The 57671-nt window shown below is 60.9% G+C and carries 45 protein-coding genes and 3 pseudogenes (1 of these 48 cut by a window edge); 26 read left to right on the plus strand and 22 right to left on the minus strand.

Going from position 1 to position 57671, the window contains the following annotated elements; all coding sequences use genetic code 11:
- Positions 1-205: 205 nt before the first annotated feature.
- A complete protein-coding gene (locus tag QRN34_RS12620) occupies positions 206-1090 on the minus strand; it encodes a LysR family transcriptional regulator (protein ID WP_285404897.1) in 885 nt (294 codons plus the stop codon).
- On the opposite strand from QRN34_RS12620, the gene QRN34_RS12625 reads away from it, so the two are divergent.
- On the plus strand, positions 1089-2357 hold the full coding sequence (locus tag QRN34_RS12625; protein ID WP_285404898.1) for an MFS transporter: 1269 nt from the start codon (positions 1089-1091) through the stop codon (positions 2355-2357). The two genes, QRN34_RS12620 and QRN34_RS12625, sit on opposite strands and share 2 nt — an antisense overlap.
- Before the next feature lie 22 nt (positions 2358-2379).
- Positions 2380-3099: an SDR family oxidoreductase gene (locus QRN34_RS12630; RefSeq protein WP_285404899.1), complete on the plus strand. Its 720-nt coding sequence runs from the start codon at positions 2380-2382 to the stop codon at positions 3097-3099.
- Between the two features lie 124 nt (positions 3100-3223).
- Here QRN34_RS12630 and QRN34_RS12635 read toward each other — a convergent pair whose 3' ends face one another.
- On the minus strand, positions 3224-5926 hold the full coding sequence (locus QRN34_RS12635; protein WP_285404900.1) for a glycoside hydrolase family 3 C-terminal domain-containing protein: 2703 nt from the start codon (positions 5924-5926) through the stop codon (positions 3224-3226).
- Positions 5927-6258: 332 nt separating this feature from the next.
- Between QRN34_RS12635 and QRN34_RS12640 the strand changes: the two genes are divergently transcribed.
- The 4 genes from QRN34_RS12640 (at position 6259) to QRN34_RS12655 (ending at position 10073) form a co-directional block, all read left to right on the plus strand.
- Positions 6259-7134 (plus strand): fumarylacetoacetate hydrolase family protein, encoded by an 876-nt coding sequence (locus tag QRN34_RS12640; protein ID WP_285404901.1) that lies wholly within the window; start codon positions 6259-6261, stop codon positions 7132-7134.
- Positions 7131-7910 carry an alpha/beta hydrolase gene (locus QRN34_RS12645; RefSeq protein ID WP_285404903.1) on the plus strand — a complete coding sequence of 260 codons (780 nt, stop codon included), beginning with the start codon at positions 7131-7133 and terminating at the stop codon, positions 7908-7910. The genes QRN34_RS12640 and QRN34_RS12645 overlap by 4 nt, the downstream gene beginning before the upstream one ends.
- Before the next feature lie 18 nt (positions 7911-7928).
- Positions 7929-9290 carry an amidohydrolase family protein gene (locus QRN34_RS12650; RefSeq protein ID WP_285404905.1) on the plus strand — a complete coding sequence of 454 codons (1362 nt, stop codon included), beginning with the start codon at positions 7929-7931 and terminating at the stop codon, positions 9288-9290.
- 84 nt (positions 9291-9374) lie between these two features.
- Entirely contained in the window at positions 9375-10073 is a 699-nt protein-coding gene (locus QRN34_RS12655; protein WP_285404907.1) for a GntR family transcriptional regulator, read from the plus strand.
- On the opposite strand, the gene QRN34_RS12660 is transcribed toward QRN34_RS12655, so the two are convergent.
- Entirely contained in the window at positions 10063-10809 is a 747-nt protein-coding gene (locus QRN34_RS12660) for a siderophore-interacting protein (RefSeq protein ID WP_285404909.1), read from the minus strand. The two genes, QRN34_RS12655 and QRN34_RS12660, sit on opposite strands and share 11 nt — an antisense overlap.
- Positions 10810-10893: 84 nt before the next feature.
- On the opposite strand from QRN34_RS12660, the gene QRN34_RS12665 reads away from it, so the two are divergent.
- Positions 10894-11508 (plus strand): hypothetical protein, encoded by a 615-nt coding sequence (locus QRN34_RS12665; protein WP_285404910.1) that lies wholly within the window; start codon positions 10894-10896, stop codon positions 11506-11508.
- A 17-nt stretch (positions 11509-11525) separates the two neighbouring features.
- On the opposite strand, the gene QRN34_RS12670 is transcribed toward QRN34_RS12665, so the two are convergent.
- From QRN34_RS12670 to QRN34_RS12680, 3 genes are read right to left on the minus strand one after another with little or no spacing between them, the layout of a single operon-like run.
- Positions 11526-11939, minus strand: a complete 414-nt coding sequence (locus tag QRN34_RS12670; RefSeq protein WP_285404912.1) for a heme-binding protein — start codon at positions 11937-11939, stop codon at positions 11526-11528.
- 11 nt (positions 11940-11950) lie between these two features.
- The gene (locus QRN34_RS12675) at positions 11951-12682 is read right to left on the minus strand and encodes an SDR family NAD(P)-dependent oxidoreductase (protein ID WP_285404914.1); all 732 of its coding nucleotides are present in this window, start codon (positions 12680-12682) and stop codon (positions 11951-11953) included.
- A gap of 10 nt (positions 12683-12692) precedes the next feature.
- Positions 12693-12998, minus strand: a complete 306-nt coding sequence (locus tag QRN34_RS12680; protein ID WP_285404916.1) for a putative quinol monooxygenase — start codon at positions 12996-12998, stop codon at positions 12693-12695.
- A gap of 30 nt (positions 12999-13028) precedes the next feature.
- On the opposite strand from QRN34_RS12680, the gene QRN34_RS12685 reads away from it, so the two are divergent.
- From QRN34_RS12685 to QRN34_RS12700, 4 genes and pseudogenes are all read left to right on the plus strand, one after another.
- Positions 13029-13892: an aldo/keto reductase gene (locus QRN34_RS12685; RefSeq protein ID WP_285404918.1), complete on the plus strand. Its 864-nt coding sequence runs from the start codon at positions 13029-13031 to the stop codon at positions 13890-13892.
- 43 nt (positions 13893-13935) lie between these two features.
- A complete protein-coding gene (locus QRN34_RS12690; protein ID WP_285404920.1) occupies positions 13936-14550 on the plus strand; it encodes a TetR/AcrR family transcriptional regulator in 615 nt (204 codons plus the stop codon).
- Between the two features lie 37 nt (positions 14551-14587).
- Positions 14588-15093, plus strand: a pseudogene (locus QRN34_RS12695) (demethoxyubiquinone hydroxylase family protein).
- 796 nt (positions 15094-15889) lie between these two features.
- Entirely contained in the window at positions 15890-16918 is a 1029-nt protein-coding gene (locus QRN34_RS12700) for an aldo/keto reductase (RefSeq protein WP_285404922.1), read from the plus strand.
- 49 nt (positions 16919-16967) lie between these two features.
- Here the strand turns inward: QRN34_RS12700 and QRN34_RS12705 are convergent, their stop codons facing one another.
- On the minus strand, positions 16968-17753 hold the full coding sequence (locus QRN34_RS12705) for a hypothetical protein (RefSeq protein ID WP_285404924.1): 786 nt from the start codon (positions 17751-17753) through the stop codon (positions 16968-16970).
- A gap of 229 nt (positions 17754-17982) precedes the next feature.
- Here QRN34_RS12705 and QRN34_RS12710 point away from each other — a divergent pair, with 229 nt between their 5' ends.
- The 4 genes and pseudogenes from QRN34_RS12710 to QRN34_RS12725 form a co-directional block, all read left to right on the plus strand.
- Positions 17983-18702: an FCD domain-containing protein gene (locus QRN34_RS12710; RefSeq protein ID WP_285404926.1), complete on the plus strand. Its 720-nt coding sequence runs from the start codon at positions 17983-17985 to the stop codon at positions 18700-18702.
- Positions 18703-20069: 1367 nt separating this feature from the next.
- Entirely contained in the window at positions 20070-20840 is a 771-nt protein-coding gene (locus QRN34_RS12715) for a hypothetical protein (RefSeq protein ID WP_285404928.1), read from the plus strand.
- 13 nt (positions 20841-20853) lie between these two features.
- Complete coding sequence (locus QRN34_RS12720; protein ID WP_285404929.1) at positions 20854-21933, plus strand: hypothetical protein; 1080 nt, start codon at positions 20854-20856, stop codon at positions 21931-21933.
- Between the two features lie 233 nt (positions 21934-22166).
- Positions 22167-22501, plus strand: a pseudogene (locus tag QRN34_RS12725) (IS3 family transposase); the annotation flags it as partial.
- Here QRN34_RS12725 and QRN34_RS12730 read toward each other — a convergent pair.
- Positions 22496-22654, minus strand: a pseudogene (locus QRN34_RS12730) (transposase); the annotation flags it as partial. The pseudogenes QRN34_RS12725 and QRN34_RS12730 sit on opposite strands and share 6 nt — an antisense overlap.
- Positions 22655-22686: 32 nt before the next feature.
- On the opposite strand from QRN34_RS12730, the gene QRN34_RS12735 reads away from it, so the two are divergent.
- Together QRN34_RS12735 and QRN34_RS12740 are read left to right on the plus strand one after the other, a co-directional pair.
- Positions 22687-22992 (plus strand): transposase, encoded by a 306-nt coding sequence (locus QRN34_RS12735; protein WP_285404931.1) that lies wholly within the window; start codon positions 22687-22689, stop codon positions 22990-22992.
- A gap of 121 nt (positions 22993-23113) precedes the next feature.
- On the plus strand, positions 23114-23671 hold the full coding sequence (locus QRN34_RS12740; RefSeq protein ID WP_285404933.1) for an IS3 family transposase: 558 nt from the start codon (positions 23114-23116) through the stop codon (positions 23669-23671).
- A gap of 1039 nt (positions 23672-24710) precedes the next feature.
- Here the strand turns inward: QRN34_RS12740 and QRN34_RS12745 are convergent.
- A complete protein-coding gene (locus QRN34_RS12745) occupies positions 24711-26405 on the minus strand; it encodes a hypothetical protein (protein ID WP_285404939.1) in 1695 nt (564 codons plus the stop codon).
- A gap of 742 nt (positions 26406-27147) precedes the next feature.
- Between QRN34_RS12745 and QRN34_RS12750 the strand changes: the two genes are divergently transcribed.
- Positions 27148-27513, plus strand: a complete 366-nt coding sequence (locus QRN34_RS12750; protein WP_285404940.1) for a hypothetical protein — start codon at positions 27148-27150, stop codon at positions 27511-27513.
- A gap of 379 nt (positions 27514-27892) precedes the next feature.
- On the opposite strand, the gene QRN34_RS12755 is transcribed toward QRN34_RS12750, so the two are convergent.
- The 9 genes from QRN34_RS12755 to QRN34_RS12795 all read right to left on the minus strand — a co-directional run bounded on the left by QRN34_RS12755 (position 27893) and on the right by QRN34_RS12795 (position 38650).
- The gene (locus QRN34_RS12755) at positions 27893-28237 is read right to left on the minus strand and encodes a ribonuclease E inhibitor RraB (protein WP_285404941.1); all 345 of its coding nucleotides are present in this window, start codon (positions 28235-28237) and stop codon (positions 27893-27895) included.
- A gap of 28 nt (positions 28238-28265) precedes the next feature.
- Complete coding sequence (locus QRN34_RS12760) at positions 28266-28736, minus strand: Imm26 family immunity protein (RefSeq protein WP_285404943.1); 471 nt, start codon at positions 28734-28736, stop codon at positions 28266-28268.
- On the minus strand, positions 28733-29794 hold the full coding sequence (locus QRN34_RS12765; protein WP_285404945.1) for an RHS repeat-associated core domain-containing protein: 1062 nt from the start codon (positions 29792-29794) through the stop codon (positions 28733-28735). Before QRN34_RS12765 ends, QRN34_RS12760 begins: the two co-directional genes overlap by 4 nt.
- Positions 29794-33084 (minus strand): hypothetical protein, encoded by a 3291-nt coding sequence (locus QRN34_RS12770; RefSeq protein ID WP_285404947.1) that lies wholly within the window; start codon positions 33082-33084, stop codon positions 29794-29796. Before QRN34_RS12770 ends, QRN34_RS12765 begins: the two co-directional genes overlap by 1 nt.
- A complete protein-coding gene (locus QRN34_RS12775) occupies positions 33081-33377 on the minus strand; it encodes a hypothetical protein (RefSeq protein WP_285404949.1) in 297 nt (98 codons plus the stop codon). The genes QRN34_RS12770 and QRN34_RS12775 overlap by 4 nt, the downstream gene beginning before the upstream one ends.
- Positions 33378-33570: 193 nt before the next feature.
- On the minus strand, positions 33571-34419 hold the full coding sequence (locus QRN34_RS12780) for an alpha/beta hydrolase (RefSeq protein WP_285404951.1): 849 nt from the start codon (positions 34417-34419) through the stop codon (positions 33571-33573).
- A 543-nt stretch (positions 34420-34962) separates the two neighbouring features.
- Positions 34963-36888, minus strand: coding sequence for a recombinase family protein (locus QRN34_RS12785; protein ID WP_285404953.1), 1926 nt, complete (start codon positions 36886-36888; stop codon positions 34963-34965).
- 571 nt (positions 36889-37459) lie between these two features.
- Positions 37460-37930, minus strand: coding sequence for a potassium channel family protein (locus QRN34_RS12790; RefSeq protein ID WP_285404955.1), 471 nt, complete (start codon positions 37928-37930; stop codon positions 37460-37462).
- Between the two features lie 375 nt (positions 37931-38305).
- Entirely contained in the window at positions 38306-38650 is a 345-nt protein-coding gene (locus tag QRN34_RS12795; RefSeq protein ID WP_285404957.1) for a hypothetical protein, read from the minus strand.
- 124 nt (positions 38651-38774) lie between these two features.
- Between QRN34_RS12795 and QRN34_RS12800 the strand changes: the two genes are divergently transcribed.
- Both QRN34_RS12800 and QRN34_RS19180 read left to right on the plus strand, forming a co-directional pair.
- Entirely contained in the window at positions 38775-39092 is a 318-nt protein-coding gene (locus QRN34_RS12800; protein WP_285404958.1) for a helix-turn-helix transcriptional regulator, read from the plus strand.
- Between the two features lie 32 nt (positions 39093-39124).
- A complete protein-coding gene (locus QRN34_RS19180; RefSeq protein WP_345782900.1) occupies positions 39125-39874 on the plus strand; it encodes an enhanced serine sensitivity protein SseB C-terminal domain-containing protein in 750 nt (249 codons plus the stop codon).
- A gap of 1504 nt (positions 39875-41378) precedes the next feature.
- Here QRN34_RS19180 and QRN34_RS12810 read toward each other — a convergent pair.
- The 4 genes from QRN34_RS12810 to QRN34_RS12825 all read right to left on the minus strand — a co-directional run bounded on the left by QRN34_RS12810 (position 41379) and on the right by QRN34_RS12825 (position 47085).
- Positions 41379-42404 carry an ATP-binding protein gene (locus QRN34_RS12810; protein WP_285404961.1) on the minus strand — a complete coding sequence of 342 codons (1026 nt, stop codon included), beginning with the start codon at positions 42402-42404 and terminating at the stop codon, positions 41379-41381.
- Between the two features lie 10 nt (positions 42405-42414).
- The gene (locus tag QRN34_RS12815; RefSeq protein WP_285404963.1) at positions 42415-44343 is read right to left on the minus strand and encodes a hypothetical protein; all 1929 of its coding nucleotides are present in this window, start codon (positions 44341-44343) and stop codon (positions 42415-42417) included.
- 80 nt (positions 44344-44423) lie between these two features.
- Positions 44424-45119, minus strand: a complete 696-nt coding sequence (locus tag QRN34_RS12820) for a hypothetical protein (RefSeq protein ID WP_285404965.1) — start codon at positions 45117-45119, stop codon at positions 44424-44426.
- A gap of 898 nt (positions 45120-46017) precedes the next feature.
- Positions 46018-47085, minus strand: coding sequence for an aldo/keto reductase (locus QRN34_RS12825; RefSeq protein WP_285404967.1), 1068 nt, complete (start codon positions 47083-47085; stop codon positions 46018-46020).
- Positions 47086-47177: 92 nt separating this feature from the next.
- Here QRN34_RS12825 and QRN34_RS12830 point away from each other — a divergent pair, with 92 nt between their 5' ends.
- The 6 genes from QRN34_RS12830 to QRN34_RS12855 all read left to right on the plus strand — a co-directional run.
- Positions 47178-48107: an AraC family transcriptional regulator gene (locus QRN34_RS12830; RefSeq protein WP_285404969.1), complete on the plus strand. Its 930-nt coding sequence runs from the start codon at positions 47178-47180 to the stop codon at positions 48105-48107.
- Positions 48108-48399: 292 nt separating this feature from the next.
- Positions 48400-48720: a hypothetical protein gene (locus tag QRN34_RS12835; protein WP_285404971.1), complete on the plus strand. Its 321-nt coding sequence runs from the start codon at positions 48400-48402 to the stop codon at positions 48718-48720.
- A gap of 1613 nt (positions 48721-50333) precedes the next feature.
- On the plus strand, positions 50334-52022 hold the full coding sequence (locus QRN34_RS12840; RefSeq protein WP_285404972.1) for a carbamoyltransferase N-terminal domain-containing protein: 1689 nt from the start codon (positions 50334-50336) through the stop codon (positions 52020-52022).
- Between the two features lie 57 nt (positions 52023-52079).
- On the plus strand, positions 52080-52274 hold the full coding sequence (locus tag QRN34_RS12845) for an MbtH family NRPS accessory protein (protein WP_285404974.1): 195 nt from the start codon (positions 52080-52082) through the stop codon (positions 52272-52274).
- A gap of 99 nt (positions 52275-52373) precedes the next feature.
- A complete protein-coding gene (gene glyA, locus QRN34_RS12850) occupies positions 52374-53723 on the plus strand; it encodes a serine hydroxymethyltransferase (RefSeq protein WP_285404975.1) in 1350 nt (449 codons plus the stop codon).
- A 422-nt stretch (positions 53724-54145) separates the two neighbouring features.
- On the plus strand, positions 54146-57671 hold the start of the coding sequence (locus QRN34_RS12855; protein WP_285404976.1) for a non-ribosomal peptide synthetase. 5120 nt of this gene lie beyond the right edge of the window; only the first 3526 of its 8646 coding nucleotides appear in the window; it begins with the start codon at positions 54146-54148; the stop codon falls past the right edge of the window.

Genomic DNA, 57671 nt, shown 5'->3' on the forward strand with positions numbered 1-57671 from the left:
AAGCACCGAGCGGTGTCGCATCCGCGGCATCACAAATAACGCAGGACCTTCAGCAACAGGATGTGGTCGCGCCGCCTGGCTGCGTGGCCGTTCCGCGTCGGCTGCGCCCATCGTGAGGACGCGTAGTCGCCGACGATCGCCTTCTAGGTGTCGCTGACGGCGGCCCACGCATCGCGGATTGCGATGCGCACATTGCGCTTGCCCGTCAGAGCGACAGCTCGGCGTGCAGAAAGTCGACCAACTGACGGACGCGACCGGGGGTATAGCTGGCAGGGGGAAGCACGGCAAAGAACTCGAAGACACCGGCGCTCTGCCAGCCATCGAAGAGCCGCACAAGCGTCCCCTGGGCCAAGTCTTCCTTACCGTAATAGCTGGGTACCTGCGCGATCCCGAGACCGGCTCGCGTAGCGGCCAGCATCGTCAGACCGCTGTCGCCGCGCACGCGGCCTGCTGGCGCAAAGGCCACCCGCGTGCCACCGCGCATGAACACCCACTCGCGGTGTCCCAAGACCAGACATTGGGACGGATCGAGTTCCTGAGGATGCGCAGGCGTGCCATGGGATGCCAGATAGGCGGGGGCCGCGAGCGTGTGCCCCTGGAAGACGGCAATCTTGCTCGCGCGCATCCGAGAGTCAGCAAGCGGACCTGCTCGGATGACGAGGTCGTACCCCTCGGCCACCAGATCCACATTGCGCGTCACCACCCCGATATCGAGTTCGATCGCGGGATGAGCAGCCGCAAACCGGGTGAGCAACGGCAATATCTGCCGTTCGGCGAAATAGCCACCGATGCTGATCCGGATCAAGCCGCTAGCGGTCGCCCCGCCGGAACGCACAGCGTCGCGCGCTTCCTCCAGACCCGCGAGCAATACCTTTCCTTGCGCATGGAACGAGCGTCCCGCGTCCGTCGGAACGCAGCCCCGAGGCGTGCGTAAAAGCAACTGCTGGCCCAAGTCTCGCTCCAGGGCCGACACCTTGCGACTGACGTGGGCGACGGAGACCCCCAGCGACTCAGCGGCTGCAGAAAGGCTTTCGGCATCGACCGCTGCGACGAATTCCAGCATGCCCTCGAACGGGGGGAGCTTTGCCATGGTGAAAAGCCGCCTTGCTGTTTTGACCATAGTAGCAACCAAGGGGCGTCCCTACGATGAAAGCTCTGCCCTTGAGGCTTTCAAAAGCGAACACGCCGTGCCTTTTGTCATCTATGCCTTTGCGCTTTCGACCTTCGCATTGGGCCTGAGCGAATTCATCGTCATCGGTCTTGCGCCGTCGATGGCTGCGTCGTTCCGCGTGACGATCCCTGAGGTGGGCACCACCGTGACGGCCTATGCGCTCGGCGTTTGCGTGGGCGGCGCACTCTTGACCGGCTGGCTCTCATCCTGGACCCGCCGACGCCGGCTCCTGGCGAGCCTTGCTCTGTTCACCATGGCCCACCTTGCCATGGCGGTCTCGCCAACGCTTTGGCTGGTGGTGCTGACCCGATTCGCCAGCGGCCTGGCGCACGGCCTCTTCCTCGCCGTCGCGTCCAGTGCTGCAGCCACGGCCGCCGGGCCTGCAAAAGGCGGCCGAGCGGTTGCACTGGTCTTCAGCGGACTGACCGTGGCGCTTGTTCTCGGCGTGCCTCTTGGCACGTTCTTGGGACGGCTGACGGGTTGGCGCCCCCTCTTGCTGGCCATCGCCGTGTTGGCTGGCGCCGGATGGGTCGCACTTCGGTCCCAGCTCGCGCACGAAAACGCGCCTGCGCATTCGGGGCCAGCCTTCGTGCCGCTGAGGCGAGCGCTCGTATCTTCCCCTATCGTGCTGACCGCAGCCGTTACCGCCGCGACCTATGCTGCCTTGTTCACGGTCTATACGTACATCGCGAGCCTGCTGAAGGCTACGGTCGACATGTCCGGCGACGAGATCAGCGCGGCACTTCTGGCATTCGGGGGCGCGGCTGTCATTGGCAATGGTACAGGCGGCGTTCTCCGCGACCGACTGGGTGCCTACCGCGCCTCCTTGGTGGTGCTCGCCATCCTCATCCTCGCGCTGCTCGGCACGGCAGCATGGACCGGTCATTCCTGGTTTGCCTATGCGGTCGTTGCCACGCTTGGGTTTGCGGCGTTCGCTGCCGTTTCCGTGTTCCAGTCGCGAATCATCGATGTGGCCGGTCGCGTCGCGGCCGACCTGGCCGAAGTGGCTTCGGGGCTCAATATTGCCGCGTTCAATCTCGGCATCGTGCTGGGCTCGTTCACTGGCGGGTCGGTCATTGCGCACGCGGGAATCGCGTGGCTGGCGCCGCTCGCCGGAGCGTGGGCCGTTCTCGCTTTAATACCCCTCATTCTGAGCAAGCGCAAGATACGCATGTTGATTCCATGATGTTCACAGCAGGAGTAGACGCATGAACGCATTATCGAAGAAGAAGGTCGTCGTGATCGGTGGTGGATCCGGCATGGGTCTCGAAGTGGCACATCAGGCCGCTTCCGCGGGGTCCGAGGTCGTGCTGTTTGGACGCAGCGAAACAAAACTGAAGCAAGCCGCGGAGACCATCCCGGGGCAAGCCTCATGGAAGTCGGTGGACATCGGCGACGAGGACTCGGTCCGGCGTGCGTTCAGCACCCTCGATGGAGTCGATCATGTGGTCAGCACCGCGGCCAGCCTGACCTTCGCGCCCATCGACAAGGTGAGCACGGCGCAAATCGAGGACATGCTTGCCTCCAAGTTCTGGGGCCCGCTGTTCGCCGCGAAACACGCCGCACCGTTGCTGCGCGCCGGGGGCAGCATCACGTTCCTTTCCGGCCTGGCCGCCTATCGCCCGGGGCCGGGCGCCACCATCGTGGCTGCGCTCAACGCGGCGTTGGAAGGCATGGCGATGGGCCTGGCACTCGAGCTGAAACCGGTGCGCGTGAACGTGGTGTCCCCCGGCGTCATCGACACGCCGACGTGGGACTTTCTGTCTGCCGGAGACCGGCAGGCGATGTTCGATTCGATTGCGAGCCAGCTTCCCGTAGGCCGAGTAGGCCAGGCCAATGACATTGCTGAAGCCGTGTTGTCCGTGATGACCAACGGGTTCATCAATGCGACGGTGATTCACGTCGACGGAGGCGGACGCGTCGCATAAAGGCGCCATCCACAGCCATGGCCCAGGTCGCCGTCGAGCGACCTGGGCCATTGTTTGGCACGGGATTTCCATTCCACGAAAACGGGAGAGCCACGACTTCCGTCGGGCTCCCCCGAAGTCGGGATTACCGCCGCGCCCAGTCCGGCATCACGATCGGCAGGCTGTCGTGCACCGACAGGGTTTGGCCCCTCGGCAGGAACACCTGATCGGCACCCTTGATGTCATCGGATGCCGCTCCGACGGAAACCGTGTAGGCGCCGCGGTCGACACGCCAGGCGGTAGCCGAGGTATTGAACCAGGCAAATGCACGACCGTTCAGCGGAACGGCCACCTCGCGACTCTCACCCGGCTTCAGGTCGACCTTGACGAAGCCTTTCAGTTCTTTCTTCGGCCGCGTCACCGAGGGCGAATTCTCGCCCACATAGACCTGCGCGACCTCCGCACCTTCACGCTTGCTGGTATTGGTGATCCGAAAACGAACGGTGCCTACGATATTGCGGTCGTCAAGGAAGGGGATGTTCCCCATCGTGACGCGCACGTTGCTGTAGTTGAAGGTCGAATATGACAGGCCGTGGCCGAATGCGAACTCCGGAACGATGCCCTTGGCTTCGAACCCGCGATACCCGGTGAGCAGGCCTTCGCTATAGTCGATATCGGTGCTTTGCAGGCTGTTCTGCGGCAACGGATAGTTGGCGAACGTCGGGTCATCCGACTCGTATTTCTCGATCGTGATCGGCAATTTTCCCGACGGGTTGACTGCGCCGAACAGGATGTTGCCAAGCGCCTTGCCACCCATTTCCCCCGGATACCACGCATAGAGCACCGAGGCCACTTTATCGACCCACGGCCGCATGCTGACGCCGCCGCCGGCGTGCATCACCACCGTCGTATGGGGATTGGCCGCTGCGACATTCGCAATGAGTTCGTCTTGTGCTTCGGGCAGCTTGAAGGGGCGGTCGAAGCCCTCCCCCTCGTATTCGGAGCCCAGGCCACCGACCACAACCACTGCGTCATAGCTTGCCAAGTCGGGCGTGGGAACAAGCTGGGCCCAGCTGAATTGCACGCCCTGGAAGCCACCGAGGGTGCTGAAGTAGTCGGGCTTGCGTTCGTACTGGATGCTGACGTCGTAGACCTGTCCCGCCTTGAGCGAGATGGTGCCGCTCACGGGCAGCGTCGGCGGAATCGTCGGGGTGATGACCGTCCCAGCTCCGTTGTTGATGATTTCCTTTCCATTGATCTGCACACGGACGGCACCGTCCGCGCGAATCTTGAACACATGGTCGCCGCTGACCGTCGGCCGAATCTGCCCGGACCATACGGCAGCGTCCGGGAAGTTGCCTCCAAACGGTGAAGCGCCCTGATTCCAGTTGAGGTTGATGAGGCTGTCGTCGCGGGTGACCGTGTTGCCCGCATACGAATACGCGCCCGTGAACCCCGAAACGCTTGGCGTCAAGCCCGGATCGAGCGACATGCGGTCGATGTAGGTGATCGTCGACCCGGAAGGCGCGGCCGCCCGGATGCCGTCGATGTCGTTGACGTATTCATACGGATCGATGTTAGCGCTGCCGAACCCTGCAGGCGGCGCACTCACCGAACGCTGCCCGATGACGCCGATGCGCAGCGGTCGGTTCGACAACGGCAGGTTACTTTCGGCGTTCTTGAGGAGCACGATACCCTCCTCTGCCACCTTCTGAGCGACCCCCTCGCTGCGCAGTCGCTCGTCTGCGGTCTGCGTGTTGTCCGTCGACGTCTTGCCTTCGGTGAACCCGAACAGCAGGAGCTGTTTGACGATGCGGTGGACCTTATCGTCGATGACGGCCTGTGGGATCGTCCCGTTCTCGACCAATGGGCGGAGGTTCGCTTCGTTCATCCCGATGCCCTGGGGCATGTCGATGTCCGTGCCTGCCAATGCCGCCTTCTTACCGTCGATGATCGCGTTGTAGTCGGACTCGATGAAGCCGCTGTAACCCCATTGCTTCTTCACGATGTCGCTCTCGACGTGGGCGCTTTCGCAGGCCTGGTCGCCATTGATGTGGTTGAACGAGCACATGATATTCGCCGGCTTGGCGATCTTGACCGCCGACTCGAACGGCACGAGGTACAGTTCCCGCAGCGTCCGTTCGTCGACCTTGACGTTGATCTTCAGGCGATTTTCTTCCTCGTCGTTGGCAACCAGATGCTTGAGCGTTGCCCAAACGCCTTGCTGCTGGATGCCGTCGATGATGTCGGGCGCGAGCGCGGCGCCAAGATACGGGTCCTCCCCGGACATATACTCAAACGCACGCCCCGCATACGGCGTCCGATACATATTGAACCCAGGCCCGAGGACATTCTGGAAGCCGAGTTCGCGGGTATCGCGGCCGAGTGACGCACCAAAGTCTCTCGCAAGCGCAGTGTTCCACGTCGAAGCCAGGGCCTGACCTGCGGGATAGCTCACGCCAGCGGGACTGGAAAGACGTACGCCGAGGGAGGCATCCGTGGCATAGATCTGCGGCAGGTTGAACCGGTCCAGGGGCTTGATGTCCCATGCTCCCATTCCGCCAATGTAGTTCAGTTTTTCCGAAAGCGTCATGCGCCGAACGATTTGGTCGGCTGCGTTGTCCGCAATCCACTCCCGAAGAAAATCAGGCGCATGCCCGCGCACTGCGTTTTGGCCACGGAGTGTGCGAAAGGCTGCGCCACCCCTGCCCGCCATCACACCGCCCCTGACCGCGCCCCCGACACCAGCGGCGTTGTTGGCCGCTGCAGCGGCCTGCGCATGGGTCGGCTCAGCGATGCTGCACGTAAGCGCTGCGGCAATCGCCGCAGCCATCAAATAACGATTCATGGATGATCTCCGCAACGTTTCGACGATGGGCGACTCCTGTCACCCAAATTGGTAGGATGATCCCATAAAAGGTCCTGGGGAAGGCGTCGTGGCCTTGGCCCATCTACGGGATGCGCGAATTGAGATGCCGATCCCCGTTTAAGGAGCCGAGGACTTTGGCGAGATCAACGATGTCGATCTCCGAATGCACCGACAAAAGACCCGCTATTGAACCAATCATGTTCCGCCACACGTCGACTGTAGCGATTTTTGTGCATCGCAAGGTGACATTGGCCCACCCCGGTCTATATTGGTTCATATTAACTCGCAATTGGATTACAAATGGAGCACTTATGAAACTGGCGACTTTCATTCACAACCATGAGCAACGCGTCGGGGCACTGAGCGCGGACGGCGCCTCCCTGGCCCCGCTGACGCAGGCCGGAACTCCCGTTACCGATGTGCTTGCACTGATTCGTTCAGGTGCGGCTATCGCGAACCTAGACCTGGGTGAACCGGTGGCTCTCACGGACGTGCGCCTGCTCGCGCCGATCCCCCGCCCGTCAAGAAACATCTTTTGCGTTGGAAAGAACTACATCAACCACGCACAGGAATTCACTAAGAGCGGGTTCGATGCGGGGCATGCCAACCCCGCCGACGCGATTCCTGAATCACCCATCGTGTTCACGAAGTCTCCTGAGACGGTGATTGCCACCGGCGAGCCGGTATGGGCGGCGCAGGGCGTGACGGAGGCCTTGGACTACGAGGCCGAACTGGCGGTGGTCATCGGCAAGGGGGGGCGTGGGATCTCGAAGGCGGACGCGCTCAACCACGTCTTCGGCTACACCATCCTCAACGACGTTACGGCGAGAGACTGGCAAAAGCGCCACAAGCAGTGGTTCCTCGGCAAGTCATTCGACACGTTTGCGCCCATGGGTCCGGTGCTCGTCACGGCAGACGACGTCGATGCGGCAAACCTCGATCTGCATTGCTGGATCAACGGCGAGCTCCGCCAGGAAGCCAATACCCGCGATCTCATTTTTGACATTCCCACGCTGATCGAAACGATTTCAGCGGGCATCACCTTGCATCCGGGCGACATCATTGCGACCGGCACGCCCGAGGGCGTGGGCATCGGATTCAATCCGCCACGCTTCCTGAAGGTCGGCGACCGCATGCGCATCGAGATCTCCGGGATTGGCGTGCTGGAAAACGAGGTGGCTGCATGAGCACGCAAGTGATCGACGGACTCGTGGTCGAACTCAACGGCGAAGGCGACGAAACGATTCTGTGCATCCATGGCTTGGGCGGAAGCTCGAATGTGTGGACCCCTATTCTCTCGGCGTTCGATGGCAAGCGAATCGTACGCATCGACCTGCCAGGCAGTGCACGGTCTGATCTGCTGTCGTCACCGCTGTCGATCGAGGGGTTCGTCGCGTCGGTCGTTTCCGTCCTAGATGCGCTTCATCTCCCGTCGGTGCACGTGGCCGCCCATTCCATGGGGACCATCGTGGCCCAGCACCTTGCGGTGGCTCATCCTGATCGTGTGCTGAGCCTTGCGTTGTTCGGCGCACTGGCAGCTCAGCCGGATGCGGCGAAGGTGGCGACCCGGGCACGCGCCGAGGCCGCACGTCAGGGAATCGCGGCGATGCAGGACATCGCGGACGCCATCACGAAGGCCGCTACAAGCGCTGCGACCAAGTCGCAATCACCCACGGTGATTGCTGCCATCCGCGAGATGGTGATGCGCCAGCCCCCGGAAGGCTACGCGCAAAGTTGCGAGGCCCTGGCCGAAGCCACTCCCGCCGCCATCGAGAACGTCGACGCGCCGGTGCTGTTGGTTACCGGTTCGGAAGACGGCGTCGGATCACCCGACGGCAACAAGGCCTTGGCCGCACGCTTCAGCCGTGCCCAGCTGGTCATCGTGAACGATTGCGGCCACTGGACGCCGCTTGAAAAGCCCTTTGAATGCATCGACGCGCTGCGGGGCTTCTACGCGCACTGATGCCCCGGTGGAGGTCATATGAGTAAGTTGGTTATTTCGAATGTTGTGATTTTCGATGGATCCGGTGCCGACCCTTACCCGGGGGAGGTCCTGGTCGAGGCGAACCGCATCGTGTCGGTGGCCCGTGACGGAGCGCAGGTAAACGGCGACGGCGCGCAACACATCGACGGAAATGGAGCGTTCCTCATGCCGGGCATGACGGAGGCACACACCCATTTCTCGTGGAACGACCAGCCGAGCCTGGCCGCCATTCAGTTCATGCCGCCCGAAGAGCACATCCTGTGGTGCGTGCGCGTGGCCAAGCGGTATCTGGAAATGGGGTGGACCTCAGCGCTCGGCGCCGCAGCGGCCAAGGCGCGGTTGGACGTGGTCTTGCGCAATGTCATCAACGCCGGCGCTTTTCCGGGCCCCCGCTACCTCGCCGGGAGTCAGGAGATCACCACGGCCGGCGGTCTGGGCGACAACACCCTGCCGCACCTGCCCTACCCCGAACTCAACTTCGGCCACGTGGTGTCCGGCCCGGAGGAAGTGCGCAAGGCGGCACGCATGTTCATCAAGTACGGCGTGGACCACCTGAAGATCAACCTGTCTGGCGAGTACATCGCCGGCATGGACGCGGAACTGACGCCCTTCTCCGAGGAAGAGGTGGCGATGCTCGCAGCGGAAGCGAAGCGCTTCGGTAAGCGCGTAGCGGCCCACGCCCGGTCCAGCGAATCCGTGAAGCAGTGCGTTCGACACGGTTTGGAGCTGGTGTTCCACGCCAGCTTCGCGGACTCCGAAGCGCTCGACATGCTCGAGGCCGCCAAGGATAAGCACATCGTGGCGCCCGGTATCGGCTGGCTCGTCAACACCTGCTACAACGCCGAAGAATATGGCATCACCCGCGATGTCGCCGAGAGGATGGGGTATTTCCGCGAGTTGGAAGTCGCTTCCGAGACGCTTGGCAAGATGCACAAGCGCGGCATCCGCATTCTTCCCGGTGGCGATTACGGCTTCGCGTGGATGCCGCACGGCACCAACTCGCGCGACCTCGAGTACTTCGTCAAATACATCGGCATGACCCCGAAGGAAGCGCTCATATCCGCCACCCGCGGCGGAGCCGATATCATGATGATGGAAGGAAGGATCGGCGAGGTGCGCGAAGGATGCTTCGCCGATTTGGTGCTGGTCGAATCCAGTCCATTGGAGGATCTGTCGGTGCTTCAGGATCCCGAGAAAATCCTGCTGGTGATAAAGGACGGCGAAATCCACAAGAACACCCGCACGATCCTGCCGGAGCGCGGCATCATCCGCTCCGTCAATGGCGGCGACCCACTCGTTGACGCTGGGGTAAAACGGGTCAAGCCCAAGCCTGCGATGAACTCACGCACGGCGCGCTAAGCTCGAGGCAGTCGAACCACGCGGTGGTTCGAACAGAAACATCCCATGGTAGGATCTCGCGGCATACCTAGCCGAAATCCTGCCATGCCTGCCCCGATACGCCGTACGTCGCTCGTCGATAGTGTGCTGGAAGCGCTGCGTGAGGCGATTGTCGATGGCACCTGGGCGGTCGGCGAAAAAATCCCGACCGAGTCTGAGCTTTGCGCCATTTTTGGCACGGGCCGAAATACGCTCCGAGAGGCGATCAAGGTGCTGATCCATGCTGGGATGCTGGAGGTGCGGCAAGGCCACGGCACCATCGTCCGGAGCCGCGAAGATTCCTCGGCCGTGCTTCGCCGGATTGAAATGGCGGGGTGGAGCGATCACGTGGAGCTGCTCGCGCTGCTCGAGGCCGAAGTGGCGCGGTGCGCCGCCGAGCGACGCACGAATGCGGATCTGAAGCAGCTGGATGCTTCCCTTCGCAAGCGGAACGCGGCCGCTCCCGCCCCGGGCCACGCGAAATTCACTGCAGACGACCTTGCCTTCCACCTGGCTCTGGCGCGCGCGTCGCACAATGTCGCGCTGGAGGAGCTTTACGGTCTGTTCGCGCGATCGGTGCGCACCCAACTCGCCGAGCACGTTTCCGCGGTCGAGGCCCAGGCCCCGGCCGAAGCGCTGCACCGGGTCTTGGTCGATGCGGTCCGCGCGCAGGATGCGAAGGCTGCCGTCAAGGCAGCCAAGGCCATCACCACCATGATGCTGACCACCGCCTCTGGTGAGCCCGCGCGACGGATCAGCCGGTGACCAGCGTGTCATCCTTGTAGTCAGCCTGCCCCATCTTCCAGTAGCCCGCGGCTTGAATGGTGACGCCGGATGGGCCCCATCGGTCAACTGCCGCACGCTTCAAGCGCTTGACGACCGCGGCCTCGCCGGCGATCCAGACCCTTCCCCGGCCAGCCAGCGTCGGCAGTGAGTCCAGTGCCGTCTCCAGGTAGGACGGCTCATCGTTTGCGGCACGGCTCCGGAACAGGAACTGGATCAGCGGATTCTCGTCGTAGGCATCGTCTGGGAAGGGCACTTCCACCAATGCGATCGCGCGTCCTGGAAGGCCGGCCTCTACCATGCTGGCGATCGCCGGCAGTGCGGTTTCGTCGCCGAGGAGCAGGTGCCAGTCCGCCTGCGCCATGGGGGCCACGCCTCCCCGGGGCCCGGCGACGTGCAGATGGTCGCCGACTGCAAGGCGCTCATAAATCCAATTGGACAGGGCTCCTCCTTGACGGCGGCGCACCACATCGATTTCCAGCAGCTGGCGAGCCGGATCGAAGCGTCGCACGGTGTAGGCCCGCCCAACGTCGCCCGAAGGCCCGGGTAGAAACACCTTCACCCAGGCGGCAGGGAGCGGCACCGTGAGGTCGGCGAGGGCCTTGCCCCCCAGCACCACGCGAATCAAGCCTCGGTGCTTGCGAACTGAGACTGCTTCGAGGTCCCGATAGGCATAGGGCGGGAAGCGCGGCTCTCCGGGGGCATCGAACATGTGCATGGCGTCACCTGTGGTTATTGCGAATTGCTCGCATTCGCAAATACTAATAGGTAGGATGATAGGATGTAAACCGGAGGAGCTGCTGTGCAAAAATCACTCGCCAGTCAGGTGCGGATGAGTCGAGGGCGTGAACTATGGCTGCTGGATTCCGTCCTGGAATTTCGCCAAGGCCACCACTGGCTGGTGGTGCCGCATGGCTATGTGGCCTGGATTCCTCGTCCGCTCGCGGTAATAGCCATGCACCGCACACCGCGGGCAGTGCCCGCGCGGCTGTCGATCGAAGCCGCCCGTCGGCTGCCCCCCTTCGCTTGCACCTTTCGTCCCAACGACCTGCTGCGCGCATTGTTTCGCCGCCTGAGCCGCGGGGATATCCGGGGCGAACGGCTGGCCTTGCGCGAAGCCGTCGCGGTGGACGAGCTGCTGCAATGCGAGCCCGGCCCCGGCAGCATCCTGATGACCGGCGCCCTGGACCAACTCGCCGGCACGACACTCGGCACCCAAGCGCACCCCGAGGCCCTGCGCCCGGGCGCGGCGTCGCGCCGCGTCATGAAAGCGGCGGACCTGGCGCACGGCGCACTGGATCAGTCCGTGCAGGTTGGACTCGTAACGATTCTTCGCGCGCACCAATGGAGCGAGGACGCCATTGCGGGCGTCCTCGGGGCGGTTGATGATCCAGCGTGGGCATCCCACCCAGCATGAGTGGGATACTGGTAGGCCTAGGGGGAGCTAGCCGGCAGTGCGGCGGCACCCGCCTTGGCGCAGGCTTCATCCTGATCGGGCGTGCCCCCCGATACACCGACGGCGCCAACGCACTGGCCTTTCACCATCAATGGCACGGCGCCCTGGATGGAAAGCCGACCGTCGTTGAACGTCGCCAGCGTCGGGCGAGCCAGCGCTGCGTCCTCCAACGCCTTGCTCGGCGCACGCATCATCACTGAACCCAGCGCTTTTGCCGAGGCGACCTCGAATACTTGAAACGAGGCCTCGTCCAGCCGCGACGCGGCGACCAGATGGCCACCGCCATCGAGCACAACGACGCTGACCGGCACGCCCAACGTGTTGGCGTGCGCTACGGCCGCTTGAAGAATTGCCGTGGCCTCTGAGAAATCGACATGCCATTGCTGTCGCATATACGTACTCCTTATGACTGGTACCAGCCGCCATTGACGTTGATGGTCTGGCCGGTGAGAAAGCCGTTCGCGGCGAGCATGACGGCTACATCGCTCACCTCCCAGGGCTTGCCAAAGCGCTTGACCGGCAGCAGGTCGGCCCGGATGTTGGGGTTGCCTTTGATCATGTCGGTTTCGATCAAGGCTGGCGCAATGGCGTTGGCGGTGATGCCTTCGCTCGCTAGTTGGCTGGCATAGCTGTGCATCAGGCCCAGCATGCCGGCCTTGCTCGCCGAATAATGCGGGCCGATGACCCCGCCCAGCTGGGCGGCGACCGACGACATCATCACGATGCGGCCGAACTGCTTTGCGCGCATCCCCGGAAGGACGCGCTGTGTCACGAGAAACGCCGAGGTGAGGTTGGCGGCCAGGGTCTTTGCCCACAACTCGCTGGTCACCGCATCCAGGGATGCCGGCGGGTTGATGCCTGCATTGTTGACAAGAATATCGACCGATCCCAACTCCCGCTCGATGGTCGCCACCAGTCGCTCGACCTCATCGGCAAGCGACACGTCGGCGCCGACGACAATCGCGCGGGTGCCGAACTCATTCCGAATGGCTTCCGCCGCCTGCTCCGCCTCATCCTTGCTTCGAACGTAGTTGATGGCGACGGCACAGCCTGACCGGGCCAGGCCGCGTGCGATTTCAAGGCCGAGCCCTCGGGAACTGCCCGTCACCAGGGCAATGCGATCTTGGATAGACATCGGAAGCTCCTCAGCGGGATGCAAAATCAACGGGGATCCACGGCTCGTGCTCGAGGCGTGTGCCGCTCTGGGTCACAAACTCAAGGAACGCCTTGGTGTGCGGCGCGGCGACGTGGGCATCGAAAGCTGCCTGGTTCTCAAAGACCTCATAGACCGCAAAGCGCGATTGATCCGTCGTGTGCGTGTGCAATTGGAAGCCCAGGCAACCCTCCTCCTCGCGCGTGGCGGCGGTGAGGGTTTCGAACACATCGAGGAAGCGCTCGCGCCATTCGAGCGCAACGGTCGGGAACGCGAAGATGATCAGAGGATCGGCCATCGCTTGTGGACCTTTGGCATGGGGAGTAGGATGCCAACATCCTACATTGCACTCGTGTGTGCATTCAACACCGAATGCACCCGCGGCGCCCGACTTGAGGCGACGACCGTGTTTGAGATTGCTCTACCCGATCACGCTGGCCTTCCCGCCATAGGTCTTGGGACCTGGCAGCTCTCCGGAACCGCTTGCGTCCGCTCGGTCACCGAAGCGCTGGCGATCGGCTACCGTCATATCGATACCGCGCAGATATACGGCAACGAGCGCGAGGTCGGTTCTGCCGTGCGGGCAAGCGGCGTCCCTCGCGATGAGGTGTTCATCACGACGAAGGTCTGGCCTTCGAATTTCCGTCGGCGCGATCTGCGACCTTCCGTTGAAAAATCGCTGCGCGACCTGAAGACGCCCTACATCGACCTTTTGCTCTTGCATTGGCCGAATGCCTCCGTGGAATTGAAGGAAACCATAGAGGCGCTCGATGCGGTCAAAGAGGAGGGTCTGGCGCGGCACATCGGGGTGTCCAACTTCGGCTCCCAGCTGCTCTCGCAAGCGGCCTCCCTCACTACCCAAACGATAGCGAACAACCAGATCGAATACCACGTTGGCGCTTCTTTGCCCGATGTGATCACAACGGCATGCGGCCTGGGTTGCTCCATTACTGCCTATTCGCCGCTAGCCAAAGGCGCAGTGAACAACCAGTCCGCCGTAAAACGGATCGCAGCCAAGCATGGCGTCAGTGCAGCACAGATAGCGTCGCATTATCTGGTGGTGTGCCAGGGCGTCGCGGTCGTTCCCAAGGCATCCTCACCTGACCGCTTGCTGGCCAATTTTTCCATCTACGACATCTGCATGGATGATGAGGATCAACTCGCCCTGTCACAACTGAAGCTGCGGCAGTGAAGAAGGTGTGATGTAATGAGCCTCCCATCGCACCGTAGCTCTCATGCGTTCCGTCAAACCCGCGCAATCCAAGCGCCAAGCCATCATCGCCGCCGCAACCCAGGCCTTTCTTGCCGACGGCTACGAAGGGACGAAGCTGGAAACGATCGCCAGCAGTGCGGGGGCCGCGCGCCGCACGATCTACAACATTTTCGACAGCAAAGAGGCGCTATTCGAAGCCACGGTGGAAGCACTCTGGGAACGCATGGAAGTACCCGCGATCACCGGGCGGGAGGCCGCGGCGCGCGGGGCACGTGCTGGACTGATGGTGCTGGGTCAGGCCGTCGCCGATTTCTGGACGCCCGCGGAGACGGTGTCGCTCATGCGCATGGTCATCAGCGAAGGGCAGCGCTTTCCGGATCTGGCCAAGCGTTTCTTTGCAGCCGGCAAATCGCCCACCTTGCGGGCGGTTGCCGACTTCCTGAAGCAACTGGAAGGCAAGGGACTTCGGCACATCGACGATCGCAACCTGGCGACGCGCCAGTTTCTCGGCCTGATCAACGAGCCGCTCTTATGGGCTCGTGTGATCGGCGTGGAGAATGCACCCACCGTCCGGCAGCGCGATGCAGCGGTGACCGCGGCCGTCGACATGTTTATTGCGCAGTACGGCTCGGATTAACGCGAGGTGTCGCTGAGGCTCTGAGCGGAGACGCCTCATGAGCCGCATCGACCAGGCCATTCGTGTCAATCACGCCGGCGAGTATGGCGCCGTCCGCATTTATGAAGGGCAGCTTGCCGTGCTGGGACGAAGTCTCAGCACGGCAAGCTGCGCCGCATGCGTGCGCAGGAAGTCGAGCACCTGACTTACTTCACGCGCGCCTTGCAGGAGCGTGCCGTACGGCCCACCGTTCTGTTGCCCGTTTGGCACGTGGGTGCCTACGCGCTGGGCGTGCTGACCGCTCGGTGGAGCAACGCAGCGGCGATGGCATGCACCGAGGCGGTGGAGGATGTCGTCGAGCGCCGCTATGCGGGTCAGCTGGCATGGATTCCTTCGAGCGACGCATCGCTCAGGGCCGCCGTAACGACCGTTCCCAACGACGAACTGGAGCACCGCGACTGGGCGATATCGTCCGGCTCACGCGGCGCGTTGGGCTACACGGCGATCTACGGCGGGATCAGCCGCCTGTGCCGCGCGGCCATCTGGCTCAGTGAACGTCTCTAGCGCACCCTCGATCAGGTTGATCCGACATGACTGCCCCGCTTAGACAACCACCCCTTGATACACCCTGGGATGACCCCTTTGGGGTGTTTCCCTGGGACTTCGGCGCCTGGCTTCGGCGCGCCGTCGAGGTCACCCAAGCCCCGCCGCCGCGTGAAAAAGCGCATGTCGCGATGGTGTTCGTCGATGGAAGTGTGACCGGCTCGACAATCGCCATGCAGGTCGCAAGGCGCGCTCAAACTGTCGTGCTGATCCACCCCAAGGACATGGCGGCTGCTGCCCTCGTGGCGCTTCTTCGCACTGTGACACGCCACGTTGCAAGCTTTTCCTTCCGAGCCGGCGACGAGCGGTCCATTGATGATGTCTTCGAGCGCGCGGTGAATCGGGTGGGTCGTCCGACGATCGTCGTCCACGTGCGTGCTATGGACGAAATTCCTGTCTTGACTCATCGTTCGAGCGAACGCATTGCGCTGCTCACCCAGGCCTCAGCGATTGCGCACAATGCCGCGGCGTTGATGGCTCCGGAGACACCGGGGCGCACTATCCGCCTGTGCGCTCGAGGTGCGTGGCAGGTGGGCGTCGAACGAACCGCCCAGCACGCATTGAGCGAGCTGGCTGCCACCTACGTTCTCTGCCCACGAACGGACGGCACCATTCGGCAGTGCTCACCGCAACGTGGCCTTCCGAATCGGAAAACAGACCGCAAGCGCTGCGCGAGCGCAAAGCGGAGGTCATTGCGCAAGTCGTCAGTGCCGCCGTTGCCGATACTTCATCCTTTCCCAACTGTAGGAGATAACCCATGGACTTTCGCAGACTCGGTCATTCCGGTTTCACCGTGCCGGCGCTCAGTTTCGGCACCGCCACCTTTGGCGGAAAGGGGGAATTTTTCGGCGCGTGGGGCTCCACGGACGTCGACGGTGCCCGAAGGATGATCGACGTGTGCCTCGAGCACGGGGTGAACATGTTCGACAGCGCCGATGTCTACTCCTCCGGCGCCGCCGAGGAAATCTTGGGCGCCGCTCTAAAGGGCAGACCCCGAGATAGCCTGATCATTTCCACCAAGGCGACATTCCGCTTTTCTGATGCGCCAAATGCCGTGGGCTCCTCGCGGTATCACTTGGTCAATGCCGTGGACGCAGCGCTTCAGCGCCTCGGAACGGATTACATCGACCTGTTCCAGCTGCATGGGTTCGACGCACTGACTCCCGTGGAGGAGACCCTTTCAACGCTCGACACCCTGGTGCGCGTCGGAAAGATCCGATACATCGGTTGCTCGAACTTCTCCGGCTGGCACCTGATGAAGTCCCTGGCGGTCGCCGAACGGTATGGGTATGCGCGTTATGTCGCCCATCAAGCCTATTACTCGCTCGTCGGCCGCGACTACGAGAGCGAGCTGATGCCGTTGGGATTGGATCAAGGCGTGGGCGCGATCGTCTGGAGTCCGCTGGGCTGGGGACGGTTGACTGGCAAGATTCGTCGCGGCCAGCCGCTACCGGAAGGAAGTCGGCTGCACGCGACCGCTGACATGGGGCCGCAAGTCACTGAGGAATACCTGTATGACGTCGTCGACGCACTGATCGGTGTGGCAGCTGAGGTGGGCAAGTCGGTTCCCCAGGTGGCCCTCAATTGGCTGCTGCAGAGGCCGACGGTGGCGAGTGTGGTCATCGGTGCGCGCACCCAGAGCCAGCTTCTCGACAACCTCGGTGCGGTCGGCTGGAATCTCTCGCCCGAACAGGTGGCACGCTTGGACAAGGCGAGCAAGCGCCAGCCCGCCTACCCCTACTGGCACCAAGCCGGCTTCGCTGAGCGAAACCCCGGCCCGGTCTGATAAAGCGCCATCCAAGGCAGTGCGGGCTCTTCCCGCCCTGCCTTGGAAGTCAGGGGGTCAACTTCAGCATCAGGAATGGCGTGAAGCGATGGTATTCCCCGCCGCTCGCTACCGGATTGTGGTCGTAACGCGCGTACTCGAGGCGAAAACCCAGCTGAACTTCCGAATGATGCCCTGCTTCCCACAGCACATCCGCGCGCTCGAGCACCTCGGTGCCTTGGTGGTCACTGCCGTTGACGAGCGACAGGAGGTTGAAGTGAAACGCCTGGCCTCCGATGTCGATGGGCTTGGACAGGAGCACCGAGCGCCAAAGCCAGGTGCGGCGATCAAAGTTCGTGTGCCGATACAGCAACCCCGACTCGAACCATGCGAACCCGCCGACATCGAAGTTGGCCGATAGGCCGTAATTCTGTGAATGGAACCGGTCGTTCGACGGGTAACTTCCCGATTCCCAGCGGGCGATGACCGAAAGATCGCTCAACGGCCCCCAATGGATGGGGGTGTCGGCCAGCCTGCCGATGCTCAACCGCGGGTTGAGCACGAACAAGTTCTGCGTGTCGTTGCCCAGCTCGAACGGCGCTCCGACGTCGCGCCCGTGATACAGCTCTGCGTCGAAATACACATCACCCCAGTCATGGGTGCTGAAGTGCTCGAATTGGAACATCTGTAGATCGCGGTCCGGCGTGCCGTAGCCGAAGATTGGATCGGGCTTTGCCTCGTTGGTCACCATCAGGTTGAAATTATTCAACGCAAAATTTTGTGCCACGGCCGTCGATGCCCCCAGCCCGGCCAGAGCTGCTGTCGCTGCGAGCGTTGCCAAACGTCCCATGCGCATGTACCCACCCCGCGTGATAGGCGTCGCCGCCCGAAAAAGGTCAAGCCGATCCCGTGCCGCGCCCGTTTGGTCGCCGCCAATGGTGATCCACTTATGATCCAATAGCATCAATACGTGAACCAATATAGTGAATTCGCTAACGGTGTCATTCTGCGATGCACAAGCGCGCGGCCGCGCCGTTGTCAAACGACGCCTGAATGGATTAGAATTGGCTCACAAAGGAGGCGCAATGGGCGACGGGTTAAATCCAAACAGGCGTATTCGTGCCCAGCACGCGAGCGCAGCGCTGCTGCAGCACATCCGTAAGCGGATGGACGACGGCAGTTGGCCCGTGGGGCATCGGCTCCCGCCTGAGCGTGAGCTGGTAGGCATGTTTGGCATGGCCCGCAATACGCTCAGGAAAGCCCTGATCCAGTTGGAAGAAGATGGGGTCATCGTCAAGCACGTGGGACGCGGCACCTTCATCGCCCGGTTGCCCTCCCAGCCGGCCGACGAGTCCGCTGCGGAGAGCCTGCTGGCGCGAATCCATGGGGCAAGCCCAGCCGATGTGATGGAGTTGCGCCTCGTGCTCGAACCACCCTTCGTCGAGCGCGCGGCCACGCGAGCCACCGGCCGGGATCTACAGCAGATCGTGCATTGCCTTGAACAAAGCGAGCGCGCAAAAACTGTGCTCGACTTCGAGCATTGGGACGGGATGCTTCACCACGCCATCCTCGCGTCGTCGCACAATCACCTCTTGATCGATCTCTACGAGGCAATCAACGGGGTGCGCAAGCAGCCCGAATGGGAGGCCTTGAAGCAGCGCAGCCTCACTCCGGATCGCAAGGCGCGATACATGGCGCAGCATCGTGCGATCGTGAAAGCGCTCCTGGAACGCGATGCCCCTGCAGCCGGCCAGGCGGTGCGGGACCATCTGCTGGAAGTCAAAGCAGGCATGACTGGGCTCTAGGCGCTGATCGAGCAGCGGGATTTGCGCGTCCTGGCGGCTCAAACATCGACGGACCAATGCGCCGCAGATAACATCCGTGTCGTCCAGATGAAAGAAAAGTACGGGCGGCTACCTTCGTGTGCCCGCCGTAGGGGCGACAAGGATGGAGGAACGATTCGACTTTCGTCCCTTATCCCCGGCGACCATGGCACACATCGAGGCGTGGTGCACCGAGGCCTCCATTGATGCCGGCTATCTCTTTCCCGCTATTGGTGGTCGCAAGCGAACCAATGCCAGCCCGTTAAACGGGGGCATGGGCGCCCAAGAAGTCGGTCGAATAATTCGCCGACTCGCCGTGGACGCAGGGCTAAAAAGGGCACACACGTTCACTTCCGAGTCACTGCGCGCCGGCGCAGCACAACATCTCATGGCGCACGGTGCCACGTTGGATCAGATCAGACAGTCCGTGGCTGGAAGACCTACCGCGGGATCCAACGGGCAGGCGGCATGGACACCTAACGCCAAGCCGCTACCTTGGGGAAGGTACAAAGACGACCGCTGATACAAGACGGGTTCGTCAAGCAGGACGTGGTGGGGCCGCCAGGACGGCGACGGCCCAGCCAACGGCTTCACATAGAGCGAAGTGCTATTGCGCTGGCGGGAGCCTGGGACCGCACTTGCGCGGCGCAATCAGCGCATAGGTGCCTTTCCGCTATCGACCACTCACGCTCGAGCGGCGCGCCCGGCCCGAATTCGTTGGCTAGAGCCGAATGCTGGCCCAGTTTGCACGCACGACTGTGCAGGGCGGCCCAATCGATTTCGCAGTCCAGAACATTAGCCCATAAATGTTGCCGGCGTGTTCTACCGTCTAGACGCAGGCTCTAAAGCACAAATCCATTTAAAACAGGTTGTTACGCTGGCGGCGCGACGATGCCCTCCAGCGCGAATCGCGACCCCTCGGTACGCGCGAGGTAAGCACGATCTTCCGGCGCGCCGTCACCCGCGCCGGTCTGGACCTCGATCTTTACTGGTTGTCCGGACACTCCGCCCGGGTGGGTGCGGCCCAGGACATGGTACGTGCCGGATCGACGACGGCCCAAGTCCAACTGGCCGGTCGATGGAACAGCAAACGCATGCTCCTGCGTTACGCCGAGCGCGTCCTTGCCCAGGACGCCGGCGAGGATCGGTTCGCTCGGGTCGAAGCGATGCGTCGTCGCGGTGGTCGGGGCCGGCCCGCTGGGGACTAAGGGTAGCCATGCGCGCCGCCACCGAGGGGTGAGCCGTCACCGGCGGACCGCGTACCGTGACTTCAGGACGGCGCCCGCGCGCCGATACGCATAGTCCATGACGACGAAGGGTGTTCGGCGATGCGGGGGCAAGGAGATGTGTTGGGCGAAAATGAAGTGCAAGGCGCCATCGTGGCGGCGTTACAGGTGTACGCGCACGAACAAGGGATGAGCGCGCAGATCTTTGAGCCGTACGCGAACCAGCAGGGCGATCAAGCACGCCGCTTCGGCGCCGACCTCATTGCCGTACTCGATCGCGCGCGCGTGGTGATGCTCGAGGTCAAGGCCCTGGATGTGGCTACGAACGAACTGGTCCGATTTCGCCCCGCGCAGCACACCATGTGCTGCCAACTGGAAGCGATGCGCGTACCGCTGGCGTACGCGTTCAATACCCGGAACACCCTAGCCTACTACGCGCATCCCCAGCCGCCGCAGTGGCCACGCCTGACCCTTGCTGCCATCGCCAGGGCCACCCCGTCCACTCTGCCTGACGAACATCCGGCCACCACACACCCGTCGCTACTTGCGTGGTTGCAGAACGTCACGAACGTCGACACCGACGGAAGCGCAACGCTTGGCTGGCTCCTCGGGGCGGCCCGCGGCACGCGCCCCCGCGCACTGACCAACGCCGCCATGGTGCTGGTCTACTCGGTTCACCATGCCACGGTCCTAGCCTTGAAGGTCGAGGACGCCGATCGACTCATCGCAATCGTGACCACGCTGCCCCACCTGCCGCCCGCTGACCGAGCCACGCTGCAACGCTTACTGGGTGCCCAAGCCGAGGCCTTTGTCCTGTTCGAACCACCGGACGCCATGCCGACCGATGGAGCGGCCCCCAACGGTGGTGGCCGCTCACCGAGGCCGCGGCCGTGATGGCGGCTTACCCATGACGCGGCACGCCTCGGCCCCGACCGGTGCCCGCCGCTCCGGCACCCTCGGCATGGTCAACAGCCTTCTGGACCTGCATCAATGGCGCGCCGTCTCGGCGGCGGCTCTGGTGCTTGCGATGCTGGCTACCGCCGCCCTTTACGTCGGGCAGATCGCGCCGCTTTTCGTGCCCGCTGATGTCGACAATCCCGCAGTGCGCATCGTCATCGCGTCGGATAGCTACCGCCTTTTTACCCAGCCGCTCTTCAACGAGCTGAGCGCCTATAGCGCGTCTCGTGCGCCGTCGCCGTCAGCGAGCACGTACTATGTCGATGACAGATCGCAATGGGGACTGACGGTACTTGCCCGCCTGGAGCTGATCGAGGTGCCCCCGGTGAAGCCAGCAAAGCGGCTGGCCGGGGACCGGCCGGCCTACAAATACATGTCAAGCTACCAAGTGCGCCTGGACTGGTCGGCGCTGATGGTGGTGCTTCTTCTGGAAAGCCTGTTCGGCGCGACGCTGCATGTGCTATTTCGTAGCCGCCCGGCGCGCGATCGCGTTGCCTTCGAAGCGCAGATCATCGCCGATCACTACGCGGCCTTACGGGACGGCGCACGCGTCTCTGGGCCTCCCGCCCCGAGTGACCGTGAGCTGCTGACGCGGGTACTCCTGGGCTTTCATACCTTCTGCCTGCGCTTGAACCGGCGTGGCCGGGACCGGTCCGGCGTGCTGGTCAACGATGAGTACGATGTCCAGGACTTGTTGAGCGCCCTTCTGGTCGTGCATTTCGACAACGTGCGCGTCGAAGAGCCGCTCCCCAGCCACGCCGGCCGCGGCTCGCGGATCGATTTTCTGTTGCCGGTACTGCGCACTGGCATCGAGGTGAAGTTCGTCCGCGATCCCGCCAAAGCACGCGATCTGGGAGCAGAGTTGCTGGTCGATGCCACCCGCTATCAGGCCCACCCCGACTGCACGCACCTGATGTACTTCATCTACGACCCAGACATGCATCTGCGCAACCCGCAGGACCTGGTGACGGACCTTACGCGCCATGATGCGGACTGGACGGTGGCGGTGGTGGTGGTTCCCGCCCGTTGAGCGTGGGCCCGTCCGCGCACGCCGGTGAGGCCGACACCGCTGTACGCCCGGCACAGCCTGCCGGTGCTTCACGCGCGCGCCAGGGCCGACGCGCGCCTCACCAGGGCAATGCCTCGTAGTAGCGGCGAACACAATCGAAAGCGACATCGAATGCCGGCAAGACCGCCTCCTCCACTTCGTCGCGGAGTGTCGACTCCCCACTAGTTAGTGCCAACCATAACCCAAGGTCGCCGGCGATCGCCGGCATGAGCGCAAGCGCTTACCGATACGAACCGCGGCCGACCCCAACGTCGATCTGCGCGAGATGATCTGCGCGCTGGCCAATCGCCATAAACGCTACGGCGTCGGCATGATCTACCTGAAGCTCCGCCAGGCCGGTCAGATGGTCAATTACAAACGAGTCGAGCGCCTGTACTAGGAGGCGAACCTGCAGGTGCGCCGACGGAAACGGAAAAAGGTGCCTCCGACCGACAGGCAGCCACTGCTCCGGCCCGCTGCCGCGAATGAGGTCTGGTCCATCGATTTCGTCTTCGACCACACCGCCGAAGGGCGCGTCCTGAAGTGCCTCGGGTACGCTCATGCCGCCGAACTTGCTTCGCCAAAGGTAGTACGAGGCCTCGCTGAAGCCGTGCTTGCGGCACAGGTCCTTGACCGGCATGCCTGCCTCGACCTCGCGCAGGAAGCCAATGATTGAGCTTGCCCGGATTTGATGGACACCCATCGTGAGCCGTAAGGTTCGTCCAGAGGTGTCCCATGTCAAAACGAATTCGTCGTCAGTTCACACCCGATTTCAAGGCCGGCGCGGTTGCCCTAGTCCGTGAGCGAGGTCAGCCGGTGTCACGGGTGTGCCGTGACCTGGATCTGGTCGAGAGCGTCTTCAGGCGCTGGATCGAGAAGGCTCAAGCCAGTTCTGGAGCGCCTTCGCGATCAGCCCCCGCCATTCCGCTGACGGCCGAGCAGGCCGAGATACAGCAGCTTCGGCGCGAGAACGAGATCCTGCGGATGGAGCGTGAAATCCTAAAAAAAGCGACGGCGTTCTTCGCCAAGGAATCGAGCTGAGATGCCGGTTTATCGAAGCGGAGAGCGCGTCGTACTCCATCGTGATCCTTTGCCGACTGCTTGAGGTGGCTCGCAACAGCTTCTATGCCTGGCGGCATCGCCAAAGCATCCGAGCCCCCGCGTGCTACGTGACCGCCAGCACCTGGGGCGCCGTGCGACCGCCCGCCTGATGCGCCAGGGCGGTCTCGTCGGGCGCAGCTGGCGTACAAGCAAGGCATCACGACGGGCCGCCACCGTGTCCGCGGTGGCCGACAACCATGTTGATCGATGCTTCACCACGGCCGCCCCTGATCAGGTCTGGGTAACGGACATGACCCAGCTCGCCACGCAACAGGGGCCCATGTATCTGGCCGTCGTGATCGATCTGTACGCCCGGCGAATGATTGGCCACGCAACGGCTGAGACTATGCATACCAACTTGCCTTTGCAGGCCTTGCGCATGGCCGTAGGCCAGCGCGGTTCGGCGCAGGGAGTGCTCCATCACTCCGACCAGGGCAGTCAATACACGAGCGCGGCCTACCAGGCTGAACTCGCTCGACTGGGTATGCGGGTGAGCATGAGCCGGCGTGCCGAGTGTTGGGACAACGCGGTGGCTGAGAGCTTTCAGCACGTTGAAGTGCGAGATCGCTGTCCCACGCCGCTACGCCTCGATCGAGGAGGCACGCCACGTGGTTTTTGAATACATCGAAGTGTTTTATAACCGGCAGCGCTTACACTCGACCAACGGCTATCGATCGCCTGCGGCGACCGAAGCTGCTACCCCATAACTTGAGTGTCCATTAAACCGGGGCAAGCTCAGATCTGCTCTTCGGAAAAACGCTTCTTCACGTCCAATCTCCTTCTTGTGGGGGATTGAACTCGAAACCGGGGCGCTACTCAAATCTAGGGGAACGTCGGGATGACGGCCGGACTCGCCCACAAACCTTCTGTCAAGCTGTGGTGGTGAGAGCAGACTTGCGCACACAGTGGCTGAATCAAGGCTCATCGTCGGCAATGCGAGCCCGCCAAAAACGGTGCTCTAAAGCCCGTTCACGTCCTAGAATGATCCGGCAGTCAACGTTACACAGTCACCCACACTGATCGCTTCGCTGATGAGTATCAGTGAGGCGAGTGCCTCGTAGTTCGACTATTTATGCCCACAGCGGCGGGAGGCGGTATGTCGACGTATGTCGAGCGAATTCACACCCAGGTCTACAAAATGTTCGAAGCGATCGAGGACGGCGATATGGAAAGGGCCGAACGCGCGTGTTCGGTCTTGGCAACCTCCGCATCAGCGGGCGGCCTCTGCACAATTGCGGAGTACGCACACAGTCTAATGGGCAGGTTTCGCGAACATTTGCTCAGCGAACGAGCGGTGTCTGAGGCAGTGGCAACGTTAGCTTATGCGATTGAATGGGTGGTCGAGCTTCCCTCGGGCCGAGTGGCGTCATTGCCTGAGCCGGCAATTGGCCTCATATAGCAACGGCGGTTTATTGATTTGCGCGGATAACATCACCAAACTTTTTGTCATCTGCTGGCTTGCCGAATAACCCACGATCACGCGCATCCGACTACCACACGTCGGGTAGATGTCGTCATTCAACGTCCCTAAGCGTCGATGCAAAGCGTAGCTACGATCAGCTGTGCGCCATAACGCCCGTTTGCCGCGGGCGCGCTGAGGGTGGCTGTGACTTGTGCCGAATTAATGATGAGCGGCTAAGCTCCACTCGTGGGCATCGTTAAAGACATGCACGATCGACATCTCCAGATTTCGGGAACCATTGATAGCCAATTTCGCTTCCCTCATGCGGGGAGAAGCTAATGACCAACCTTTTTTGCCCCCTGAGCACTTGAAGGGTCACCGGATGAGCTAGGCTCTTTGCAGCTTCGATCTCATTGAATGACTCTTGGAGCACGTCACCGTCTCGCAAGCCCGCCTTGAACGCATTTGAGTCAGTTTCGACATTTTTAATGATGGCGCCTTTACTGAATACTATATGCGCAAAGCCAAGGTGATAGTGACCAACCACTACCGGACGCGCGATGTAGCACTCACCGTATGAATTGGTCGCAGGTCGAATGAGTTCGCCCGCCAGCATGGATTGCCAATCGTCAACGGCCCAGCTTCCCGCATACTGAACTAAGAGCGCCTTCCACGTATCATTTGTCACCGCCCCGCGATGAGATGCGTCGTTCATCTTTTGCACAAGATCGAAAACCGTCACCCCAATTTTGCGGTTTCGTAGTTCGGCATCAAGATTGGCAAAATACAACGCCCCCCGCGAATATCCTAGGGTCCAGGCGCCGGCGTGCGCCCATTTGACCTCCGGGAATTTTGATGTCGGCGTCTGACGCATTTTGTTAAGATAATAAAATCCTGACTCGTCATTTATAAGGTCGAGATATTCTCGAGGCGTATACAAGCCCGCCTGTTTTGGGACAATTATCGCCGCATAGTCAGCGATGCCCTCGTTATACCAATCCTCGGAGTCCTCTCCGTAAGAAGTCACCATTGAATGTACAATCTCATGAGCTATGATCCGGCGATTTGCCTTGTCACTGAGCTTAGCTCCTGCCGGAACAAAGAATAGAAATCCGCCTTGATATGAAACGCCACTGTGCGAGACTTGCCGATCGTTAGAAAACACCATGATGCGGTATCCGTCTTTCACTGCCACATCAAACGATGTCTTCATTGCTGTGAAAGCCGCTTCTAACCAAGGACGGGCTTGACGCATGTCGGCTTCACCAACTGCGAGCCCCGCAATTACGAGACCTGACCCTGCGAGCTTCGCAGGATCATGAATTAAAGGGCCGGCGACGAAAAGCGTATGCGACAAATCATCAAATGACATTTTTTTTTCAAAGTCGCGCGCGCTAAAATTCGTAACCGCTTGGTCGCCATCGGACATGTGCCACCGGACCGTGATGTCCTGCACCACCGGCGACGCTGGAGCCAACAGAAAACTGGAAAATAGGCCGGACAACCCTCCGCCCGTGGATTGAAGGTATGTCATCGGGCCGAGGTGCGTGATAGCCGTAGATGCTGCCGGAACCCTGTAACGGTAAGTCACACTCCCTTTGACATTACGTGCTGTTTTCCACACTTTGTTTGTGCCGTCCAGCGTTGGCGCATCCATCGGCACCGCGCCCAGTTCATCAGTCACTTCTAGATCCCGCACTTCATCAGTCGTGCGTTCGTAGGAGGGACCAAGTGTGTCGAAGATCAAGGCCAACCTTTGATTGGCTCTAACGACGTCTTTCGACAAATGCACGGTGATGCGCATTTCTGATATTTCTTTCGAGACAACGGGAGTAAGGTCGATTTCGGTGGGAGTAATTGGGGTTTCCGCACGCCCCGTTGAGTTGAAAAATGTGCCCAGCAAGAGGGCGGAACTAATCAGTAATCTATGAGATACCTGCGATGGTTTCACTACAACTCCGAGATTGGATTTTGAGAAGCGCAAAAATTCATCGCATTTGGCAAGGTTGCCACGGTAACGACCCAACTGCGAGACGCTTTTTTCCTACCGTAACACAGTGTCTAGGCAATATTAATTGTCGCCCTACTCGACCGAGGAAATCGTCAATAACAGCACGGAAGAAATATTTGTATGGCGTCCTTCCTTGAATTCCTGCGCCGGACACCTATCGCACGAGAAGGGCCGAGGCCGGACTAGTCCCCTCTCCTATTCGTCGCTCCAGTTCATCCAAGAAGGCACGCCAGTCAGCGCCGTAAATCCGAACAAGGTCTCGGACCACCAGCAGCTCTAATCCTCGGTCGCCCGTCTCTAGGTCGCTGACGCTCGTCTGGATGAGCCCGAGGGCCTCCGCGGCTTGCGCCTCAGTCGCCGCCACACGCAGTTCCCTAAGTAGACCCGTCAAAACGGCATGTTCGGGCCGATGGGGCGACGAGGGTTTCGGTGTTCGTGTGGGCCAAGCGTTTGCTGCGGCGAAGAGGCGGCCGATGGTTACTAAGATATTGACCAAGGATGTCCTGGGGGAGCACGACACCGGCAGCCTGCGGCACTACACCGTGGCGCATATGCCTGGGGGGGAGGCCCGTCCATTTCAGTCGAAAGCGCGGAGGAACACGCCCGGGCGATGGAGGCATCGAAGGCCATGCAGCGCTTGGCGCCGCCCGCACCTTACGTGCTAATCGCCCCTGCCCTACCCATGACGCCTGAGAAGCCGACCCTGCTGTTGAGCACGGCCATTCGGTTGTTTTTGAAGCAATTCGGGCAGAAGAAGCGCGCGGCGAACAACGTGCTCAACACCGGTCATACCCTGAAGGTGCTGGTGGGCGTGATCGGGGACAAGCCGCTCGCGGAAGTTGATGCCCACGAAATGGGCGCGTTTCTCGATGCCGTCGCACATTTGCCCCCCGAATTCGACCAAGCGCTGACCGCAGCTGACGGTGACCGAGGTGCTGGCCAATGCGAAAGCCGAAGGCTTGGCGGGCCTATCCCTGTAACAGCGATTTGCAGGCCAGCCGATATGCTAATTCGGCTGGGCAGCGTGGGACTGGAGCGCCGGCAGTGAGTCGACGAAAGGCGCGAGGCTAAGCGCAAGAGCAGGTCCGCCTGTGCGGCATCTAGGGCTTCAGCCAGCTCAAGGATGCCAGCGCCATACCCTGGCCTAGGAATACTGCCTTGCCCACCCAGCACCCGTGCCAAGCTCTGAGCCGTCAGGACGATCGTGGCTTGGCCTTGATCAGCAGCGCCTGCGGCAATCTGCGTCAGCCGCACGCGTGCTTCGTCAAAGTCCGTTGCAAGGGCTGCATGGCTCATCAGCGCAGCCTGCCGGCTCAGTGCGGCCAATGCCTCGATGGCGTCTTCACGGGTGTCCATGCGGCATCGTAATCCGGGCCACTTCGGTCAGCAACGCCGTGGAGGGCTTTGCTAGCCCCGATTAAGCACGATCATGCCTCGCTGACGATCGGAGCGCCCCAGCCGTCGTAGCTCACCTTGAAGAGCACGGCGATGCACTGCATAAATCCGGACACAGAGAGAATTTCGTGTTGTTCCACTGCCATCGAGATCGTCGCGACAACGCGATACTCGCCCTCGGCAGAGGTCAGCGTGGTCGTGGCGTACTGGTAGTCACTGAGGAATCCAGCCATAGCCGAGGCTTGACTCTCTTCCATCGAGACGAAAACAAAATCAACCGGGCGATGGCGAGCAAACACATCACCCTGCTGATCGCGAAGCCGGAGCAGGTCAATATCTGCATGGGCGATCGATGCTAACTCTTTCACGATGTTCATCGCACACCTATAGCGAACAATTTAAGGCTCAGATGGCGTCGATCTGCATAGAGCAAAGCCATTTGTTTTCACGACCGGCGTAATCATCTCGAATCCGATCTTCGACATGCTCAGCGTCCCACACCGCTGTGCGCTCCAATGCTGCGCATTCCTCGCGAGTGGACGGCCGCATGACCCCCTTATCGTAAATTTGAAACTTCTCACGATGAATTGGATCTTGCATGAATGTTGGCGGCGCATTCAGCTGTGCAACGCGCTCAAGTCGGGACGCGACCATGGGCCATCGGCCCGTAGTCACCGCACTATCCATGACTGAAACGTAGAACATGGGCGCTTGTTGAAGGACAGTGTCGATATCGGACGTGCTTCGGCCATCGAAGACGGCGAATTTGGCTTGCTCAAGTACCACCGCGTAAGCCATCGTGCCCGCATCGTCAAGCGCTATAGAAACCACGTCACCTACCCGGCGTCGCCCACGTCGCTTCTTCGACTCAGTCATTCACGAAACTCCAGCCGAGCTGCCTCAATGTAATCATTGAGGCTGGAGTTCGTGGAACTGATGCCGTTGATGGCGTTGCCCGAAGTTCCTCCGGACCGCTGGGACCCGCCGTAATTCTCAATCATGATCTGTTCCTGACCTCGTATCGCGTCGGGGTTCGACGAAGAATACATCAGGATCGCGGGACCGAATCCCTTCTCATTCATATGGTGGTTGGCATCACGCCGCGCCACGTTTTCGTCCGGGGACCTCGTGCCACTGGTGCGGCCCGTGTACACCTCACGCGTCGTGGGATTTATCTTGATATAGACCTGGTACGTTTTCTCGGCTTTCGGTTCTGCCGTCGGTAAGTTTTCGCCGACCTCGCTGCGCTGCTCCAACCCTAGGTCTTGGGCAACTTGGTGCTCCGGAAATGTTTCTGGCACCAAACCAGGGGCAAGGGTCGGAGGAGGCGTGAAGCTCGGTGCCGCCATATTTGGCCCAATCGGCGGATTGAGCTTCGCCATGGCCGCCCGGGTCTCGAGATCCAGCTCATCCGCATCGACCTCTTGTTGGCCATTCGGGTCGACCAGACGAACCGGATTGTTCACGGCGTACGTGAATCGCCCAAACCGCAGGGCATTTCCTGCCGTCGTACTGACCGGGTCCACCGACATAAACCGACCCACGCTTGGGTCGTAATAGCGCGCCTGCATGTAGACCAGACCGCTGTCCGTGTCTTCCACATGCCCCGCATACCCCGGCGCTTCTGCAGGCGTGCCGCGGGCAATCGCCCCGTAAGGCCGGTAATCGGTGTTGCTCAGGACATTGCCGGCGGCATCGGCCGTCGCCAGTACTGTGCCTTGCTGGTCGGTGTAGTAGTAAGTCACCGTCTCGGCCGCGTGGCCAAGTCCCGCAAAGACCAATAAGGCCGTACAGACCAACCACACCGCAGCCAGCCGCACGCGCCAGTTCGTGCGACCAGTCCGGGCAGCCCCCACTCTCGCCAGGCGCTTGCTGCTGGTCGGCATGGCCGAGGCATTACCGACATCCATCGTGTGCGTCATGTTCGTCTTCATCAGTCAGCCTGCGCGTAAGCGGAGCAGCCGGTGTCATTGCACGCCCGCACCAGCGCGGTGTATTTCAACGACGAGGATTCGGAGGACGTGCCCAGCAGGAAGCTCAACGCCGTCCCCGAATAGACCTGCGCCTGCGTGTCGCTTCGGATGGCCTCATAGCGGGTCGCCCCACCCACCGCTGGCCACGACACCGTGTAACGGACCACTTTCCCGTTGCTGGTCTCGTTGATGAGGGGCGAAGGCGCCGCCGGGATGAGCGAGACCACGACCGTCACTGCGCTGCTGAACGGACCGCACCCGGCCGCGTTGCAAGCCTGCACCTGGTAGACATAGCTGCCGTTGCCTCGCCCACTGGTGGACCAGGAGGTGGAGCCGTTGGACTGGACAACATTGGTGCCTTGGTTGTCCGCGTTTTCCGTGATGGTGTAGCTGGTGGCGCCGTCGACGGCGGTCCAGCTCAGCGAATAGGCACCATTGGAACTGGTGCCGCCGCCGCTGAGGCTGGGTGCGGCGCTTGGGGGCACCGTTACCTGCACGGCCCCACTGACCGTAAAGCCGCTGCACCCGTTGGCGTTGCAGGCCCGCACCTGAAAGCTCACGCTGCTGCTGGCGCCCACACCAATCGTGGTCGAGGTGTCCGCCCCGCTATAGACCGAGGACCAGCCACCGCCATTGATGCTCTCTTGCAGCTCGTAGCTGGTGGCGTAGGTCGCGCCGTTCCAACTGACCGCGATGGAGCCGGTGCTGGTCGGAGGCACGGAGATGGCCGCCGGCGCAGCGGGCACATGGCTGATGGTCACCGCGTTGCCCGCGGTCCAGGTGCTGCAGCCGTTGGCGTTGCACGACTGCACCTGGAAGCCGTAGGTGCCATCGGCCGGCTGGCTGATGGTCACGCTGGTGCCGGGCACGCCCGACACCGCCTGCCAAGCGCCGCCGTTGACCTGCTCTTGGACGTTGTAGCTGCTGGCATTGGTCGCCGCTGCCCAGGTGACCTGGATGGACGACAGATCCGCCGCGGCGCTGGCCGACACGCTGGCCGGGGCAGGCGGGGCGGAGATGGACGCCGGCACCACCGCGTTGGCGCCACCGGAGCCGGACAGGACCACATCGGCGCCGCCGTTGGGCGACTTGCCCACGACATACAGCGATTGCCCGGCATGAGCCACGCGGAAGTCGTCCGACAATGGAATGTCGAACCGGTACGACCCGCTGCCAACCTGGCAGGCCTGCGCCACGGCCGCTTCACTGGCCACATTGGCGGTGAACGTGCCCATCGAGGTGCCCGTGCCCGGGCCACCGTTGACGAAGGCCTCCACCTGGATCGACTGGGCCAGACCCGTGGAGCACGACCAACCGCGCAAATCCGCAGTCACCGAGGTGGCATTGGATACGCCATCCACATTGCCGACCACCTTCGACAGGCTCGCTTGCGTCGAGGCGACCAATTGTGGCCCGAGATAGAGGTAGTCCGTTCCCAGGGTCGTGGCCGCATCGTAGGCAAACATCAGCTTGCCGGCGCCGTTGTACGCCCAATACTTGCTGGCGCCGCCCTGCCCGTTCTGGCTGCGCACACGGCGGCCCGCCGCGTCGTAAAGATAGCCATCCTGCCCCTGGATGCTCAGCAGCCGGTCCGCCTGGTCGAAGGCGAGCGTGGCGCCATCGCGCTGCGCCGTGTTGCCTCGCGCATCGTAGGCGAAGGTGTGGATGGCCGCTCCGCCGCGCTGGATGGCCGTGAGCCGATTGTTGGCGTCGTAGCTGTAGTTGGCCTCACCGTCACCGTTGGTCAGGCTGACCAGGTTGTTGAGCGCGTCGTAGCCGTAGCTTTCGGTGCCCCATAGGCCATTCGATGTCGCACTGCTCAGCCGGTTCAAATCGTCGTAGACAAAGCTCGCGGTGCGCTGCTGGCCTGTCGTCAGGTCCGTCCGACTCAGGACATTGCCGTTGGCGTCGTAAGCCAGGTCCTGGCTGACCGCCATGCCGGCTGCCGTGCCGTAGGTCTGACTATTCAAGAGTTGCCGGCCGTTCTCGCCGGCCAGATAGGTAGCCTGATTGCCGAGGTTGAACGCCTTGAGCTTGCCGTCGGGAAAATACTGGGTGCCTGACGCGTAGGTCCCCGCGGTGGTGGGCCGTCCGAAGCCATCGGGGGCGGCCGCGACCGTCTTGCCATCGGGGTAGCTGACCGAGGCCACCACGCCCTCGGCGGTATAAGCGTAGTCCAAGGGGAAATTGAAGCCGTCGACCGACAGGTGCTCGGCGGTGAGCAAGCCGCGCAGGTTGTAGCCAAAGGTCCATGAGACCAGTCCGGAGGTCGCCGTCGACTGGCGTCCCGCGTGGTCGTAGGTGAAGGTCGCCGGGTCGGTCCCCGACGGATACACGATGGAGGTCACCCGGTTGAGGGCATCGTAGGCCCGCGTGGTCTGGGCGGCGGCGGCCACCTGTTCGTAGCCGCAATCGGTCCCGGTCAAGGCCAGCCCGGCGGCGGTCCAGGCGACGTTGTCGGCCCCGTCGTATGCCATCACCCGATCGCCCGATTCCGGGTCATGGATGCGGCACAGGCGATGGACGCTGTCGTAAATCCAGGTGCGCGTTAGCAGTGCGCCGGACGAAGTGCCCTGAGCGAGCGACTGGACGTTGCCGTAGATATCGCGGGCAATGGTTTGCACGATGCCTCCGGCCGTCACCGAGACCGGGCGGCTCGTATCGGGCTGGTCAAAGACCTGGTAAGCCGTGCTCGTGACCTTGCCGCGCGGATCGGTGACCTGAACGGTCGCTCCGACCCCATACGCCGTAGCCGTATTCAAGTTGCCCAGTTCCGAGGTCGCGGTCTGGAGCGTGGTGCGCCCAAGCACATCGTAGGTCGTGCTCACCCCTGCGGTGATGCCCGACAGGTCCGGTGCGCCGTCCACGGGGTAGGAGGCAAATCCTTTGCGGCCCGCCCAGTCGTAGGCCGTCGCCGTGGAGATCGCCGCACCGGTTGCGGTGTCCGTCGTGGTGACGAGCACCGGCCGCCACAACGCGTCGAAGTACGTCGCCGTCGTTTTGGGACCTTCCCTGACCGAGCGGGCCCAACGACCTGCCGACATGCCCCGCTCGGCGCTCGACGAGAAGCCGTAGGTATAACGCTTAGCAGACCAGGCGACCGAGTCGCCGGTGGGGTAATCGACTTCCCCCATGCGACCTAGGGCGTCGTAGTGGTACTGGATAGTGGCGCCGACCGGATCGGTCACGCTGGTGATGTCACCGAAGTCGTCCACGGCGAACTGCTCGGTGGTATGGTCCGGGGAGGTCACGATTGCGGGACATCGCGTTTGTAATTGCCCAGCGTCGTGGTGTGCTTGTTGCCATCGGTGAACGACGCAAGGCGGCCCTGCGCGTCGAACTGATAGGACGTCAACAAGTGCTCAAACGTATAGTGCGCGGACAGCACCGAGGCGGTGGCGTCATACGCGTTGCGCTGCGTGATTTCCTGGTTGTCGGCGCTGACGGTCGACACCGGAAGCCCGAAGAGCCAATGCGTCGTATCATTAAGATAGGTGTGCGTTTCGTGGGCCGATTCGATCCTCTCGGACACAGTCTTCAGCAACGCTTCGCCTGCCCGCCATCGCCGTCTTCGAGATCGCTTCGAAACACCTGCCCGAGATCGTGGCCAAGATGCGATCCGATTGGGCACGAGCGGAGCGCGCAAGGACTGATGCACTGGCGAAGCGCATTAGGCTCTAAATGCGCCTGCTGCGTCGTTGCGGTCCTTGCGTGTTGTTTCATTTTCCGTATCAGCGCTAACCATCTAGGTGACCCAACGCCAATGCTGCTCTGATCGCGTCTAGGTATTGTGGCTTAGCCAACAGATAGGTGTCGTCATGACGCCCACCTGGTACAGCATGGAAAGTGACGTTCGAACGTCTATTCGCAACCTGTAAGGCTGCGTCAAACGGAGTCACGTCATCGTCAGTACCTTGAAATACAGTAATGGCGGTGGCGCTGAGCCGGTCAAACATTGGTCCAACAGGATACGCGTTCACACCTAGTATCCGTTCTATAGGCAGGAGTCGCCACGGTGAAAGAAGTAGATTACGCGCTAAGTGGGCGCGTATTACAACGGCAAGGTTCGCGCCCAATCCGTCGACGATCACTCCTCGCGGTTTGAACTTTTCGGCCTCCAAAAGCGCGATAGTAGCTCCAAACGAACGACCAAGGAACAGGCTGTCGCGCTTCCTACAGCCTGACTTCTGCGCCACCCACTGCACGGTAGAATCGACTTGATGAGCCAGCGTAGCTAGATCGCTACGTCCTTGCGCGCCGTCTTGGCCTGGGTATGAAATGACATACAGCCTTACCCCCATAGTCAACAATGACGGGAAAAGAGTCTTTTCATAAGTGGCGACGCCGCCGTGCTGGCCTGGAAAGAAAAAGACGCACGATGGACTATCTAAGCCATACCGCCTGACAACAAGACTTGTTTTCGGAGCGACCGCAACTTCAAAACGCTGGGCCTCGTGCGTAATATCCTGGCGCTGATTCGAAAATATCAGTGTGCTTAGCTTCCACCGGAGTAGCGCGACAGGAACAATGAAATAAGCCGCCAAGGCGCAGACAGCAGTGACTAAGATCGTCGATCTACACTTCATGAAGTTTCTCTGCCGAGTACAGGTTTCCACCGCGGACGCAGGGCCGAGTGCTTCAAGCGGGGCTCGGTGGCGTAGTTATGAATATCACGAATTGGTCGCTGCATAGAATCAGGCACAAGGCCGCCTGAAGTATGACTTGGGGAGGGGTTGGGGATGATTGCCCTGGAGTATCTACAGGAGTTCATAGGTCCCCCTATAGAGTCTTTAGGTTCTCTTGCTTCCTGCCCATGCTCCTATGCTGTGGGTTATACTCCGCGCCCACTCGCATGGCCCATCTCGATGCGCGTTCTGACAGTCCTTGCTTCTCTCCTAGTGCTCCCAACGGTGGGCGCCGCCGCAGACGTTGCGGGGCCGCTAGAGGCCAAGTTCGACGGCTGTGCCAACTATGCGCGCCTCTACGTCGTCGCGGCAGACGCCCGGCTTCGCGGGGCCACAGCCTAGAAAACGAAACTGGAATCATGCATCTGATGCACCTGATGAGGTGCAGGCGAGAACGTTAGACGAGTTCGTCGCTCACCTTTTCGCTGCCCTGCACGCCCTCTTTCAGCGACTCGCTCCATTGGACGCCAGCGTGCCGCCGTCTGCGACAGCAACCCCCAACAAGGTCACCAATGCCTCGGGGTGAGCGTGGGCCAGCCATCCCAGCGCCTCGACGCGGGTCAGGATGGGGGCCAGCGCGGCTCGACACACGACTAGGTGGACCACCGATCGCACCCCGTCTTCGCCTTTTGCCGGCGCCAGCAACGCCGGAAGCTCGTCGAGCAACCCCTGATGCATGCCCATGAGGCTTCGAAAGGTCGGGTCTTCGCGCAGTGCCAGGAAAACCTGAGAGGCTGCCGCACACTGTTGCCAAGCCAACTCCGCCGTGGCCGACAGCTCCGCCTCCACGTGGGCCTGCCGCGTGTCGCGCGCATGGTCACGGGCCTTCATTGGCGATCTCCCGGGCGCGAGATCCGCGCCAGTTCGGTGACGATGGCCAGCGACGGGTGCGTGTAGAACCGGACAGCGGCCGACGGGCGACGGTGGACCCACGCCGGCCAGCGGTCGGCCTGGACCCGCGGCAAGATCAGATAGTCCAGGGGTGCAGAGCCATCCTCGGCCATGCGTGCCGCCACCACGATGTCGACCGAGCGGCGCCCGGGGCGGACCTCCCACCGGTAGGACCCGCGATACGAGCCGGCCTGGAGCAGGCGCACCCGCAGCGTCCATACCCCGTCGATGCGCAAAGATCCAGTCGTCGCGCTCGACCGTCGAGCCGGCGTCTCGCAGCTGCTCCATCAGCAGATGCAGGATGCTGAGCCGCCAGGGTCGGATGCGTTCCCGGGTATCGCCATAGGTGATGTCCCGATCCTGGTGATACCCAATCTGCCGATAGGCGGCGCGCAAGGTGCCAAACCGGCGCAGATAACTCTGGGCGGTCGGGGCGACCGGGTCGTGGTCCAGGAGCCGACTGGTGACCCGTCCGTGCTGCCGCCACACCCCACGCATGGCCTCGAGCATCTCCGCGTCCGTGAGTTTCCTGGCGCGCGCCTCCCGCACCGCCTTGGCCCGCCAAAAGAGCGCGTCCGGCACCAAGGCCTCAAAGGCATGCGCCACGCGCACCTCGCGCTCGGGGGTGCAGGCCCCACGGGGGTGCCCGATGGCCTGGGTGGTGCGGGCAAACACGGAGGTGCCGATGTAGCGCTCGTCTTCGAGCAGCTGGCGCATGCCGCTCAGGCTCCACGGTCGGCCGTGCTGGTTCAGCGTGCCCTTGGCGTTCAAACGACGCACGATGGCGTTGCTGTCGAGGCCGGCGGCCGACTGCTGAAACAGCCAGCGCACCACGCGGACTTCCTCGGCAGACCCAGGCACGAGCTTGACGTGGTCGGTGACCAAGGCCTTTTGTTCGCGCGGTGCCAACAGGCCCTTGGCTCGACCTTGGGCGTCGACCAGCATCCGCCGCAGGCCATAGCCTGGCGGGCCACCCATGTGGAAGCCCGCGCGGACCACATGGCACTGCCCCGCGAACACCTTCGCGGACAGTTCGCGCGAATATTCCGCGGCCATGGACCGCTTCAGGCCTTTGAGCACCGCCGAAAGCGGCGTGCCGTCCGCCTCGAAGGGCTCAGCGATGTAAATCACCCGCACTCCGTGGCGCAGGCACAAGTATTCGTAGAACGCCGCCTCATCGGCGTTTTGGAAGCGTCCCCAGCGGCTGACATCCAAGACCAGCACGGCGTCGAACCCGGGGCTGCCCCGCTCGATGTCGCCAATCAGCTGCTGCAATCCGGCCCTCCCCTGCAAACGGAGCCCGCTGCGGCCCTCATCGCGGTAGGTGCGCACCACCGTCATGCCGTGCGCTGCTGCATAGGCCTGGATGGCCGTGGCCTGGTTGACCGGGGAGTATTCCTGCCGCTCGGTGGACATGCGCAGGTATTCGGCGACATGACTGTGCGGCCCGGGGACAGCACAATAGGGACGATGGACCATAGTCTGGCTCCGTCGAGAGCCCCTGCCTCCCGCACGCTACGCCGAATCCACAGGCCCAACAATCCTTTAACGATCAGTTCTACTCATGACGCGCCGTTTCGCGCAAGTCTCGCGCGAGCGCACACTCAGTCCCGTCACCGCTACGAGCCCGACGCATGGAGCGACTTCATGCGGGCGCTTAATGTTGTTGTGGACAATCGAATTTCCCAGCCGCGTCAAATTAAGGAGCTTTACTCGATGCTCCCCGCTGTCAAGATCGCCGGGATTGAAGCTAGAGATACAAAACCTCGACCGTAACACTAGCTCCAGAGCGCGTAGAAGGTGCGGTCGAACTCACCCAGCGATACGTCGCGCTGACGGTTTCGGCGTCTGTGGTTGCACCGTTGTCGATTGAGGCTGGGGCTCTAGGGCTCGCCCTTGCGTCTGCCCTCGCATGGGTCCACCAGGGACTCCGCACACCGTGGCCGCTGGTCATTTTGTGCCTCGGCCTGATTCAGGGACCGTAGAGCAGCTTGCTCGTTGGACGGGGCCACGTCGGCCTGCCTTGCGGGGCACGCGGCATCACCGACCCTTAACTCTTGTCATCCTGTGCCTGCGTCGGACGCTCAATCAGCGGGGTTCCTGCACCGCTTCTGAGGAAGATGAGGATGAAAAAGACCGAGTGCACCGATCCCATTACGGCCTCACATATGGCCAGGAAACGGCCGGCTCCGGGACGCGGCACCAGATCGCCATACCCGACGGAGGTAAAGGTCATCGTCGAGAAATAGAGATAGTCCAGCGGCGAAAGAGGCTCAAAGCTGTGACTATCGGGCGCAGACAACGCCGCCGAGGTAGTCAGCAGGTCGCCGGCTTGAAAGCCGATCGCCGCGAACTGGATCACGAGCACCGCACCGGTCATGGCAAAGAGCGCCATGGCCCATGGCAGTTCCTGCGGACGGAACACCAGTGAACGCGAGATACGCGTCGCCAAACCGGCATATCCAACGATGATCGTCACGGCCACGCCACCAAAGCGAAGGGCTGCGATAGCCGTGCTCATTACTGTTCCCGTTGGATAGAGCCAGCTAAAGATCATCGCGTAAGCAAGCGGTAGCAAGAGCCAAGGGCTCAATGCCCAGACCTCACGGAGGCGGCCGGACCAGGGTGATAGGTGGTCCATCATCATTCTCCTCGATGCATCTGCGGCAACCGCCTCGGTCAGCCGACCATACCTTAACCCCCGACCGGCGCGACGGCTCGCTGCGGCACTGGACTCTGACCGATCGGCTTGATTCACATGCGTCCGGACGATTCCCGCGCAGGCCGTATCGCGTGAATCGGGGTGGACCGGCATATGGGCAGTCAGTCGGCGTGGTTCAGGTGAGCGAGTACTAGCATCTCCTGCTCGCTCGCTGAACCTTTCTGCGCTGCAGCCTTACCGATCACGCGGCGGACCGCGACGACGCGTCCGGTGCGCCTCGGCGAACCGCTGCAAAAACTCGAACATCGCCCCACGAAAACGCAGCGCCTCCGCCGGCAGGGCTACCCCGAGGCCTCGGGCAATATCGGTGGCATAGCGGACCTGCGCTTCCGAAGGGCGTTGTAGGTCCTCGTCCAGGCAACCGGCCAAACTTGTCGCGAAGCACTCGGCTAGACGCTCACACAACTGCTCGACTCCCTGGCTGGCTTCGGCCCGACCCAGCTGGACTGACCACGCTTCCCGGGCAAAATCGTCCAAGGGAATCGGTATCCCGGATTCATCATCAAGCATGAGCTGCATGGGCATACCACAGGTACCCCGAAGTCAAGAAAACGAGCGCTTGCGACCGATACTACGAAACTCGTAGTATCGGTCGCAAGGCAATGTTACGAATCTCGTAGGCCCTTCCTTCTAGGTTCGGCCCATGGCCCGTCCGCCGGATGTCCGGCTGGTCTTTCAGCATCGCCTGAAGACAGCGCGTGAACGCCTTAACATTTCACAAAAAGAGCTCGGTGTCCGGGCAGGTTTGGATCCCTTCGTGGCCAGCACACGCATCAACCGGTACGAGCTTGGCGTGCACCAGCCGGACATGGCAACAGCCCAACGGCTAGCGAGCGCGCTCGCGGTACCGACGGCCTACCTGTTCGCTGAGGACGAGCGCCTAGCGCGGATGATTCTGGCCTTCGATCAAATGTCGATCGCTGAGAAAGAGCAGCTGTTGAAGACCCTCGAAGGCGGCTAGCATGCGCAAACCCTATGTCTCAGGAGGACATGATGGCACCCTGTGATCGAGTCGCCGAGGCACTGCAGCGCGCTGCGGCGGATCCTGGGCTAACTCCCGAGCTTCATAGTCTGCTGGCAAGAAGCTCGTTCATAGTGCCGGTCTCCCAGCTTTGCGTTACCGCGGATGCAGCCGCTAGCGCGATTCTTTTATGGAAAGACCCGTCCGACGGTGTCACCTTCGTGCCCCTCTTCTCCAGCCACGCGCGCGTTCCGCAGGGTACCCCGCCTACCGTTGCTCTGGTATGGGACTCGCTCCGGCGCCTGACGGACGTGCTTCCTCACGCACACTTTCGGATTAACCCCTCTGGGCCGGTCATGTATGACATGGTTCCGACGCTGGCCCAGAGCATCACGCACAGTAGCCTGGTGACGGATACTCCGCTCGCCGTCTTTCCGGCGGGAGGCGAGATGAGCATCGGCCGGCCCACCGAGGATCATCGCTCCCTGTTGGCCGCTCTGCGCTCATACTTCGCCCGGCAACCCGGAGCGCCGGCGGTGTTTCTCTACGAGGTGCACCGGAAAGAAAGCGCGACGCCCACGCCTGCGCTGGCCATTGGCGTGGTCAGTGACTTCGATACCACACTGGCCAGCGCCCTGGCCGCGATCGTGCCGGAGGCCTATCGCGGAGCCTTACCGGTGGAAATCACCTTTATAGGCGGCCACCCGGAGATAGGTGAAGTACTCGTGGGTCTGGGTCTCATACCTGCTGTGATGCCCCGCGCGCGCCTGAGGGCGAGCTAACAGGCAGGAGGCAGCCGCCGATCGCAGAGGCATGCAGCCTAGAGGGTGCCATCATCCGGCCAAGTGAACGACCGAGGTTTGGGCCCTATCCCTCGTGGCCCACGCACAGCAGACGTCCGGGGACCCCAGACGCCCAACCCCTTAGGGCCCGCCCGTGCTCTTTCTTGCTTTTGTTCTCGCCGAAGCAGCGCCATGGGGTGCTCCCATCGCGAAGCTACTCGACCGTGGTCACAGCTCGCGACGTCAAGCGGTTCGGCGGGTCCGTACGCAAATCCCCGTAAGGCGCCCGAATCGCTGAGCCAGAGCCACGGGTCCCACAAGTCGACCAAGCCGCGATCTGGGAGCTCGACGCCGTGAGCGAGCATCGACCGCGACATCACCGCAATCTGCAGGCCATGGTGAAACGAACTAAGCATGTCCTGATGCAACGCATCCAGTGAAACGTGCTCAACCAAGCGCTGACCATGCCTTAACCACTTCTTTGACTCATGGATCATATGACGGCATCGAGTACGCCAGACGAAGTATGCCCACGCCTTGACACATACCTCCCCTTGCCAGACAAGCGTGTCTTCAATGACGCACGTTGCGCTAAGCATGAACTTTGCTCTTTCATAGCAGGCGATATGGGTTCCCATATAATGCTTTACCTGCTTCGCAACCTCGTCAAAAATTCGGTCGATGTCGACCCAAAGCGCATCTGTTCTGAAACGGCCAAAACGATGTGGATCAGTCGACTGCAGTTGCGTGGGTGCCGCGCATATCAGTCGCTCTTCCAACGGAAACGGCGTGTGACGCGCAAGCATCGGTAGCAGCACGGCCGGCCAGGATCGCGGCAAGAGGCGACGGCCCTCGCGCACGCCGATGGGATTCACCCCCCACTCCGCGTCAAGCGTATTAGCCTCTATGGCTGATCGTGCCCAAGACGTCAGTTGTCTTTGGACCTCCGTACGCCGTCGGCGAAGGCCTGCGGTGACGTGTAACGGCCATGACGCTGGCACTGCGCACGCCCCACAATGGGGACAAGAAAATCCGCCGACAGCGACGTCACGCAGATCGACAAACGGCCGATGGCACGCTTCGCACTCCGTACAGAGGCGGCTACCATGCCAGGGACACCGGTCAAGCCCGGCCAACTGGAATAAGACAGAATGAAAGCCAGCGCGCAAGCAGCGCGGGCAGAAGCGCACCTGGACGTCGCGCAGGGGCGCGACCACCCGTTGCCATTGACTGACGGCCCCCTCGCGCCCATATCGCGCACGCAGCGAAGCGAAGATCGCTTGCCCCTCTGCATTGCTGTCAAGAAACGTCTCGCTCCACCACTGGCCGTCATCCGCAAACAGCGCCTGCCTAATCCCTGCCAGTTCTACGCGTCGGCCTACCATCGCCTCAATCGCTTCCCGCACGGTACATGTATTAAGCCAGGCCAGCCGGTGACACGCGCCCCACGCGGATTCCCAAGGATCGTCAAAACAGTGGTTCCAACTTAGCATAGCGGCCCGCTTCAAAGAGCATCGCGGCGCAATCCGGTCTCCATCATTTCTGCGTCACGATGGCGCTGAACAGGCAGTCGATCCGAGTAACCGCTTCGAGCCACTGCGTCGCGCCAGTCATCGCTACTCGGGATGAAGCCGGCGGCATCGCGCGTGCGCGTGAGCTCGGCCAATTCCGAGAGCGTTCGCGCCACGTACTCCATGGCGACGCCCTCGCCGCTCATCTTGCCGTGCATCCCCATACCAAAGGCTTGGCACAACGCGGCCGATTGATCGGCTAGTCGATAGCCGGCCTCAAACGCCCATGGCCAGATGAATCGGGTATAGCTCACACCGCTCCCGCCGGGATACTCCGACGCCTCATCACAAGCCGCAAGAAGGGGTGCCAGATCGCCACCACAGACGATCGCTTCGAACTGAAAAAAATGCTCCATGAACCGAAAATGGAGGTCAGACCGACCCCGCATTGTGATCCGGTGGCGCATACCTACCAGCTCGTGCTGACCGAACATCACGACCGTCACACGGTAGTTCCGTTCGACGAGGAAGTTGATGTAACACTTGAACCATTCAAGCTGAATCGCATGTAGACACTGAGCCTCATCGATGACCAGGAAAAGATGCCTCCGCGCCGCGCCTAGTGCAAACATAGCGCGACACAGCTGTTCACGTTGATTGGGCAAGCCTCGGGCTGCCTTTGCCTCGAACTCCATCGAGTGAAGGATATCCTGGATGAGTGAACCTTCGGCACAGACCAGGTCGCTCTTCGCCTGGTAGACCAAGACCCCTGCCCCCGGGAATTTATCTACCACCACGCGTTTGATGGCACGAATGCAAGAGCTCTTACCCGTACGAGGGTCAGCCCAAAACGCTCCCCCGGCTTGCTGGCGTCGGGCCCACCGCAGAACGAGCCCTACTACCCATCCAATAGGCACAGTAGGCAGAACCGCGCTGCCCTCGATCAGAGGATGCTTGTCCCAGTACTCTTCGCGCAAACGAAGCAACTCACTTGGCACGCTGAAAAAGTTAGCGTTCATGACCTTAGCCTCAGTTGATGGCAAAGAAACTCACGAGCGGCTCGAGCGCGCGCTCCTTGGCGCCGTCGGAAGCGGTTTTCACTTTCAGGCCATTCGTTGAACTGGCGGGTCCCGTTGGTGACTCTGACGACAAAACCTGTGTCCGTTCTAGACGCTCGCCCGGGGCGGGAACATGGCCCAGCCGGACGGCTTCAGCCAAATGATTAGCTGCCTCTGCTGCGTCGAGCCCATCAGCCTTCTGGCCCTCACATCGCGCGATGACACTGACCCGGGCCAGCCAGTCGCTCACGATGCATCGACCACTACGACGACTCATCTGCCCAGTGTCGATAGCAGCATTTATAAGCCGGCGCATTTCGCGCGAGTGGGGCGCGCCTGCCCATGCGCCCATTACCTCGACTTGACCCAGCCCGCGACCGCCCGGTCCGATCACATAGAGATGAGAGATATCATCCTCATCAATGTGCAGCTGCACCGACTCGCCGAGCAGATCCATGCGTTCGGACAGCCACGGCGCCATATAGCGGGCGCGGTCAAAGTTGATATGAGGCTTTTCACCTCGTGCCATGCTGCCGGCCACACGCACGGTCTCTGTCATCAGCCCTAATGGCGGCATGCCCGGCAGGGGCGGGGGTAGCACGGGCGGCAAAAAGCCTATCGATGGGTCGCTAACGTAATGCTGCAGTACCTCGAGCGGCGTGGCGCCGAGGTTACCGGCCGGCAATGACACGTTATGGTCCGCAATGACCGCATCGATCAGATCCAGTACCGCGTGTAGTTCGATCTTGAGGCTTACCGCTTTCTTCTCCGCGTCCTTCCGCCGAGGATCGGCGGGGCCTGAGCCCGTGGTCGATGGCAGCCGCTGAAAGGACCTTTCCAGACGCCGATTGATCGACTCCACGACGGGGCGACGTTCGAAGTGCGCCACCTTCCCGTAGTTGATCGCGCAGCCGGCCATCTGCCCGATGCGCGACAGCGAGGCCTCCGCCAAATGGGCGGAATCGTTATCCATCAGCAGCATGTTGAAACCACATCCCGCCAAGGCAGCGATGACTTCCGACGGAAGGCCGCCGGAGCGCTCCTCAGTAACGCCGGACAACTTCTTGGCGCGTGCTACGGCTCGATCAAGCGCCTTCGCCACAGTGGCGATGATGTCGGCCGCGTTCACCTTCCGTCGGACGATGACGGTATAGGCCAAAATGGCTTGACTAAAACGGTCCACGATAAGAATAAGGGTGAGCCGGCGCACCTTGACGTAGCGAGGACCTTTAGGCGTCGGAATGGCGATGCTGCCGAAAAAGTCCAGGGTGTGCTCGTCCATCTCCACAATGTCCAGCGGCATCTTGCTCTGAAGGCGACTACGAAGGCCAGTTCCAGTGGCCGCCTTCACCTTAGCCACGGCACCGTACTGGCGGTCGACGATCGAGTCATAATGGTGCCGATAGAATGCTGTCACCCAGTTGGTGATCGAGCGAGCGCCCTTGTGCTCAACGCAGAACGGCCAGTCGTTCTCGCCGAGACCATACTCCCGACACAGCGACAAGAAGTACTGGTGTGCGTTCTTCGTGTGGACACGCGATTCAGGAAGCGAATGATCGCGCTGAGCCGTAAGCAAATATTTTCCCAGCCGCTCCTCGATCCGCGGGTGGGTCCGCATGAGCGCCGATAGCGAACCACTATACCCACCGTGGGTGACCGGACTGCGCGCTGTTCCTACGCTCTTACGCCGGTAGGCGGCCACACGCTGATGAGGTAACAAAGCGAACCAACCGAGCATGCGACCCTCGGCGTCGTAGCTCACACATCGAGCTATACGACGGGCTAACTCGGCATAGCAAAGACCGGCTAATTTGACCGATGCGCCTACCTTCTGGCCTCCAAGGTAAGCAACAATGACCCCGCGGATGTCATGGAACCGCTTGCGCTGCTGGTCGGTCAAGCCGGAAAGATCCGGCACCGGCCAGGTCTCGCAGGGCGGAATTTCCCTTGGAATCGTACGTCGTGTGATTCGATACGGCATCACCCTATCCTCCGCACCAAGGTATGCCGGCTCCAGGTCCGCTCATCCAAATCGCTGCTCAGTTTCCGTTGACGCAAGAGGCTAGCCACGGCCGCGAGTACCGTAGCGGGAGGCTGATCGCTCAACCGGTCCAGCACCTCACCCAAGGCAACGCCCTGGCTAGCGGAAACCTGCGCCATGACCAAAGCCTCGGCGACACCCAAGGACCGCCCGCGACAGCGAAGATAGGACCCAATGATGCGGATCCAGTTAGAAATACGCGTATGCGCAGCGTCCAATTCGGCGGCAGTGATTTCTTCAAACTGGCCGCCTAACCGTCTCGCCGCCGCTGCGTACCGCTCGAGCAGCCGGGCGTTCCTTGCGTCGCTTGGATCAAGAGGTCGTACCGCCACCCGTCGGCAGCGGCGGCTTCCATCTCGCAGGGTGATCACTCCATCAAACCGCAGCGGTCTCTCGTCGGCTCTGTCGAGCGAAGTCGGCGTTGGTTCGAGGGCGTAATCAGCTAGTCCGACTTCAGGGTCGCCCTCGGTGAAATAAAAATGCTCATGCCTGAGATCACCCAGCAAGGGGATTCGCACCTCCCTACCAATGGCATGGACAATCCAAATACCGGAGCGGACATCCTCATTGCCATCGGGACAGCCTGCCGCCCTGCGCCTCTGCGCGCGCGCTGGAGATGTGCCTTGCTTTGCCATGAACTACCTCCCTCAGTGGGGAGGCGACCGGCTGCGACGTGTGCTTTTTTGGGCATGACCGCCGCTTGACAACAGCATCGCCGTTGCCTAATTTGATCCCGGATTCTCCGTCACGAGCTCCGAGCGAAGCCCTCAACGCCACTGCAATGACGTGAGGGCTTTATTTTTGCCGCATCGCCTCTGGGTTCACCAAACTGGTCTCATACGTATACAAGTCACGCACCTTTCGCCGTGGTACGGACTCTTTTTCCGTATTCCCGAACGCATGTCAACCCTTTTCTTTTCTACTAGAGAAAAAAGATCAAATATTACTTTTTCGACGAAAATGATCGACTATTAGTTCGGAAATCGCGAACTGAACTTCTACCATTACGCGCTGCTTGATACTGGAATCAATGGCTTCCAAACCATGGAACGGACGGAGATTACTTCCGTGCACGCTATCCATCATGCAGATGCATGATGCGCTGCCCTGGGTGCGAAGCGTGTCCGCGGCCGTCCATGCGCCGCGCGGTGCTTTGGCCACGTTCGTGGACAGGTCACCGCGTCCCTGGCGAGCTGGTATTGATGCGTCGCGTCTGGCAATTCGCCGTTGCCCGCATCCGTCGTGCAAATCGAAGCATTCGTGGGCTACGCCATCAAGCGCGGTCGCCGGCGACGGGAGCATCGTTAGGGAAGACGAGATCAACGCTGGACAGCCCGCCGGAAGTCGGCGTTGGTCCTGGAATTGACTCAGGGCAAGTCGTCGATATCGGATTCTCCGTTGCGCGATCCAGCCTAGTCTGGCCGTTCCGGACAAACCTATACGGACGTCCAACGCGTTTGTCCTAGTCGAGGCGCCGCGAACGCATTGTTGTCCCGAGAAGATTCTTCGATTAAGCCGACGTAACTGCGACGCTTACACCGCAGCTTCGCCCAGCGTCCAGCTCTTGCCCTCCCAAGGATGGCCCTCAGGGACGCGCGACTTGGCATTGTAGGACTGGATCCATCCGGGGTAGCACGCCGGCAGGGCACTCGCGGTATCCAACTGCGCCAGATCATCCGCCGACAAGGTCAGATCGAAAGCCTCCAGGTTGGCTTGCAGCTGGTCGGGTCGCTTGACGCCGATGATGACGCTAGTCACCGCCTTGCGCGAAAGCAGCCATGCCAGCGCGACCTGCGCCGGTGTTGTCGTGTGACGATCGGAGACCGCGCGCAACGCGTCGATGACGTCGTAGGCCACTTCCTCGTCCACTGGCGGGAACGCGATGCGTGCACGGCGCGCCGTCGCGTCGCTCGTGCCGGAACGGTCGAACTTGCCGGACAAGAGACCGCCGGCCAACGGGCTCCAGCAGAGCAAGCCGAGCCCCTGATCCTGGGCGAGCGGGAGCAGTTCTCGCTCAACATCGCGCCCGGCCAGTGAGTAATACGCCTGGATCGAAACAAAGGGCTCGAGGTTGAGCCGCCCCGCGAGACCCAGTGCTTTCATCAGCTGCCAGGCCGCAAAGTTCGAGCAACCTAAATGGCGCACCTTGCCCGATCGCACCATGTCATCCAGGGTCCGAAGCACGACCTCTGCCGGCGTCAACGGGTCAAAGTTATGGAGCTGATAGAGGTCGATGTAGTCCGTCTTCAACCGTTTCAGGCTGCCGTCCAGCGCGGCCATCATGTGATGGCGTGACTGGCCTAGGTCGTTGACACCCGGACCCGTTCTGGCGCTCGCCTTCGTGGCCACCACCAGCTCGTGGCGGCGACCGGCCAGGATCTCACCCAGGACCTCTTCGGAGCCCCCCATGCCATATACATCGGCCGTGTCCAGCATATTGATGCCAGCTTCCATGGCCGCGCCGAGAATGCGATCGGCGTCACGGGCATCCAAGCGGCCAATGGCATTGCCGGCAGCGGTGTCCGCGCCACCGAAAGTCATGGTGCCCAGGCAAAAGCGCGATACAAAGAGTCCAGTGGCGCCCAAGGAGGCGTAGTGCATGGCGAGACATCCGTTGAGGGGGGATGTCATGGTGGCGCGGCAATAGCCGAACGGTCTATCCTTCGTCGTCGCCATTTCATAAGCGATCGTCCATGAGCGACCCCCTGTCAAGCTTTTTTCGTGCCGTCACCATCCAGAGCGTCGTGTCCGCCCAAGTGACGGTGCGTGGCGACTGGGGCGCTCGCTATCCAGCCTACCGACACTTGAAGTTCGGCAGCCTTCTGTCAGGCGAACGCTGGATCGGTGTGGAGGGAGAAAGCCCCATACGAATGCACGCGGGCGATTTTTACCTTTTGACCGACGGGCGTCCTTACTACGTCGCTTCGGCGCCGGATACGCCATTGGTCGATGGTGCGGCTGCCTTCGGAAAGGGAGGCGACCCCTCCGGCGCCTTGGAGGTCGGCTCGGGCGCGATATCGAGTATGGCGATCGGCGGACGGTTCACCTTTTCGGACGACGATATGGCCGGGCAGCTTCGCTTCCTTCCCGCACTGATTCACATTCGAGCAAGCGAGGACACCCAGGGGCGCCTGGCGAACCTCCTGGCGATGCTCAAGGAGGAAACGCAACATGCAGCCCCAGGCGTGACGTTCGCGTTGGCAAACGTTGCCAACCTGATCTTGGTGCGCATCCTTCGCATCTACACGGTACGCGTCGATATCGGGCCTAGTTGGCTTTGCGGCAGCCTTGACCCGGCGATTTCGGCAGTCCTGTCGCTCATGCACCAAAAGCCGCAGATGCGCTGGACCGTGCAGACACTCGCTAACCACGTCGGCCTCTCGAGATCGACCCTGGCAGACAGGTTTCAGCAAAAGGTGGGCCAGGCGCCCATCGCCTACTTGACGCAATGGCGCATGCTGCTGGCTCGCGTGGCCCTACGCCAAGGCCAGCCCATTGCGACCTTGGCAAGCGAGATTGGCTTTGGCTCGGCCGCAGCATTCGGCCTGGCGTTCAAGCGCGAAACCGGCCTCAGCCCGGGGTGCTATCGGCACCGTGCGACAAGGCCCAACCATCCCGTATAGGTAGGCGCACCTCGCACGGCCGCCACGCCCAGAGAGCGCACATCAACTCGTTTCTTTTCTTCAACAGAAAAGAGATCAAGATTAGTTCCGCGACGAAAAATGATCGACTATTAGTTCAGAAATGGCGAACTAAACTTCTACCAGTACGACGTTATTACTATTTACATCAATGCCTTACAAGCCATGCTATAGATGAAAAATTGCTTCCGCGCACTCCAGCGCACGATGACCGAACGCTATAGTCCTTGGCCAACAGCCGCCAAGCGCGCGGCGTCAACAACATGGACTTCGCATGGAATCGGTGACCTTCCCAACGAACGAACCCGGCGCTGCTCACACGGACTGCATCTTGCCGAACGTCGACCCAACTCCCGAGCTACTCACCTTCGAGTCCCTGAACCAGCGGCTGTCAACGATGCCGGACTACGACGCGCCGACACAGATGGATGCCGTCAAAGTTTCTGGGCCAAATCTGTCGAAAGTCTGGGCCAATGCTGCCAACCTTTCTGGGCCATCGACTTCAAACCGCCAAGTAGTCCAGGCCAGTCATAGAAAGCTGCCAACAAAGCTGGGCCACGCTTCTCAATCCGCCAACAATTTTGAACCACACTAAGAAACCGACGTCCGTTGTTGTTTATGACGCGACAGCAGCAGTCGCGCACTAGGTCGGTACCGACTTATCGACCCGCGGGGCCATTTTACTCGCCAACGCTATGACGTTTGCAGGGTCGCCTGCAAAGGCTTCCGCTGGTGTGCGAGCGGTGTCTGAGAACCCCTTTAGGTATTCGGTGGCCTCCATTACATCTTCAATCCGCCTTCGGTAGTACGCACATGATCGCGGCGAAAGAAACCTGTTCGGCTGATATAGCCAGAATGCTCGTCGCCATCCGCCGCTGTCCTCAGTTGTCGGATCATGCCCGTATAGGGATGAGAGGATCTTCAGCAGGTCTCGGAGAGTCGCTTCGGATACGCCTGGTTCAAACTGGAAGTCCGGGTATACAAACTCGCCGCGGGTTTTATCCCAAACCCCGAAGAGCTGATCAGCAGCGCGTCGGGCTTTCACAGCATCAGCCGCACTCCCCTGCGGCAGGCCTAAGCGCGTCGCTGTTCCGCGGAACCGCAGAGCTACTGCTGCCTGTCCGCGCCCAAGAAGGACACGTCGCAATCCAAGGGGGCCGAGCTCTCAGCGACGACGATGTCGATCGGTGAAGCGTCTGTGCGACCGCACTGGTCTTGTTGCAACATCGACAAGCTCACCGCCGACGCCTCGGCCACGTCCGGGCGTAAGGTGAGCGTCGTCGACTACAACCGCCGAGCCATTGCCGGATCTCGCCTTCGCAGTGGTCTTGATCACATCGATCCGAAGAACGGCGGCTCGAGACCAAGGCACTCAACGACGGGCGTAGCGGAAGCACAGCGGAAGCCATCGTGAAGGGTTGCTGCGTAGGGCACGGTTTTCAGGCGCCGAGATTTGTGTGCGATACGCCTTCGCTCTTTGCACGCCATCGGTTTCGCCGCGGCAACGATGGAAGGCATCTCGCACACTGGCCATCACGGCCTGACACGCGTTATGCGACGCACGTCACACTTGCGAGCCCATAGCGCCCTCTCGCGACTGCAGAGAGGTGTGCTTATCGGGAAACGTAATACTCAAAAAACATCGCGGACTCACGAGACCCGCTACATCGATTGCGTCGTGAAAAACTCGATGATCTCAACGTGATGAATTCTCTAGAATTTGGAAATCCTTGTAAGGTTTCGCCTACATCAAAAGGAGAACGATACCTACAACAGGCAATGCTGTCTGAAAGAATTTGCGATGCAATAAGCACATCTGCAGTTGTGCTGAGTCTTGCACCGATACCAACGGTGCGGGTATGGTTACTGCTCGACATATGTAGCACGTCATTGAAAGCGGACGGGCAAGCTCTTGAGTACGAATTAGGACTATGAGTGACGTGAACGTGCCAGCGCGTCTCGCGTTGGTCACGAGGTTCGACATCAACGGATTGCCATCATGGCGTCGCCCAAGATAGCCCTCGCTGCGGATCGCTCGGTCACATGCCCAATGCATCAAGGGGCCGAGAAGAGAACAAAGATGCGCAGTGCAAGGCTGTTCACATATAAGCGTTGCCATCATCGGTCACGTGACCGTAGCGACCTCGCAGTAGTCTCGTCGAAACGCACTCAGTCCGCACTTTTCATGCTTCGGCAAAGGGAAGTCATATGATCATATGTGGCATCAAGCTTACCCATGATGCAGCCGTTGCTGTTATAGAAGACGGCGTCCTCCGTTTTTCTCACGAGATAGAGAAGCGAGATAACAATAAGCGATACAGTGAAATAGAAGACCTTTCGCAAGTCGAGGCCGTATTAAGGGAAGAAGGTTTGCAGGTAGAGGACATCGACCGGTTCGTGATCGACGGCTGGCATGGTCCAAATGCAAACTGGCACGAGATTCCCGTCCTTAGAGCCACCGCTGGAGGGTTAGATACGCGGCTCCACGTCGCAACGTACAACGAAGCCACACCGCAGGATGACATCCTGAAGATGTCTTCATTTGAAGGCGGCTTGTATCTTGACGGACAATCCCTTCCCTACGTCAGTTATAAGCACGTAGCCGGTCATATCATGGGCGCCTACTGTTGCAGCCCGTTCGCATCTGCAAACGAGCCGGCTTACGTCCTCGTCTGGGATGGAGGGCAGTATCCGCGGCTATACCACGTGGATCCGGTCGCAAGGAAGGTTTCGAACCACGGCCAATTGTTCTTCTTCCTGGGAACGATATACGCGATCATGGGCCACTATTTCGGCCCGTACAAGCGCACAGAGGATCAGCTGCATCGGGAGCGCGCGGAGGCGACTATGGAGGGCTACTTCGGTGGTTATTCGATCGCTGGCAAGCTTATGGCATACATTGCCAAAGGCAATGTCCAGCCCGAGCTTCTGCGCGATCTGGCTGACATCCACGCCCGCGAACTTGAAATCAGCAACCATTTCGAGCATCGCTACGCCCGTGCTGTGCGCGATCACGCTAAGCGCGTCGGGTACAGCGATGCGGACGTGCTGCTGACGAATCATGTCTACCTTGAGCAGCTATTGGTCGAAGGTTTGCGGAAGAAGTTTGCTTCGGGCCTTGCTGACGCGGGTCTTTGCTTTACCGGTGGCGCCGCTCTGAACATCAAGTGGAATAGTGCACTTCGCGGAAGCGGGATCTTCAGCAGCGTGTGGGTGCCACCGTTTCCAAACGATTCAGGGAGTGGCCTGGGCACAGCATGCTGCGAGTGGTTTCGCGCAGGCGGCAACTCACTATCGTGGAATGTCTACGCGGGGCCGAAAATTGTTGCAGATTCGTGTGTACACGATGCATCCTGGCGTGCGCGCGAGTGCAGCCTCGATGAACTCGCGCGCCACCTCGCATCGAGCGGTGAACCCGTCGTCTTCCTCGGCGGCCGTGCCGAGCTTGGTCCGCGAGCCCTCGGAAATCGCAGTATTCTCGCACCTGCGGTCGACGCTGGCATGAAGACCCACCTCAATGACATAAAACGACGTGAGCAATTCCGTCCTGTCGCACCGATCTGCCTCGAAAAGTACGCTCCGGACATCTTTGCGCCTGGTTCGCCGGACCCCTTCATGTTGTTCGACCACGATGTGCGCGACGAGTGGAAAGCGAAAGTGCCGGCCATCTGTCACCTCGATGGAACGGCACGTCTTCAGACGATTTCTGAAGCGGAGAACCCCGACATTTATCGATTGCTCGAGGCGTACTACCAGATAACCGGCATTCCGCTCCTGTGCAATACCAGTGCCAATCTTAACGGATCGGGCTTCTTCCCCAATGTCCAGAGTGCCATCGAGTGGGGCGGAGTAGCGCACATTTACTGCGAAGGAAGGATGTATTCGCGGAACTCTTAGCGGTCACGCCAATAGAGCGCTGACCCCACTTCATTAGTCAACGCCGTGAGGGAAAATATGAGCCAAGAAGCTTCCGGAACCGTCTATGCCGTCGTTGCAAACGACGAGGAGCAGTATTCGATCTGGCCTGCACACAGGGATCTTCCAGACGGATGGCGTATCGCAGGAGTGCAAGGGTCCAAAGAAGCCTGCCTTGATTATATCGAAGTGCACTGGGTCGATATGCGGCCAAGATCAATTCGCACTTCCTGAAAATGACAAGCGTTCGTCGGCGGCAGATCGGGGCGCGGAAGCGCACATCCGTGAGTCGGCGGTTATCGAATTGCGCGACCTTGAAATGTGGAGGGACTGATGAGTGCGACGCATATGGGGCGTTACCTTGCTAAAGGAATTAGCGAACTTCAGGAACAGGATCCCCAACTCTTCGCGATACTCGAGCGCGAGCATGTCCGCCAGTCGGAATCCCTTTCTCTAATAGCTTCAAGTGGAGGAACCGATCCGTCGGTGCTTGTGGCGTCGGCAAGCACGATGGTTAACGTTACCGCCGAAGGATATCCCGGGAAGCGATACCACGCCGGCTGCACATATGTCGACCAGGCCGAAACACTGGCAATAGAGAGAGCCAAGAGTGTTTTTGGCGCCCGCTACGTCAACGTGCAACCGCATTGCGCTAGCTTCGCGAACCACGCCGTCATGCAAGCTGTTCTGAGCCCTGGGGATACGATTTTGGGAATGGCCCTGGATCAGGGCGGACATTTGACCCACGGCTCAGCAGCGAATCTCAGTGGACGGTTGTTTCGATCCATCGGCTATGGATTGGATGCCAACGGCTTTATCGACTACGACGGCATCCGACGTCTCGCGTTGGAGAACCGGCCTCGTTTGATCATCTGCGGCACGACGTCCTACACACGTACGATTGATTTCGATCGCATTCGGCGAATCGCAGACGAAGTCGACGCACTGGTACTCGCGGACATCACACATATCGCAGGATTGGTCGTGGCGGGGTTACACCCCAGCTCGATCGATGCGGCGCACTTTACGACCACGTGCACATTCAAGCAGTTGTTCGGTCCGAGGGGTGGGCTCGTGCTGATGGGCCGTGATGCGGATAGCCCATGGACGGAAGGGAGAACTTTTTCTGAATGCGTCCAGGCGTCAGTTTTTCCATTGATGCAGGGCTCACCCGAAGTGCACAGCATCGCGGCGAAGGCACGCGCCATGGGACGGTTACTTGAGCCAGGTTTCCGAGACATCGCACGGCGCATAAGATCAAACGCTGGTGTACTTGCCGACGATCTACAGGCGCGGGGCTACCAGCTCGTCGGCGGCGGGACAGACAACCACCTCGTACTGTTTCACGCTCCGAACGACCTAACCGGCGACATGGCGTCCAGAGCTCTTGAGAGCTGCAACATTCTCGTCAACAAAAATAAAATTCCCGGCGACCGAAGGGGTGCCACGGTCGCTAGTGGAATCCGTTTGGGCACGAACACCGTCTCGCTTCGTGGGATGCAAGCTGCCGAAATGCTTCGCTGCAGTTCGCTCATCGATGACGTTCTTTCCCACGCCAGACCGCTGAATGGCGGTGAGGTTTACCTCAGCGAGGACCTGCGAGACCGAGTCGTCAGCGAGGTTTCCTCACTCTGTCGCGCTTTCCCAATGCCCTACGACGTGACTCAAGACGTCACTGCCTAGAGCTGCCTCTGTTCCTAACAGCATCGCGTTGACCACGAGCGCCTTCTATGAACTCTTCTGTCGGTCGGAATGCACCTAACGACATCGATTCGCCTCAAGGTTCAGGCCTTGGGGAGGTAAAAGGGCTGACGTGTCTTATTCAGCCAAGGCGAGTGGACGGCAACGCCGTTGCCCGACGCCGAATCGAGATTGAGATCGACGCCAGGATGGTAGGGCGTATTCGTGAGTACTGCAGTTCATCGCGACTGGAAGTCCGCACCGTTTTCCACGCCGCATGGGCCCGAGTACTGGGTGGCTTCGCTGGCTCGGATGACGTGGTCTATCTTGCTAAGGAAGACAGGTCTGGGGACGATGCCGGAACGGAGAGGCAACTTCTAGTTCGGGTTACTGTCAGCCCTTCAGCCAGGACTGACGAATGGTTGATGAGCGTCGAGCAGTCACTTTATGCTGCCCGGTCTTTGGCGTCATTAAACACGGACGAAGTTGCGGAAACGTTCCTCGAAGCCAGCGCGCATGGGGAGTTTTCTTCTGCACTTCGGTTTGTAGAAGAAAGTACCGCGAACGCGAATCCGAAAGGATTTTTCATCGCGACAGGGTTCGAACTGGGCGTTATCTTGTCCGAGCGAGAAGCTACGCTAACGATAGATTTTGATGAGCGGCTTTTGGACGGCCGGCGAGCGAAAGAGATCATCGATCAATGGCGATTAGTCGTGGAGGCGATGACTACGGGTGCGCCGTGTGTGTGGCAGGCGGCGGTGGTTTCCGGGCCCTACGCTATCCGAGCATTGCGAGACTGGAACGCGGTCGAGGCTCCCTTGGATCGACACCTTACCCTGCACGGGATGGTCGAGCGCTGGTCAGGAAGCCATCCTGATGCCGTTGCCTTGATCACTACGGAGCGCTTACTAACCTACGCGCAGCTCGATAGCGAAGCGAATCAGTTGGCGCATGAGCTCCTCCGACTTGGGGTCTGCGGAGGCGATCGTGTGGGCCTCTGTACGAGAAAAGGTGCTCAGTCCATCACAGCAATGCTTGCTGTGATGAAGGTCGGCGCGGCCTATGTGCCGATCGATCCGGATTATCCGGAAGCACGAGTTGATTTTATGATCAACGATGCCCGAATCAAGGTACTGATGATCTGGCACGCGCCGATCCACGCCGCGGCCCTCCACGGCATTCCCGTTGTCGATCTCGAAATGGATGAGCTCCGGCTCCGCACCCATCCATCAACGTCGCCGCGAGTGTCCGTCGGTTCCGATGCGTTCTGCTACGTCATCTATACCTCAGGTTCGTCAGGTCAGCCCAAGGGCGTGATGCTGGATCACCTAGGACGCGTCAACAATATCGCGGACTACGTTCGCAGGCTGTCGCTCTCTCCACAAGATCGCGTGCTCTGTGTTTCCTCGCTCAGCTTCGATATATCGGTCTGCAACATCTTCACGATGTTTCATGCTGGTGGAGCCGTCGTGTTGCCTGACCCCTCTCGTAGCAAGGATCCAGATCATTGGCTGGAACTACTAGGCATCCATGGCGTGACGTTCTGGCATTCGGCACCTGCCCTTCTGGACGCATTGCTGGAGTCCACAGACGAGAGCGCGTATCGCAACGATTCGCTCCGCAGGGTGTTGGTAGGTGGGGACTGGGTTCCGCTTACCCAACCAGGACGTTTGCGGAAAGCGTTCCCGCATGCATCCTTCGCTACCGCCGGCGGTGCCACTGAACTCTCTATTGATTCGACCTTCTATGCCGTTGACGACGTTTCTCCAGAGTGGAGCAGCATCCCCTACGGCCGCCCCATGGACAACCAAGTCGCGTTAATCCTCAGTCACGACTTAGCCATCGTCCCAGTGGGTGTCCCGGGGGAGCTTCATTTAGGCGGCGTGGGCGTAGCAGCGGGCTACTTCGACCGCCCTGCTCTGACGGCCGACCGATTTATCCCGCATCCCTGGCCGAGTTCGCCTGGCGAGCGACTTTATCGGACAGGCGATCTCGCCAAGTATGGACAGGATGGAACGATTGAGTTGCTGGGTCGAATGGATTTTCAGGTCAAGGTCGCTGGAGTGCGGGTCGAGTTGGGCGAGGTTGAGGCAGTCGTCCTGCGCCATGACGCAGTTATATCCTGTGTTGCGGCCGCACAGCGCCATGAGAACGGCAGGACTTACCTTGCCTGTTATGTGGTTGCGGAACCTCTCGCCGATGTAATCGTCCTTCCGGATCTGTTACGCGAGTGGGCAAAGGCGCGCCTTCCTTCACATGCGGTGCCGGAAGCCTACATAGTGCTGGATCGCATTCCTCTCACGCCCAATGGCAAGGTAGACCGAAGAAACCTTCCCATGGAGGTAGCGCGAACGCCTGAAAGTCATGCTCCCGTCGGGGAAACAGAAGTTGCGCTCCATCAAATCTGGGCATCGTTGCTCCGACGCGATTCGATAGGTCGACACGAGCGATTCTTCGAGGCAGGAGGTTATTCGCTGCATGCGGTACGACTCCTCGCTAGAGTAAGGGAGAGCTTCGGTGTCGATCTCCCGTTGGCGTCGCTGTTCGAGTCACCGAGTCTGTCCTCGATGGCGGCATCCATCAGACACGAGGTGGCCGAAGCCAAACCGATCAGGGATCGGCCGCTTCTTGCGAAGCAGGAGCTGCCTTTACGGCGACTTCGGGCCTCGTTCTCTCAAGAGCGGCTCTGGTTTCTCAGTCGTCTAGACGATGCTTTGAGCGTTGCCTATCACATTCCTTATCGAGTTCGTCTGAAGGGTCATCTGCAGGAGGCCCCACTCCGCAAGGCACTGGACTTCGTCTGGAACCGTCACGATTCGATCCGTGCGACATTCAGAGATACCGAGCACGGCGTGGTCATCGACGAACTACCAAAAGATATCGGTTTTCCCTTGGAAGTTTTCGATTTCCGCGGTATGCCTGATGCGATGCTCCGGGCCGATGAGCAGTTGTCGCGCTCAACCCACGCACCGTTTGATCTCTCGACTGTCGCACCGGTCCGCGCGATCCTCGTAAAGGTCACCGACGAGCTGACCGAGTTCCTGGTCGTGCATCACCACATCGTGTCAGATGGATGGTCCCTCGCTATATTTCTTGGCGAGCTCAATGAACTGTATTCCGATGAGCGTTTCGATGACGCTCGGCCATCCTTGCCTCTGCAATACGCCGACTATGCGCATTGGCAGCGTCAGCACTTTACATCTGAGCACCTTAGCCCCGAGGTCGCCTACTGGCGCAGTGCGCTGCAAGGGGTGACGACGAGTCTTGCTCTTCCCACCGACCGACGCAGAAGGCTGCGTCCGTCGTTCGCTGCTGATGTTGTGGACCTAGATCTCGGCCCCGAGTTGACTGCTTCCCTTAGAAAATTTGGCGCCGCACACTCGACGACCGTCTTTACCATCCTGCTCACCGCATGGGCGATAGTGCTGTCGCGGTTGTCGGGTCAGGAGGACATCGTCATCGGCGTACCAGCTGCGAACCGTGGTGAGCCTTCGACGGAATCGATGGTGGGCTATTTCGTCAATACTTTGCCGCTCCGCGCAGACCTATCTGGCGATCCCTCCGTCGCAACGCTGATTCACCGGATGACGCGGCGATGCATCGAAGCTCAGCAGCATCAGGATCTTCCACTCGGAACGATCATCGAGATGGTCAACCCGCAAAGGTCGATCGAGCACATGCCGCTCTTCCAGGTGGCGTTTGCATGGCAAAATCATGAGGAGGTGGAACTCAGTTTCGACGGGGTAGAGACGATTCCTCTCACGTGTGAGACGCGCATGGGCAAGTTCGACCTCGAATTGAGCTTGCGCGATCGCAACGGATCCATTGGCGGAAGCCTTCGTTTTCTAGAAAGCCTTTTCGACCGCGCGACCGCCATTCGACATCGTGGCTATTTTATCGAAGCGCTTCGCGCGATGCTGCAAGAAGCTGAAGCCCCCTTGCGCGAGATAG

Origin of the sequence: Luteibacter sp. ME-Dv--P-043b (assembly GCF_030209605.1) — a bacterium.
GTDB lineage: Bacteria > Pseudomonadota > Gammaproteobacteria > Xanthomonadales > Rhodanobacteraceae > Luteibacter.

Bases quoted from the DNA above. Each gene is read 5' to 3' on its own strand.
- QRN34_RS12625 (WP_285404898.1), top strand. From the start codon at position 1,089: ATGGTGAAAAGCCGCCTTGCTGTTTTGACCATAGTAGCAACCAAGGGG.
- QRN34_RS12620 (WP_285404897.1), bottom strand. From the start codon at position 1,090: ATGGCAAAGCTCCCCCCGTTCGAGGGCATGCTGGAATTCGTCGCAGCG.
- QRN34_RS12630 (WP_285404899.1), top strand. From the start codon at position 2,380: ATGAACGCATTATCGAAGAAGAAGGTCGTCGTGATCGGTGGTGGATCC.
- QRN34_RS12635 (WP_285404900.1), bottom strand. From the start codon at position 5,926: ATGAATCGTTATTTGATGGCTGCGGCGATTGCCGCAGCGCTTACGTGC.
- QRN34_RS12640 (WP_285404901.1), top strand. From the start codon at position 6,259: ATGAAACTGGCGACTTTCATTCACAACCATGAGCAACGCGTCGGGGCA.
- QRN34_RS12645 (WP_285404903.1), top strand. From the start codon at position 7,131: ATGAGCACGCAAGTGATCGACGGACTCGTGGTCGAACTCAACGGCGAA.
- QRN34_RS12650 (WP_285404905.1), top strand. From the start codon at position 7,929: ATGAGTAAGTTGGTTATTTCGAATGTTGTGATTTTCGATGGATCCGGT.
- QRN34_RS12655 (WP_285404907.1), top strand. From the start codon at position 9,375: ATGCCTGCCCCGATACGCCGTACGTCGCTCGTCGATAGTGTGCTGGAA.
- QRN34_RS12660 (WP_285404909.1), bottom strand. From the start codon at position 10,809: ATGCACATGTTCGATGCCCCCGGAGAGCCGCGCTTCCCGCCCTATGCC.
- QRN34_RS12670 (WP_285404912.1), bottom strand. From the start codon at position 11,939: ATGCGACAGCAATGGCATGTCGATTTCTCAGAGGCCACGGCAATTCTT.
- QRN34_RS12675 (WP_285404914.1), bottom strand. From the start codon at position 12,682: ATGTCTATCCAAGATCGCATTGCCCTGGTGACGGGCAGTTCCCGAGGG.
- QRN34_RS12680 (WP_285404916.1), bottom strand. From the start codon at position 12,998: ATGGCCGATCCTCTGATCATCTTCGCGTTCCCGACCGTTGCGCTCGAA.
- QRN34_RS12685 (WP_285404918.1), top strand. From the start codon at position 13,029: ATGCCAACATCCTACATTGCACTCGTGTGTGCATTCAACACCGAATGC.
- QRN34_RS12690 (WP_285404920.1), top strand. From the start codon at position 13,936: ATGCGTTCCGTCAAACCCGCGCAATCCAAGCGCCAAGCCATCATCGCC.
- QRN34_RS12700 (WP_285404922.1), top strand. From the start codon at position 15,890: ATGGACTTTCGCAGACTCGGTCATTCCGGTTTCACCGTGCCGGCGCTC.
- QRN34_RS12705 (WP_285404924.1), bottom strand. From the start codon at position 17,753: ATGCGCATGGGACGTTTGGCAACGCTCGCAGCGACAGCAGCTCTGGCC.
- QRN34_RS12710 (WP_285404926.1), top strand. From the start codon at position 17,983: ATGGGCGACGGGTTAAATCCAAACAGGCGTATTCGTGCCCAGCACGCG.
- QRN34_RS12720 (WP_285404929.1), top strand. From the start codon at position 20,854: ATGACGCGGCACGCCTCGGCCCCGACCGGTGCCCGCCGCTCCGGCACC.
- QRN34_RS12735 (WP_285404931.1), top strand. From the start codon at position 22,687: ATGTCAAAACGAATTCGTCGTCAGTTCACACCCGATTTCAAGGCCGGC.
- QRN34_RS12750 (WP_285404940.1), top strand. From the start codon at position 27,148: ATGACGCCTGAGAAGCCGACCCTGCTGTTGAGCACGGCCATTCGGTTG.
- QRN34_RS12755 (WP_285404941.1), bottom strand. From the start codon at position 28,237: ATGAACATCGTGAAAGAGTTAGCATCGATCGCCCATGCAGATATTGAC.
- QRN34_RS12760 (WP_285404943.1), bottom strand. From the start codon at position 28,736: ATGACTGAGTCGAAGAAGCGACGTGGGCGACGCCGGGTAGGTGACGTG.
- QRN34_RS12765 (WP_285404945.1), bottom strand. From the start codon at position 29,794: ATGAAGACGAACATGACGCACACGATGGATGTCGGTAATGCCTCGGCC.
- QRN34_RS12780 (WP_285404951.1), bottom strand. From the start codon at position 34,419: ATGAAGTGTAGATCGACGATCTTAGTCACTGCTGTCTGCGCCTTGGCG.
- QRN34_RS12785 (WP_285404953.1), bottom strand. From the start codon at position 36,888: ATGGTCCATCGTCCCTATTGTGCTGTCCCCGGGCCGCACAGTCATGTC.
- QRN34_RS12790 (WP_285404955.1), bottom strand. From the start codon at position 37,930: ATGAGCACGGCTATCGCAGCCCTTCGCTTTGGTGGCGTGGCCGTGACG.
- QRN34_RS12795 (WP_285404957.1), bottom strand. From the start codon at position 38,650: ATGCAGCTCATGCTTGATGATGAATCCGGGATACCGATTCCCTTGGAC.
- QRN34_RS12800 (WP_285404958.1), top strand. From the start codon at position 38,775: ATGGCCCGTCCGCCGGATGTCCGGCTGGTCTTTCAGCATCGCCTGAAG.
- QRN34_RS19180 (WP_345782900.1), top strand. From the start codon at position 39,125: ATGGCACCCTGTGATCGAGTCGCCGAGGCACTGCAGCGCGCTGCGGCG.
- QRN34_RS12810 (WP_285404961.1), bottom strand. From the start codon at position 42,404: ATGAACGCTAACTTTTTCAGCGTGCCAAGTGAGTTGCTTCGTTTGCGC.
- QRN34_RS12820 (WP_285404965.1), bottom strand. From the start codon at position 45,119: ATGGCAAAGCAAGGCACATCTCCAGCGCGCGCGCAGAGGCGCAGGGCG.
- QRN34_RS12825 (WP_285404967.1), bottom strand. From the start codon at position 47,085: ATGCACTACGCCTCCTTGGGCGCCACTGGACTCTTTGTATCGCGCTTT.
- QRN34_RS12830 (WP_285404969.1), top strand. From the start codon at position 47,178: ATGAGCGACCCCCTGTCAAGCTTTTTTCGTGCCGTCACCATCCAGAGC.
- QRN34_RS12835 (WP_285404971.1), top strand. From the start codon at position 48,400: ATGGAATCGGTGACCTTCCCAACGAACGAACCCGGCGCTGCTCACACG.
- QRN34_RS12840 (WP_285404972.1), top strand. From the start codon at position 50,334: ATGATCATATGTGGCATCAAGCTTACCCATGATGCAGCCGTTGCTGTT.
- QRN34_RS12845 (WP_285404974.1), top strand. From the start codon at position 52,080: ATGAGCCAAGAAGCTTCCGGAACCGTCTATGCCGTCGTTGCAAACGAC.
- glyA (WP_285404975.1), top strand. From the start codon at position 52,374: ATGAGTGCGACGCATATGGGGCGTTACCTTGCTAAAGGAATTAGCGAA.